Annotated in this window: 51 protein-coding genes (2 of these 51 cut by a window edge); 15 read left to right on the top strand and 36 right to left on the bottom strand. The window is 44.4% G+C overall.

Annotation, left to right across the window (positions count from 1 at the left end):
* From QF117_RS19900 to QF117_RS19890, 3 genes are all read right to left on the bottom strand, one after another.
* A protein-coding gene (locus QF117_RS19900; protein ID WP_282387818.1) for a PAAR domain-containing protein crosses the window boundary here: on the bottom strand, positions 1 to 706 show its 5' portion. 464 nt of this gene lie to the left of the window's left edge; only the first 706 of its 1,170 coding nucleotides appear in the window; it begins with the start codon at positions 704 to 706; its stop codon lies beyond the left edge, outside the window.
* A 119-nt stretch (positions 707 to 825) separates the two neighbouring features.
* On the bottom strand, positions 826 to 1,245 hold the full coding sequence (locus tag QF117_RS19895; RefSeq protein ID WP_282387817.1) for a hypothetical protein: 420 nt from the start codon (positions 1,243 to 1,245) through the stop codon (positions 826 to 828).
* Positions 1,246 to 1,458: 213 nt separating this feature from the next.
* Positions 1,459 to 1,881, bottom strand: a complete 423-nt coding sequence (locus tag QF117_RS19890) for an AlpA family phage regulatory protein (protein ID WP_282387816.1) — start codon at positions 1,879 to 1,881, stop codon at positions 1,459 to 1,461.
* Between the two features lie 435 nt (positions 1,882 to 2,316).
* Between QF117_RS19890 and QF117_RS19885 the strand changes: the two genes are divergently transcribed.
* The gene (locus tag QF117_RS19885; RefSeq protein ID WP_282387815.1) at positions 2,317 to 3,360 is read left to right on the top strand and encodes a hypothetical protein; all 1,044 of its coding nucleotides are present in this window, start codon (positions 2,317 to 2,319) and stop codon (positions 3,358 to 3,360) included.
* Between the two features lie 235 nt (positions 3,361 to 3,595).
* On the opposite strand, the gene QF117_RS19880 is transcribed toward QF117_RS19885, so the two are convergent.
* Positions 3,596 to 4,522, bottom strand: a complete 927-nt coding sequence (locus tag QF117_RS19880; protein ID WP_282387814.1) for a D-2-hydroxyacid dehydrogenase — start codon at positions 4,520 to 4,522, stop codon at positions 3,596 to 3,598.
* 73 nt (positions 4,523 to 4,595) lie between these two features.
* Here QF117_RS19880 and QF117_RS19875 point away from each other — a divergent pair, with 73 nt between their 5' ends.
* Positions 4,596 to 5,183 carry a DUF416 family protein gene (locus tag QF117_RS19875; RefSeq protein WP_282387813.1) on the top strand — a complete coding sequence of 196 codons (588 nt, stop codon included), beginning with the start codon at positions 4,596 to 4,598 and terminating at the stop codon, positions 5,181 to 5,183.
* Between the two features lie 31 nt (positions 5,184 to 5,214).
* Here QF117_RS19875 and QF117_RS19870 read toward each other — a convergent pair whose 3' ends face one another.
* Positions 5,215 to 6,276, bottom strand: a complete 1,062-nt coding sequence (locus QF117_RS19870; RefSeq protein WP_282387811.1) for a hemolysin family protein — start codon at positions 6,274 to 6,276, stop codon at positions 5,215 to 5,217.
* Between the two features lie 337 nt (positions 6,277 to 6,613).
* Between QF117_RS19870 and hupA the strand changes: the two genes are divergently transcribed.
* Both hupA and QF117_RS19860 read left to right on the top strand, forming a co-directional pair.
* Entirely contained in the window at positions 6,614 to 6,886 is a 273-nt protein-coding gene (hupA, locus tag QF117_RS19865) for a nucleoid-associated protein HU-alpha (RefSeq protein WP_017035691.1), read from the top strand.
* A gap of 45 nt (positions 6,887 to 6,931) precedes the next feature.
* On the top strand, positions 6,932 to 7,627 hold the full coding sequence (locus tag QF117_RS19860; RefSeq protein WP_282387808.1) for a DUF1481 domain-containing protein: 696 nt from the start codon (positions 6,932 to 6,934) through the stop codon (positions 7,625 to 7,627).
* A 64-nt stretch (positions 7,628 to 7,691) separates the two neighbouring features.
* On the opposite strand, the gene purD is transcribed toward QF117_RS19860, so the two are convergent.
* Positions 7,692 to 8,984, bottom strand: coding sequence for a phosphoribosylamine--glycine ligase (purD, locus tag QF117_RS19855; protein WP_282387807.1), 1,293 nt, complete (start codon positions 8,982 to 8,984; stop codon positions 7,692 to 7,694).
* Between the two features lie 282 nt (positions 8,985 to 9,266).
* Complete coding sequence (purH, locus tag QF117_RS19850) at positions 9,267 to 10,859, bottom strand: bifunctional phosphoribosylaminoimidazolecarboxamide formyltransferase/IMP cyclohydrolase (protein WP_282387806.1); 1,593 nt, start codon at positions 10,857 to 10,859, stop codon at positions 9,267 to 9,269.
* A 301-nt stretch (positions 10,860 to 11,160) separates the two neighbouring features.
* Between purH and zntR the strand changes: the two genes are divergently transcribed.
* A complete protein-coding gene (gene zntR, locus QF117_RS19845) occupies positions 11,161 to 11,604 on the top strand; it encodes a Zn(2+)-responsive transcriptional regulator (RefSeq protein ID WP_282387805.1) in 444 nt (147 codons plus the stop codon).
* A gap of 7 nt (positions 11,605 to 11,611) precedes the next feature.
* Here zntR and QF117_RS19840 read toward each other — a convergent pair whose 3' ends face one another.
* From QF117_RS19840 to QF117_RS19795, 10 genes are all read right to left on the bottom strand, one after another.
* Positions 11,612 to 12,562, bottom strand: a complete 951-nt coding sequence (locus QF117_RS19840; RefSeq protein WP_282387804.1) for a GGDEF domain-containing protein — start codon at positions 12,560 to 12,562, stop codon at positions 11,612 to 11,614.
* A 305-nt stretch (positions 12,563 to 12,867) separates the two neighbouring features.
* Complete coding sequence (gene fis / locus QF117_RS19835; RefSeq protein WP_017035697.1) at positions 12,868 to 13,164, bottom strand: DNA-binding transcriptional regulator Fis; 297 nt, start codon at positions 13,162 to 13,164, stop codon at positions 12,868 to 12,870.
* Positions 13,165 to 13,188: 24 nt separating this feature from the next.
* Positions 13,189 to 14,157: a tRNA dihydrouridine synthase DusB gene (dusB, locus tag QF117_RS19830; RefSeq protein WP_282387802.1), complete on the bottom strand. Its 969-nt coding sequence runs from the start codon at positions 14,155 to 14,157 to the stop codon at positions 13,189 to 13,191.
* A gap of 140 nt (positions 14,158 to 14,297) precedes the next feature.
* Positions 14,298 to 15,185 carry a 50S ribosomal protein L11 methyltransferase gene (prmA, locus tag QF117_RS19825; protein ID WP_282387800.1) on the bottom strand — a complete coding sequence of 296 codons (888 nt, stop codon included), beginning with the start codon at positions 15,183 to 15,185 and terminating at the stop codon, positions 14,298 to 14,300.
* 145 nt (positions 15,186 to 15,330) lie between these two features.
* Positions 15,331 to 16,674, bottom strand: coding sequence for an acetyl-CoA carboxylase biotin carboxylase subunit (accC, locus tag QF117_RS19820; protein WP_282387799.1), 1,344 nt, complete (start codon positions 16,672 to 16,674; stop codon positions 15,331 to 15,333).
* 15 nt (positions 16,675 to 16,689) lie between these two features.
* On the bottom strand, positions 16,690 to 17,148 hold the full coding sequence (accB, locus tag QF117_RS19815; RefSeq protein ID WP_282387798.1) for an acetyl-CoA carboxylase biotin carboxyl carrier protein: 459 nt from the start codon (positions 17,146 to 17,148) through the stop codon (positions 16,690 to 16,692).
* Between the two features lie 100 nt (positions 17,149 to 17,248).
* Positions 17,249 to 17,698, bottom strand: a complete 450-nt coding sequence (gene aroQ, locus QF117_RS19810) for a type II 3-dehydroquinate dehydratase (RefSeq protein ID WP_282387796.1) — start codon at positions 17,696 to 17,698, stop codon at positions 17,249 to 17,251.
* Between the two features lie 356 nt (positions 17,699 to 18,054).
* Positions 18,055 to 20,007, bottom strand: a complete 1,953-nt coding sequence (acs, locus tag QF117_RS19805; protein ID WP_282387793.1) for an acetate--CoA ligase — start codon at positions 20,005 to 20,007, stop codon at positions 18,055 to 18,057.
* Between the two features lie 238 nt (positions 20,008 to 20,245).
* On the bottom strand, positions 20,246 to 20,875 hold the full coding sequence (locus QF117_RS19800; protein WP_282387791.1) for a 3'-5' exonuclease: 630 nt from the start codon (positions 20,873 to 20,875) through the stop codon (positions 20,246 to 20,248).
* A gap of 26 nt (positions 20,876 to 20,901) precedes the next feature.
* Positions 20,902 to 22,728: a DUF294 nucleotidyltransferase-like domain-containing protein gene (locus QF117_RS19795; RefSeq protein ID WP_282387790.1), complete on the bottom strand. Its 1,827-nt coding sequence runs from the start codon at positions 22,726 to 22,728 to the stop codon at positions 20,902 to 20,904.
* A 205-nt stretch (positions 22,729 to 22,933) separates the two neighbouring features.
* Here QF117_RS19795 and QF117_RS19790 point away from each other — a divergent pair, with 205 nt between their 5' ends.
* Together QF117_RS19790 and QF117_RS19785 are read left to right on the top strand one after the other, a co-directional pair.
* A complete protein-coding gene (locus tag QF117_RS19790) occupies positions 22,934 to 24,118 on the top strand; it encodes a 3-phenylpropionate MFS transporter (RefSeq protein WP_282387789.1) in 1,185 nt (394 codons plus the stop codon).
* A gap of 114 nt (positions 24,119 to 24,232) precedes the next feature.
* A complete protein-coding gene (locus QF117_RS19785; protein WP_282387788.1) occupies positions 24,233 to 27,664 on the top strand; it encodes a PAS domain-containing hybrid sensor histidine kinase/response regulator in 3,432 nt (1,143 codons plus the stop codon).
* A gap of 26 nt (positions 27,665 to 27,690) precedes the next feature.
* On the opposite strand, the gene QF117_RS19780 is transcribed toward QF117_RS19785, so the two are convergent.
* From QF117_RS19780 to QF117_RS19770, 3 genes are all read right to left on the bottom strand, one after another.
* On the bottom strand, positions 27,691 to 28,179 hold the full coding sequence (locus QF117_RS19780) for a hypothetical protein (protein WP_282387787.1): 489 nt from the start codon (positions 28,177 to 28,179) through the stop codon (positions 27,691 to 27,693).
* Between the two features lie 120 nt (positions 28,180 to 28,299).
* Positions 28,300 to 30,027: a sodium:solute symporter family protein gene (locus QF117_RS19775; RefSeq protein WP_282387785.1), complete on the bottom strand. Its 1,728-nt coding sequence runs from the start codon at positions 30,025 to 30,027 to the stop codon at positions 28,300 to 28,302.
* A gap of 12 nt (positions 30,028 to 30,039) precedes the next feature.
* Positions 30,040 to 30,303, bottom strand: coding sequence for a DUF4212 domain-containing protein (locus QF117_RS19770; protein ID WP_017035710.1), 264 nt, complete (start codon positions 30,301 to 30,303; stop codon positions 30,040 to 30,042).
* Positions 30,304 to 30,668: 365 nt separating this feature from the next.
* Between QF117_RS19770 and QF117_RS19765 the strand changes: the two genes are divergently transcribed.
* Positions 30,669 to 32,402, top strand: a complete 1,734-nt coding sequence (locus QF117_RS19765; protein ID WP_282387782.1) for a potassium/proton antiporter — start codon at positions 30,669 to 30,671, stop codon at positions 32,400 to 32,402.
* Positions 32,403 to 32,453: 51 nt separating this feature from the next.
* On the opposite strand, the gene QF117_RS19760 is transcribed toward QF117_RS19765, so the two are convergent.
* From QF117_RS19760 to aspA, 10 genes are all read right to left on the bottom strand, one after another.
* Positions 32,454 to 33,083 carry a response regulator transcription factor gene (locus QF117_RS19760; protein WP_282387781.1) on the bottom strand — a complete coding sequence of 210 codons (630 nt, stop codon included), beginning with the start codon at positions 33,081 to 33,083 and terminating at the stop codon, positions 32,454 to 32,456.
* A 190-nt stretch (positions 33,084 to 33,273) separates the two neighbouring features.
* Positions 33,274 to 33,624, bottom strand: a complete 351-nt coding sequence (locus tag QF117_RS19755; protein ID WP_282387780.1) for an antibiotic biosynthesis monooxygenase — start codon at positions 33,622 to 33,624, stop codon at positions 33,274 to 33,276.
* A gap of 128 nt (positions 33,625 to 33,752) precedes the next feature.
* Entirely contained in the window at positions 33,753 to 35,615 is a 1,863-nt protein-coding gene (locus QF117_RS19750) for a protein-disulfide reductase DsbD (RefSeq protein WP_282387779.1), read from the bottom strand.
* Positions 35,616 to 35,808: 193 nt separating this feature from the next.
* Positions 35,809 to 36,297: an arginine repressor gene (locus tag QF117_RS19745; protein WP_282387777.1), complete on the bottom strand. Its 489-nt coding sequence runs from the start codon at positions 36,295 to 36,297 to the stop codon at positions 35,809 to 35,811.
* 369 nt (positions 36,298 to 36,666) lie between these two features.
* A complete protein-coding gene (locus QF117_RS19740; protein WP_282387775.1) occupies positions 36,667 to 37,677 on the bottom strand; it encodes an ornithine carbamoyltransferase in 1,011 nt (336 codons plus the stop codon).
* 110 nt (positions 37,678 to 37,787) lie between these two features.
* Positions 37,788 to 38,699 (bottom strand): carbamate kinase, encoded by a 912-nt coding sequence (gene arcC, locus QF117_RS19735; protein ID WP_282387774.1) that lies wholly within the window; start codon positions 38,697 to 38,699, stop codon positions 37,788 to 37,790.
* A gap of 57 nt (positions 38,700 to 38,756) precedes the next feature.
* The gene (arcA, locus tag QF117_RS19730; protein ID WP_282387773.1) at positions 38,757 to 39,977 is read right to left on the bottom strand and encodes an arginine deiminase; all 1,221 of its coding nucleotides are present in this window, start codon (positions 39,975 to 39,977) and stop codon (positions 38,757 to 38,759) included.
* Between the two features lie 707 nt (positions 39,978 to 40,684).
* Positions 40,685 to 42,133: a YfcC family protein gene (locus QF117_RS19725; protein WP_282387771.1), complete on the bottom strand. Its 1,449-nt coding sequence runs from the start codon at positions 42,131 to 42,133 to the stop codon at positions 40,685 to 40,687.
* A gap of 516 nt (positions 42,134 to 42,649) precedes the next feature.
* Complete coding sequence (locus QF117_RS19720; RefSeq protein ID WP_017035720.1) at positions 42,650 to 43,957, bottom strand: anaerobic C4-dicarboxylate transporter; 1,308 nt, start codon at positions 43,955 to 43,957, stop codon at positions 42,650 to 42,652.
* Positions 43,958 to 44,119: 162 nt separating this feature from the next.
* On the bottom strand, positions 44,120 to 45,571 hold the full coding sequence (gene aspA, locus QF117_RS19715; RefSeq protein WP_017035721.1) for an aspartate ammonia-lyase: 1,452 nt from the start codon (positions 45,569 to 45,571) through the stop codon (positions 44,120 to 44,122).
* Between the two features lie 339 nt (positions 45,572 to 45,910).
* Between aspA and QF117_RS19710 the strand changes: the two genes are divergently transcribed.
* Positions 45,911 to 46,426, top strand: a complete 516-nt coding sequence (locus tag QF117_RS19710) for an FxsA family protein (protein WP_282387768.1) — start codon at positions 45,911 to 45,913, stop codon at positions 46,424 to 46,426.
* A 141-nt stretch (positions 46,427 to 46,567) separates the two neighbouring features.
* On the opposite strand, the gene QF117_RS19705 is transcribed toward QF117_RS19710, so the two are convergent.
* The 3 genes from QF117_RS19705 to QF117_RS19695 all read right to left on the bottom strand — a co-directional run bounded on the left by QF117_RS19705 (position 46,568) and on the right by QF117_RS19695 (position 49,246).
* On the bottom strand, positions 46,568 to 47,047 hold the full coding sequence (locus tag QF117_RS19705; RefSeq protein WP_282387767.1) for a tRNA (cytidine(34)-2'-O)-methyltransferase: 480 nt from the start codon (positions 47,045 to 47,047) through the stop codon (positions 46,568 to 46,570).
* 127 nt (positions 47,048 to 47,174) lie between these two features.
* Entirely contained in the window at positions 47,175 to 48,554 is a 1,380-nt protein-coding gene (cpxA, locus tag QF117_RS19700; RefSeq protein WP_282387766.1) for an envelope stress sensor histidine kinase CpxA, read from the bottom strand.
* Positions 48,554 to 49,246 carry a response regulator gene (locus QF117_RS19695; protein ID WP_282387765.1) on the bottom strand — a complete coding sequence of 231 codons (693 nt, stop codon included), beginning with the start codon at positions 49,244 to 49,246 and terminating at the stop codon, positions 48,554 to 48,556. The genes cpxA and QF117_RS19695 overlap by 1 nt, the downstream gene beginning before the upstream one ends.
* A 219-nt stretch (positions 49,247 to 49,465) precedes the next feature.
* Between QF117_RS19695 and QF117_RS19690 the strand changes: the two genes are divergently transcribed.
* From QF117_RS19690 to pfkA, 3 genes are all read left to right on the top strand, one after another.
* The gene (locus QF117_RS19690) at positions 49,466 to 49,969 is read left to right on the top strand and encodes a CpxP family protein (RefSeq protein ID WP_282387764.1); all 504 of its coding nucleotides are present in this window, start codon (positions 49,466 to 49,468) and stop codon (positions 49,967 to 49,969) included.
* A gap of 111 nt (positions 49,970 to 50,080) precedes the next feature.
* On the top strand, positions 50,081 to 50,989 hold the full coding sequence (gene fieF / locus QF117_RS19685; protein WP_282387763.1) for a CDF family cation-efflux transporter FieF: 909 nt from the start codon (positions 50,081 to 50,083) through the stop codon (positions 50,987 to 50,989).
* Positions 50,990 to 51,282: 293 nt separating this feature from the next.
* Positions 51,283 to 52,245, top strand: a complete 963-nt coding sequence (gene pfkA, locus QF117_RS19680; protein WP_017035728.1) for a 6-phosphofructokinase — start codon at positions 51,283 to 51,285, stop codon at positions 52,243 to 52,245.
* Positions 52,246 to 52,386: 141 nt separating this feature from the next.
* On the opposite strand, the gene QF117_RS19675 is transcribed toward pfkA, so the two are convergent.
* Entirely contained in the window at positions 52,387 to 52,884 is a 498-nt protein-coding gene (locus QF117_RS19675; protein ID WP_282387762.1) for an MgtC/SapB family protein, read from the bottom strand.
* 77 nt (positions 52,885 to 52,961) lie between these two features.
* The gene (epmB, locus tag QF117_RS19670) at positions 52,962 to 53,984 is read right to left on the bottom strand and encodes an EF-P beta-lysylation protein EpmB (RefSeq protein ID WP_282387761.1); all 1,023 of its coding nucleotides are present in this window, start codon (positions 53,982 to 53,984) and stop codon (positions 52,962 to 52,964) included.
* Between the two features lie 33 nt (positions 53,985 to 54,017).
* Between epmB and efp the strand changes: the two genes are divergently transcribed.
* The 3 genes from efp to rraA all read left to right on the top strand — a co-directional run bounded on the left by efp (position 54,018) and on the right by rraA (position 56,233).
* The gene (gene efp, locus QF117_RS19665; protein WP_017038540.1) at positions 54,018 to 54,584 is read left to right on the top strand and encodes an elongation factor P; all 567 of its coding nucleotides are present in this window, start codon (positions 54,018 to 54,020) and stop codon (positions 54,582 to 54,584) included.
* 138 nt (positions 54,585 to 54,722) lie between these two features.
* The gene (locus tag QF117_RS19660; protein ID WP_282387757.1) at positions 54,723 to 55,640 is read left to right on the top strand and encodes a 1,4-dihydroxy-2-naphthoate polyprenyltransferase; all 918 of its coding nucleotides are present in this window, start codon (positions 54,723 to 54,725) and stop codon (positions 55,638 to 55,640) included.
* A 74-nt stretch (positions 55,641 to 55,714) separates the two neighbouring features.
* Positions 55,715 to 56,233 (top strand): ribonuclease E activity regulator RraA, encoded by a 519-nt coding sequence (gene rraA, locus QF117_RS19655; protein WP_282387755.1) that lies wholly within the window; start codon positions 55,715 to 55,717, stop codon positions 56,231 to 56,233.
* A 150-nt stretch (positions 56,234 to 56,383) separates the two neighbouring features.
* Here rraA and QF117_RS19650 read toward each other — a convergent pair whose 3' ends face one another.
* Positions 56,384 to 57,671 carry the 3' portion of an MATE family efflux transporter gene (locus QF117_RS19650; RefSeq protein WP_282387753.1) on the bottom strand. It continues 44 nt past the right edge of the window, so only the last 1,288 of its 1,332 coding nucleotides appear in the window; the start codon falls outside the window, past its right edge; the stop codon is at positions 56,384 to 56,386.

Genomic DNA, 57,671 nt, shown 5'->3' with positions numbered 1-57,671 from the left:
CGTTAATGTTAACCGCTTTAGCGGTTGCTCCCCATCCTCCAAGCTCTTTAGTGACCTCATAAGCGCCTTTAAGTCCCATGCCTACGCCCGTGTAGTCTTTGCCTGTAGAAAGCTGTCCGTGGGTGTCTTTGATGAGTAAATCTAAATACTCATTGGCTTCTTCAATGGTTAGAACTGCAATGCTAACGTTCTCTTGTTGAGACGTGTCCCACTGGTATTCTTTCGCTTGCTTCTGTAAATCGTCGTTCCATTCCTTTTCTGTGAAACTGTAGGCTTGTTGCGCTGCGTTAGTTGGTGGCGTTCCTGCATAACGACCACCAACGGAATCAACCATTGCTTGATAGGAAGCTTCCATCTCTTGAGCGTTAGCATGTGGCTTAAAACCGTGAATGTTACCGTCGCTGCCTTTTGTGAAAGACATGGCTCCAGGTGAAGCGATTAGCGTGTTAGAGCCGTAGGGGCAACCACAAGCGACAATATCCCCATGTAAGGCTGCTTGAACCCCGTCAACGATAACGGGGATAGGTTTTAATGGTGTGATCTCTCCTTGCCCTTTTTTGCAGCTTGGGCATGTGGCGGTCATGCCTGTTTGTGTGACTCCCTCACCTATAAACATGACATTCCCTACACCAGATGTAACGACACCTCCTGTCGTCGTTTTATCTCCTTTGTGTATTAAGCCTCTACCTTCTGCTTGTGCTGACATTATTCACCTATAGGGTTCGTTTTTTGGCGTTTTATTTCCCTCTAATATATCTAGAGGGGCATAGACTGAGTCAATGCAAAGAAGGCTATTTTGTGCTTTTTTACGCAAACTTATTTATGTTAAGGCAATAATCGTAACTGAGCGTCGATAACCTGAGTTTGAAGGAAAGTTGATTGCCATAGCTCGAAGCTGGCTTTTAATGTTGGCTCATGTTGCATGAGATTCATTGAGCCCCTTGTAGTGCCCAAGCTCTGAAAGAGGCGTTTCTTAAAGTCGAACATATGCTGTATCGCAAGTTGGTTTGTATTGAGTTTGTGCCAATGGTCAATGCGTTCAATTCTCCAATTATCATTTCCTTGCTGACATAAAGTGATATCAACGGCTTGCGTTTCAGGAAGGATAAGCCTTAGACAGATACGTTTGCTGCGGCGTCGGAAAGGGGCGGTAGTGAGTTTGTCTAGTGTCCTGCAAAACAGGTGTACTAATTGATCGTCAAATGACAGGGGGCTGTTTGGCGAAATAATAGAAAGAGCGGTCATGGGGATATTCTCAATGTAAGGCCGCTCACTCCACGTTTTTCTCTGTGTATTAAAAACGATGACCCACAGAAAAATCTCCGCGTTTGGCAGGCAGAGTCAGGATAAATAATTTCAGTGAATTTAATCAGAGGAAAAAAGAATGGTGTCAGCGAAGGTGATTGGTTTAATGATGTTGCTGGTGGTTTTTTTTAGCTTGGCGGGAATGCCCATTATTTAATCTTGCCGTTCATCCCTTTCTTGGATTTTACCTGCTAGCCATCCCATGATGTCGTTGTATTCCCATCGTCGCTCTCGATGGCTGAGTTTCTTCCCTTCGGGAAATTCATTCCTTTTTATTAATCGATACAGCGTATCTCGCTTAATACCTAATAGGTCGAGTACATCTTTCATTCTCAATAAACGAGGCTCATCTAATAAGGGTGGGCTGAATGAGTCGCCTAATTGCCAGCTTTGATTTATCCAGGATTTAATTTCAGGAAGAAGCCAGCCACTGGCGCTAGGGCCTATTTTTAGTCGTTGAGGAAATCGGCCTTCAGACACCATGTGATTAATCGAGCTGCGGTGATAGCCAATCATGTTGGCGAGGTCGTTAATGCGGATGAGTTTAATATCTGAATAAGTAAGTGACGCGGTCATGATGTATTACTCCGTAATGTGTTAGTACAAAGAAATACATCACGAATGTAAATGGTCACTATTTAATGGAGCGTAAAATCTTATGAGAATATTATAATGGTGTATAGTTGTTCAAATGGTGTTTACCGTATTGTTGAGAGTTATATTGTAAGATTACCAGTATTTAAAGGGTTTAAGTGATAAGTTTTGATTACTATTTGATGTTTTTTATATCCTTAATCTACTCTGGATTGATCTATGTCGAACTTCCCTTTGAGCGAATGAAGTCGATATTGTGCTTGTTAAATGATTTGTTACTTACTTTTATGGTATGCTAATGTGATTGTTTTTTGATGTTACATCGACTTTAATATGTCTGGTTTTTGACACCAAGTATGGGTTTAATGTTGATGTTGTATCTAGCATTTTATGACTATGTCATTTTTCGGGGGTATTTTGAATTTAGAGCAAAGAACGATAATTTCTAATTTTGAACCAAGGGTGCTCTTATGGTTTTTTACAAAATTAAACATTGCGCCGCCTAATTTTATTGGAGCGATATATAATTACTTCCCATTTAAAGAACACGTGTTAACTCAAGTGGATGAAATGCAGAAGGGAATGTTTTTACCGCATAACTTTAGGAGCAAAGAAGAATTTGCCTTGGCACTTAACTCGGCTTTGGTAAATATACCAGTATACTTGAGCTCTGATTACAATTTGCATGATTTATCAAAAGATAAAAGAGAATTGCTGTTTGTTTGTCAATGCCTATCAGTTAAGTTTAGACGAGAGTGTCTAAAGTTTTCAAATCAAAATTCAAACTACCAAGTTAATAATGGTTCAATGGCATTACTGGCAGAGTATGACAAAAGTCGTGTTTTTGGGGTTGGAGTGTTTAATCAATCATCGCTGATTCAAAGTACCACTAATCAATTGGTGTTTTTGTCGGGAAACAATATTGATGGTGACTTTTTGTACCAGGAGCTGCTGTGTTTCTTAGATCATGCTAATGCACAAAATATTTTATACCAAGTCAATTTATTTATTAATTCAGTTAGAGTCTTATTTTCTGAAATAAAAAACAAATATGACTTCCTTTGGTTTAAAAATGATGATTATGAGCAAACTCGGTGGCTATGGAGTTACATGGTGGATCATGAGGATTTTTACTACAACCCTATGTTAAGAAGTGCAGAAACTTACCTGCATGATTGTTATCATCAATCCATTGCTTGGTTCGATTTTCAGTTAGTTTCTAAGCCTGTGACTAAGTACTTGTACCGAAATATGAAAGATGCATGGGCTCAAGTGAAAAAACGTAGGCGGGATGTAGATAGAAACAGGAAAACGTATAATTTTGTTATGAGCACGAATGCAGAGCAGTGTTTGAACGAGCTAAAAGAAATATCAGGTATGGATAAAAATAAGTTGGTGGAGCAGGCGATAGAAGACTTGTATGAACAGATGCTTGGTAAATCAGTGAGTTTAAAGTTATGATTTCTAGCGTTTGACTTTAGGTACACGTATGGGTACACTGCTCACAATTCGAAAGGGGGCTAACCCTTTACGAAGTCAAGCAAGACAAGGTATTCAAGGTGATGGGTTCGGATGACGTCCACTCCGCCATTATATTGAGAAAGCCCAAGTCGAAAGACTTGGGCTTTTTTACATTTGGAAAGAAACCAGGCTTAATCCTCTCCTTTTCAAAAATGATGTATGTTGATGAAAAAGATTAGTAACCCTTATTCAAATCGACGACATTTTCTAGGTTAAACCCAGAAATCCAATTCATATAGTTATGTCTAAATTGTTCAATAACTTGCTCAGGAAAGCTCACCGCTGCAATATGAGGTGTTATTGTTATTTGTGGGTGATTCCAGTACGGATGTTTAACATCCAGTGGTTCTTGAATAAATACATCAAGATAAGCATGGCTTAAGAAGCCTTTAGACAGCGCGATTAAAAGCCCCTTCTCATCAATAGAGGTTCCTCTTCCCACGTTAAACAATAACGCATTTTTACAGTGACTCAAGGTTTTCTCATTTAACAGATACTGAGTGTCCGGTGTGTTCGGTAGGGTAGAGACTATTATATCTGCTTTGGATAATGAAACCGTAAGCTCTTGTATATGATAGGTTTCATCGAAATTAGAATCTTTAGGTGGGATACCACTTCGATTTACACCAATAACGTTTAAACCTAACGCTTTCGCTGTTTTTGCTACATGGTTACCTATAGAGCCTGTACCTAAAACTAACATGCATTTGTTATCTAACGTTGTATAGGGGATAGGTGACCACTCATTTGAGTTCTGCTGCTCTTTATATTGTAAAAAATGCCGATAATATTCCAGAGAGTAACCGATCACATACTCCGATATCTGTTGCCCAAATATTCCTTTAACATTCGTGACCGTAAAATCGATCTCAGTGGAGTGCTTTGACAATGTATCAACACCTGCATAAATGGATTGCGCCCACTCCAGCTTAGCAAACTGACTTATCTTAGCGCATAACAAAGGTGGAGAGACCAACGCAATGCTCGCCAATAAGGGGTCATCTACTATTAATAAGTCGGGTAACTTTAGCTGAATGATAAGCTCGAGATATTTCGCATTATTGTCGGTATCGATATAGAGTGTGTTATTAAAATTCTTCATAGGCTTTACTGTTTTCCCAGAGAGTAATCAAGTACACTTCTGATGTATTTTTCTTCTGCAATAATGAGTGACTATGCTACAGAATCCTATCCAGGTCCGTCTTGAAAAGTTTGAACCTTGGCAACAAATTACATTTATGGCTTGTCTTTGCGAGCGTATGTACCCTAACTATGCCATATTTTGTCAGAATACAAAATTTGCTGAGAGTCGAGTTTATCGTGACATTCTTGATAGTGTATGGGAGTTGTTGACGGTTAAAAGTGCAAAAATAAACTTTGAGCGCCAGTTAGAGAAACTGGAAGAGATAATCCCAAGTTCAGAAGATTTTGATTTCTATGGCGTATACCCAGCTATTGACGCATGCGTAGGCTTGTCGACTTTATTACACGGCCTCCTAGACCGTGATGATCTATATGACAATATGCAAAAGCTCAGTCAGATTTCTGTGGTGACTGTTGCTCAATTAGAAGAAGCTCAAACTCAGGTTGAAATAACAAACGATAATCAAAAAGACAACGAAGCGGTTTGTGCCGAGTGGGATGTTCAATGGGCTATCTTTAGACCACTAAGAGAATCCCAAGAGCGAGACATAGAGCTGATCAAGGATTTGCGCCAAGAATTAAAAGACGAAGCTTTAAGTAATATTGGAATATCTCTCTAGTCAGTAGGCGATAGTAAAAAGTTCAATTTTACTATCGCTCGCCATCCGCTTTACTTTCAATTAATCCGTGCTGTTTTTTCCAAGTTTCCCACCGTTCAAAAGCCAGTTGCTGCATATCTACTGAGTGATCAGCCTCATCAATGATCTCTTCACCAATTAAGTGCTCAAAAATGTCTTCTAGTGTGACAATACCTAGAACCGTACCATATTCATCGACAACCATTGCGATCTGCAGACGTAGTGCCATGATTTGTTCGAAGGCGGCAGGTACCGACTTAGTGTTCAATACCACGTGGATTGGCCTCATAACGGACCCAAGTTGTCGATTTTCTTCACCGATTTGCTTGTGTTTGAATAGGTCTAACCGATGGACAAATCCGAGGATATTGTCCTTAGAACCACTGTATATCAAAGGACGAGAGAAAGGGGTTTCTGCGTGTTCTTCGAGAAACTCTTCGATTGTCAGCTCTGCACGGGCTCGAAATACCACTGGACGTGGTGTCATGACCTGGGTGATTGGTACATTACTTAGGTTAAGTAGGTTATGTAATATCTTAGACTCTCCTTCAGCAAACTCTCCGCTTTCTTTTGCGAGTGTCGCCATCGCTGACAATTCATCTCTTACTTTTGGCTCTTGATGCCCATTAGCTAGACGTTTAGTGATTTGTTCTGAACACCAAACGAACGGTGTAAGAGCCCAAACCATCCAATATAGAATAACCGCAGAGATGGGCGATAACTGACGCCAATACGTTGCTCCGATTGTTTTAGGGACTATTTCAGACAATACGAGTATCCCCAATGTCAGTATGGCTGAAAAAACGCCTAGCCATTGACTACCAAAAACGGCGGCTGCCTGAGCGCCCGCACTCGCTGCCCCTATAGTGTGGGCAATAGTATTCAACGTTAAAATGGACGCGAGTGGGCGATCAATATTCTGTTTTAATGCAGCAAGCCTTGATGCCGATGGGTGATTACTCTGTTTTAGTTGAGCGATATAGCTTGGGGTAATACTGAGTAATACAGCTTCCAATACTGAACAAATGAAAGAGACGCCGATAGCAACAAAGACATAAATGAAAAGTAACAGCATAGAGTTCCTGTCTGGGTTTTTAATAAAAGAGACCGCCTAAGGCATGCATTATCATCTAAAAATTCAAAACCTCAAATCAAATAATACGCTGGTTTCTACAGTATTTTCCGCAGGGAGGTCGCTTGATTTTGAAGCGATTGGTTAGATAGTCCGTGGACTTACAGAGATATGGAAGATACGAATGCCCGAGTAATGGCGCTTAAATTGTGAGTTAATGCTCATAATACGGTTAAAAGTACGTCATTAAAGCGAAAGAACACAGACAAACCTTTGCCAGACGGGGGCTTTATGCATTAGAGTGAGTTGAATTCGATAACCTATAAAGAAGGGAAACCCAATGAACAAGACCCAATTAATCGACTTTATTGCTGAAAAAGCAGATCTATCAAAAGCTCAAGCGAAAGCTGCTCTAGAAGCTACTCTTGGTAGCGTGACTGAAGCACTTAAAGACGGTGACCAGGTTCAACTAATTGGTTTTGGTACATTTAAAGTAAATCACCGTGCAGCGCGTACAGGCCGTAATCCAAAGACGGGTGCTGAAATCCAAATTGCTGCAGCTAACGTTCCGGCTTTTGTGGCAGGTAAAGCACTGAAAGATTCAGTAAAGTAATTGATAATACGCCAAGGTAATCTATCTTGGCGTTATTTCCTATCTATGAAAAAAATCCTTTTATCTTCATTAATCAGCTTTTCTCTATTAGGTTGCTCTTCATCCGTATCCACTTCGAATCTTGATCAGTTTTCTGATTACATGGGTGGTAAAACAATGGGTGATGCCACCACATTTTATTGGTATACCGAACGTTTAAGCCAGCCCTACACTGCTGGAAACTATGTATTTTCCGGTGATTACGGATGGTACAAATCGGATTATCGATGGAGTGAAGGAACGGTACGAGAGCTTATTCGTGAAGGTGAACAAGTCCAAGGCTCAACCCTGGTCCCATACCGAGTTCATGTGCGTTTTAATGTTAATGGTGAAGCGGTTTACCAGCAGTATCGCATCGATGATAAGGTGCTGCCGTTAAATGCAGAGCAATTGCAACGTTATCAGCTTGAAGCCAACTCTATTGCAGAGGTAACGAAGGGGCTCGATAGAGAGGGGAATACGCTAATTCAAGGCTACTGGGATGGTTCAAACTTTGAAACCTGCTCCGGTCAATCGTATGATCAAATAGAGTTTAACCATACGTTGCCTACGTTCGTAGTTAACCGTTTATCTGCGTTTGATAGTTATATTGCAGTCTTGGGCAAGACCAGCACTAATAAAATTGTAATAGAAGAGTTATTGATGCTCGACGACAATAGCCATGATTGTATTGAGCGTCCAAGCCTTATCGAGAAAGGGTAGTCAGGTCCAGATGTGAAAAGAGGCGCTTGGTAGCGCCTCTTTTTGTTTCCCGGCTATCGGTCATTTATTTTGCTTCATTTTCACGAGCAATCGCACGGTAACCAATGTCATTGCGGTGGAACATACCATTCCAGCTAACTTGCTTAGTTAACGCGTATGCGCGTTCCTGAGCCTCAGAAACCGTGTTACCCAGTGCTGTTGCACAAAGTACACGACCACCGTTTGTCACAACGTCGCCTGATTCGTTATTTGTCGTACCTGCGTGGAAAACCTTTTGGCCTTCAACTTCGCTTGTTGGTAGTGAAATAACGTCACCTTTTGCGTAGTCAGCAGGGTAACCGCCAGCCGCAAGAACAACACCGATAGAAGCACGTGGATCCCACTTAGATTCCGCTTCATCTAGTTTCTCGTCAATGGCCATTAAGCAAAGTTCAACAAGGTCTGACTCCATACGCATCATGATAGGTTGCGTTTCTGGATCGCCGAATCGGCAGTTGTATTCGATAACTTTCGGAGTGCCGTCAGCATCGATCATTAGGCCAGCGTAAAGGAAACCAGTGTAAGGTGCACCTTCTGCGTCCATACCACGTACTGTTGGGTAAATAACTTCCTCAAGGATACGGTTGTGGATTTCTGGTGTCACAACAGGAGCTGGAGAGTAAGCACCCATGCCACCTGTGTTAGGGCCTGTATCTTTGTCGCCAACACGTTTGTGGTCTTGACTGGTGGCCATAGGAAGGACGCTAGAACCGTCAACCATTACGATGAAGCTTGCTTCTTCGCCTTCAAGAAACTCTTCGATAACCACGCGGCTGCCAGCTTCGCCAAATGCGTTGCCTGCTAGCATGTCTTTGATTGCGTCTTCTGCTTCTTCAAGGGTCATCGCAACGATAACGCCTTTACCCGCTGCAAGGCCGTCCGCTTTTACTACGATTGGAGCGCCTTGCTCACGTACGTAAGCGAGAGCTGGCACAATCTCAGTGAAGTTTGCGTAAGAACCGGTTGGGATATCATGACGAGCTAGGAAGTCTTTGGTGAATGCTTTCGAACCTTCAAGCTGCGCCGCCGCTTGAGTAGGGCCAAAGATTGGTAGACCCACTTCACGGAATGCGTCAACCACACCAATAACTAAAGGGGCTTCAGGGCCAACGATGGTCAGTTCTATTTTTTTCTCTTGAGCAAACGCGACTAAACCAGCGATGTCTTCAACGTCGATGTTTACGTTTTCAAGTTTAGGCTCAAGTGCCGTACCTGCGTTACCTGGAGCGATGAATACAGTTTCAACGTTTGGGTTTTGTGCCGCTTTCCAGCCTAAAGCGTGCTCACGACCGCCAGCACCAATAATTAGTACATTCATGTTTTAAAATCCTTATAGCTGCTTCAGATCCTTTATTTCTGTGTCAAACATGCTCACTTATGGTCATAAGCTCCGCGTGTTTTCCTTGAACTAAAGTCGCTGACTTGCTCTACGTATTTCAAATATTGGAATATTTAAAAAACAAAATTATAAGTCTTGCTCAAAGTAGTTGGTGATGTGGCTAGGCAGCAATTGAGCCCATCCCCGGGAGCATAGTCCGCTATGTGACCGGGGTGGGCGAAAGCAGCTAACGATGCCACAGTGCCAAATACGAAGAGGAAATTAGTGGCGGAAGTGACGCATACCCGTAAAGATCATCGCCATGCCGTGTTCGTCTGCTGCAGCGATCACTTCGTCATCACGCATAGAGCCGCCCGGCTGGATAACACACTTGATGCCTGCTTCTGCGGCCGCGTCGATACCGTCACGGAATGGGAAGAATGCATCTGATGCCATTACACAACCTTCAACCTGAAGACCTTCGTCTGCTGCTTTGATACCTGCGATTTTCGCAGAGTAAACGCGGCTCATTTGACCTGCGCCTACACCAATAGTCATGTCGCCTTTCGAGTAAACGATCGCGTTTGATTTAACGTACTTCGCTACTTTCCAGCAGAATAACGCGTCTTTTAGCTCTTCAGCTGTAGGTTGGCGCTTAGAAACCACTTTAAGGTCATCTTCAGACACCATGCCTTGGTCGCGGTCTTGAACGAGCAAGCCGCCGTTAACGCGTTTCATGTCAAAGCCCGTTGTCTTGGTTGTCCACTCGCCACACTCAAGTAGGCGAAGGTTTTTCTTAGCCGCTACGATTTCTACTGCTTCAGCAGAAACAGAAGGTGCAATGATAACTTCAACGAATTGACGCTCAGTGATAGCTGTTGCTGTTGCTGCGTCTAGTTCACGGTTGAATGCGATGATGCCGCCAAATGCAGACGTTGGGTCTGTTTTGAATGCTCGGTCGTAAGCTTCTAGGATATCTTCACCCAGAGCCACACCACATGGGTTAGCGTGCTTAACGATGACACAGGCTGGCTGGTCGAACTCTTTCACACACTCAAGTGCTGCGTCAGTATCAGCGATGTTGTTGTAAGAAAGCGCTTTACCTTGAATTTGGCGAGCAGTCGAAACTGATGCTTCTTCAGGGTTCGCTTCAACGTAGAATGCTGCTGCTTGGTGGCTGTTCTCACCGTAGCGCATGTCTTGTTTTTTCTCGAACTGCTGGTTGAATGTGCGAGGGAATTTGCTCTCTTCATCACCATCTTTGTTCTCGCCGTAGCTAGGAACCATAGTGCCGAAGTAGTTAGCGATCATGCCGTCGTAAGAAGCCGTGTGCTCGAATGCTGCGATAGCTAAGTCGAAACGAGTCTCTAGGGTTAGAGACTTCTCGTTCGCGTCCATTTCAGCCACAACGCGCTCGTAGTCGTGTGCGTTAACAACGATAGTCACGTCTTTGTGGTTTTTCGCAGCAGAGCGAACCATTGTTGGACCACCGATGTCGATGTTCTCAACAGCGTCAGCTAGGGTACAACCTTCTTTAGCAACGGTTTCTGCGAATGGGTATAGATTAACAACAACCATATCGATAGGGTTGATACCGTGAGTTTCCATCACGTCATCATCTTGGCCACGACGGCCTAGAACACCACCATGAACTTTTGGGTGCAGAGTCTTAACACGGCCATCCATCATTTCTGGGAAACCAGTGTAGTCAGATACTTCTGTAACAGAGATGCCTTTTTCAGCAAGCAGGCGAGCAGTGCCACCGGTAGATAAGATATCTACACCACGGTTAGCAAGAGCTTGTGCAAATTCAACGATACCAGTTTTGTCTGATACGCTGATGAGAGCGCGGCGAATTGGACGAGCGTTATTCATGCTTCCATCTTCCTCAAATTCATGGGGTTAAAATAAAGATATTTGCCAAAAAAGAACTTGTTTCTATCTTCTCAGCGTGGATTATCTAAGATACCAGTAAGAGATAGAATATTGGCCAGTTTTGGTAAAGACCTTTTGGGTCAGTCTTATGATTAAGCGATAAGATAACCAACTCCAAATTTGATGGCGCAGATTCTAACTAATTTATTACAAAAAAGCTCGCGCAATCGTTTGGCATCTCAAAATTAATTATGAAAAGTGCCATTTCAGTCTAAAAAGTAACGATAAGGTTAATTGTGGAATGGAAGAAGGAATAGGAAAAAACATGTTTCAGATCGGTGAGTTGGCTAAAAAATGTCAAGTAAGCACAGATACCTTGCGTTTTTATGAGAAAAATAGACTCATAACACCCGCGGGGAGAAGCGAGTCTGGTTATCGTCTATATAACGACAATAACCAACAGCAGGTGAACTTTATTCTCAAGGCAAAGGCGTTAGGACTTAGTTTGGATGAAATTAAAGAGCTCCTAGACATTAAATTAGAGCCAACCGTGCACAGTTGTGCTGAAGTAAAATCGATTACCTCGGCAAAGTTAGCGCTAATCGATGATAAAATTAACGAACTTACCCATATCCGATCTGCGCTTAAAAAAATGAATGACGCGTGTTGTGGGCATATTGATGATAATGCGAGCCACTGTTCAATATTGGCCGCATTAGCCAGTGAAAATATGAAGTGCCGTTAGTGGATAACTAGGAGGCTCTGAGAATCTTAACGTTTAGACTATTCGTCGTTGTTATTTCCGGCAAACTTGAGTGATAAATGGTGACTTGATCACGTCCGGTTTGCTTGGAGTAGTACATGGCTTTATCGGCTTCAATTAACAACTCTCTTACTGTTGATTGAACGTGCTGTTTTTCTGTAATACCGATACTTACCGTCATATAAATAATATGCTCATCGACATGGCAAGGGGTTTGCGAGATAGCTTCACGAATCTTTTCGGCTATATCATACGCTTCAATGGCACTTTTTCCTTTTATTAATATACAAAACTCTTCACCTCCAAGTCGGCCGATTTTACTGTTGGGTGGAAGGTTATCTTGGCATGTTTTTGCTACTTGAACGATCGCGTTATCGCCAGAGAGATGCCCTACCTTATCGTTTATCTCTTTGAAGTGATCGATGTCGACCATAAGGCATGACAGTGAACTCTCGGAAGATTCTAGTGCTTGCTCTAACTCAATGAAGAACGCTCGTCGATTTAATGTGCTGGTTAGCTCATCTGTTTCAGAAAGGCGTTTAAGCTCAGTTTGGTATAGATACTCTTGGGTGATATCGCTTTGTTTCCAGATCACAACCCATTCACCACTTGGTACTTCTATTGGTGTTAGGTGTGCTTTGATCCAACGTTCTCCACTTTCATCGAGTGCATCAAGCTCTTCTATTGATAACTGCAACTGCTGACATGGGGTTATGGCGTACTGCAGGCTTTGTGCTGTTCTGGTTGAGATTGCGAGCGCTATCGCTTGAAGAAGTTGATCGGCGATCTGAGGTGGAACGAGATCGGATAGCCCCTTGGCGTGTGCGTGTTTGAAATGAAAATCTTCAATGACCTCACCGGCTTGGGTGACGATACTGTGACGATCAGGCAGCTCTCTGAGGATCAGATAAAGCCATTCTTCTCGTTGCATATCAATCATATAGACAGCCTGAATGTGAAGTTAATTGATCATTATATCGCCTAATTGCTTCATGGCAATCGTAACCGCTCACACATTGGTTAATCTTTGTAAGCTATTGTACTTATTTGATTTTGCTGGATTGGTATAAGGGATGCTGTACGCGAGCCATCAAATATGGTGTCGAACTGTATCATTGCGGTATCGCTGGTGGGGGGAGTTAAAGGATCGGAGGCTGGTTGTCAGTCCCTATTACTAGCCGATAAGTCAAAAAAAAGGGCTAGCAATCGTTGCTAACCCATATAGTTATAAAAAATAATCAGCGTTTAGTTCATGCCGTATTTTTTTAGTTTTTTGCGAAGAGTTCCGCGGTTGATACCCATCATAGTTGCTGCACGAGTTTGGTTACCACGCGTGTATTGCATTATGGTATCGAGTAATGGCTGTTCAACTTCAGCTAGCACTAACTCATATAGTTCAGTGACTTCTTGGCCATTTAATTGAGCAAGATAGTTTTTAAGAGATGCTTTAACTGAGTCACGCAGTGGTTTTTGCGCGATCTGGTCTTGTGAAGTAACGGTAGTAACTGTTAAAGCTTCTGAAGTTATATTTTGTTCGAACATATTCGGTCTAGCTCTTCTCATTAATTATGATGCAACGTTATCAAAATAACCTTCTAATGCTTCAAGTTGCAGCGGAGCTGCATCGATAGCATTGAAGGTACGGCGAAACTCACTTGCCTGTTCATGCGATTTTAAATACCACCCAACATGCTTACGAGCAATGCGGGGGCCTAAGAACTCACCATAAAAATCATGGAGAGCATTCACATGCCCAAGCAATATGCTTTTCACTTCCTCAAAAGGAAGATCCGGCATTGTGGTACCGTTTTCCAAAAAGTGTTGGATTTCCTGAAAAATCCAAGGGCGACCCTGTGCAGGGCGTCCAATCATTAAAGCGTCAGCGCCAGTGTACTCTAGAACAAACTTAGCTTTCACTGGACTATCGATATCGCCATTAGCGATAACCGGTATTGAGATAGCTTGTTTCGCCGCTTTAATGTGTTCATATTCGGCCTCACCTTTGTACATACAAGCTCGAGTTCTCCCATGGAGCGCCAGTGCTTGTATCCCGCAGTCTTCGGCTAATTTAGCTATGTAGACACAGTTACGATTCTCTGTATCCCAGCCAGTCCGGGTTTTTAGTGTCACAGGAACATCTACAGCATTAACAACGGCGGTTAGAATCTCTTTAATGAGTTCTGGACGCTGTAGTAATGCCGAACCGGCTAGCTTCTTGTTCACTTTTTTTGCTGGACAACCCATATTGATATCGATGATTTGTGCACCGTTTTCAACATTAAATTGCGCAGCTTCTGCCATAAGCTGTGGATCTGCACCTGCAATTTGCACTGAGCGAATACCAGATTCACCTTCGTGCACCATGCGTTGCATAGATTTAGACGTTTTCCACAGTTTTGGGTTTGACGACATCATTTCACTGACGGCCATCCCCGCACCATAACGTAGGCATAACTCTCGAAAAGGTCTATCGGTTACTCCAGCCATAGGCGCAACAATTAGATTATTCTTGAGTTGATGATTTCCTAGTTTCAAAACGTCTTCACAGTTATACGGCAGCAAGGGCGCGCATTTTACGCATTTTTTTGCTGCGTGAAAAGACTAATATTTGAGCATTTACAAATTGTTTGTGTAAACTGTATGAATTTCAATCAATTAAGCGTAAAAAGTCTTTGTTAGGCGCGTTTTGAACCAGAAATACGGCACCATTCACTGATTTCCTTGATTGGATCGATGTGAAATTCGTCTTGGTAGTAAGTCGCTACATCTTCAGCTTGCGTGTCCAGCACGCCTGACATAGCTAAAGCACCATTGGGCTTAACTAGGCCCTTAATGATCGGTGACAGTTCACGAAGAGGCGCTGCAAGGATATTGGCGACAACAACATCTGCGACAAAGCCTTCAGGTTGATCTTGAGGCAAGTAGACCTCAAGTTGATCTTCAACACCATTGCGTTGGGCATTGTCTTTAGAAGCAACCAGCGCTTGTGGATCGATGTCGATACCGACTACTTTCTTCGCGCCTAGTTTGATGGCAGCAATGGCCAAAATTCCTGATCCACAACCAAAATCAATCACTGTCTTTCCGGTTAAATCTAGGCCTTCAAGCCATTCTAGGCATAAGGCTGTCGTTGGATGTGTTCCTGTCCCAAAGGCAAGGCCCGGATCAAGCATAACGTTGACAGCGCTAGGATCGGGTACTTCTTTCCAGCTTGGGCAAATCCATAATCGCTCACCAAACTTCATTGGGTGGAAGTTATCCATCCACTCTCGCTCCCAGTCTTTATCTTCAAGTTGCTCAATTTTGTAAGCAAATCCTTCGTCTAGCAGCTGACTCAATTTGATTTGCTTTAGAATGAACGTCGTATCGTCTTCTGCATCAAACAGTGCGAGAACATCGATATCACCCCAAAGGCGGGTTTCCCCTGGCAATGGCTCAAAAATTGGGGTGTCGCGAGCATCTAAAAAAGTCACTGATAAGGCACCAGCTTCCTCCATTAGCATATCGCTAATGGCTTCGGCATTGTCTTTGGTTGCGTTAAGTTTGATTTGAATCCATGGCATGTGTATGTGCTCTTAGAAAGATGGAGATAGTGGAATGGCGCAGAGTTTAGCAGAAATTTGCCGATTTTATAGCCATAAACAAAAATGCCCACCGAAGTGAGCATTTTGGCTACGCTTAGAGGATTAACCCTAGCGAAAAAGAATCTTACTGAAGACCAAGCTTCTTCTCAAGATAGTGGATATTTGCACCACCGTGTTGGAAGTTTTCGTCGTTCATGATGGATTCTTGCAGTGTTACGTTCACTTTGATGCCTTCGATGATCATTTCGCTCAACGCATTTTTCATACGAGCAATAGCAACATCGCGGTTCTCACCAAAGGTGATCAGTTTACCGATCATTGAATCGTAATGAGGTGGCACGGTGTAACCTGTGTAAATATGCGATTCCCAACGAACGCCCATACCACCAGGAGCATGGAAGCGTGTGATCTTACCTGGAGAAGGTAAGAAACGTTCAGGATCTTCAGCATTGATACGACATTCGATGGCGTGACCGCTTAATTTGATATCATCTTGCGTAAAGGATAAAGGCTGGCCTGCTGCCACACGAAGCTGTTCTTTAATAAGATCAACGCCGGTAACCATCTCTGTTACTGGGTGCTCAACTTGAATACGCGTGTTCATTTCGATGAAGTAGAACTCCCCGTTTTCGTATAGGAATTCGAACGTACCAGCGCCGCGGTAACCGATTTCAAGACATGCTCGTGTACAACGTTCACCAATGTACTTACGCATTTCTTCTGTAATACCTGGAGCAGGGGCTTCTTCAACGACTTTCTGGTGACGACGTTGCATTGAACAGTCACGCTCACCAAGGTGAATAGCGCCACCTTGACCATCAGCAATAATCTGAACTTCAACGTGACGAGGGTTTTCTAGGAATTTCTCCATATAAACCACATCGTTATTGAAACACGCTTTCGCTTCTGCACGAGTCATTGCAATCGCTTCTACAAGATCAGCGTCACTGCGTACCACTCGCATACCACGACCACCGCCGCCGCCAGAGGCTTTGATGATGACTGGGAAACCAATGCGTTTTGCGTGTGCTTTGTTCTTTGCGTCATCATCATCCAATGGACCATCCGATCCTGGAACACAAGGAACGCCTGCTTTTTTCATCGCGGTGATAGCAGAAACTTTGTCACCCATGATGCGAATCGTTTCCGCTTTAGGACCAACAAAGATGAATCCGCTTCGCTCAACTTGCTCAGCAAAATCAGCGTTCTCAGATAAGAAACCGTAGCCAGGGTGAATCGCTACTGCTCCTGTTACTTCTGCTGCTGAAATAATACGAGGAATGTTTAGGTAGCTATCAATACCACGAGCAGGACCTATACACACCGTTTCATCAGCAAGAAGAACGTGCTTTAGGTCGCGATCAGCGGTTGAGTGAACCGCTACGGTTTTGATGCCTAATTCTTTACATGCGCGAAGGATTCGAAGTGCAATTTCACCTCGGTTCGCGATGACTAATTTATCTAACATGAGAGACTGCCTCTATTATTCGATAACAACAAGTGCTTGGTCGAACTCAACCGGTTGGCCATCTTCAACTAGGATCGCAGTAACTACACCAGATGTGTCAGCTTCGATTTGGTTCATCATTTTCATTGCTTCAACGATACAGATCGTATCGCCAGCGTTAACTTGTTGGCCAACTTTAACAAATGGTTTTGCATCTGGGCTTGGAGCGCCATAGAAAGTGCCAACCATTGGGGAAAGAACCTGGTGTCCAGAAGGCGCAGTTGGAGCCGCTTCTACTGCTGGAGCCGCGCTAGCGATTGGTGCAGCTGCTGGTGCTGCAACAGGTGCAGGAGCCGCGTATTGCATCGGTGCCATTTGTGGAGCCGCACCGTGACGACTGATTCTTACTGACTCTTCACCTTCAGAGATCTCTAGCTCAGCAATGCCAGATTCTTCGACTAATTCAATAAGCTTTTTAATTTTGCGGATATCCATTTTTCTTTTCTCTTCATCTTGTGAATAAGACAGCTCCTAAGTGAGCTGTAGAGTGTTGGTTTACTTTAAAAGTAATCTTGTTACTTTGGCGGCTAAGTATTTACTTTGATTGCAAGTGCTTAATGGCTGCCGACAAAGCGAATTCATACCCTTGTGCGCCTAAACCACAAATAACACCTTCAGCTTTATCTGAAAGGTAAGAGTGATGGCGGAAAGGCTCTCGTGCATGTACGTTTGATAAATGCACTTCAATAAATGGGATAGCAACACCGAGTAATGCATCGCGTAGAGCAACACTAGTGTGCGTAAAAGCTGCGGGATTGATAATAATAAAATCCACTTTACCAAAGGCATCATGAATGGTTTCGATCAGCTCATATTCACGATTCGATTGGAGATGTTGCAACTCAACCTGAGCATCTGATGCCTGCTCGGTTAAGGTGTCAATGATCTGAGCCAGCGTTTGAGAACCGTAATGAGCGGGCTCTCTTAACCCTAAAAGGTTAATATTTGGACCATTTAGGACTAGAATGCGAGATTTTGCAGTCATTGTGTTGCCATCTTCCTATATCGTGTGATGAATCATAATATTCCCACATATTCAAAGAATCGGCATGAAATTTTTGTCAAAAGATCGCGATTTTTTGAAAATAGAACACGATTATAGCTAATTCAGCGCAAATCGCAGCAATTTACTGGTCTAATCACCTGTTTGTAACGGCTGGTTCTGTTACCGAGTTAACAAAAAACACATTAACCCTCATATCTGTATGGTTAAAATTTGAGGTTGTTCCCATAAAAAAACCGCCACAGGAGTGACGGTTTCATCTACAGAGTGTTTTAAACGTATCGTTTATCTCACTTGGTGAGTTTCGCTTAGGCAATCACCTTTTTATTGGTGAATGATTAAACAAGTTCTGCTTTTTCTGCGATAAGCTTTTCTACCACACTCGGATCCGCGAGTGTTGATGTATCACCTAAGTTGCTGGTGTCACCGGTAGCAATTTTGCGCAAAATACGTCGCATGATTTTACCTGAGCGAGTTTTTGGCAGTGAGTCGGTCCAGTGGAGGACATCTGGTGTCGCAATAGGGCCAATTTCTTTACGTACCCAATCTTTCACTTCTTTATGAAGTTCAGCAGATGGGAACTCACCGTCATTTAACGTAATGTACGCGTAGATTGCTTGGCCTTTGATATCGTGTGGAATACCCACAATCGCAGCCTCTGCTATTTTACTGTGAGCCACCAGTGCTGACTCGACTTCCGCGGTACCCATACGGTGACCGGATACGTTCAGTACGTCATCGACACGGCCAGTAATCCAGTAATAACCATCTTCATCACGCCTTGCTCCATCACTGGTGAAGTACATGCCTTTGAAGGTTGAGAAGTAGGTTTGCTCAAAACGTTCATGATCGCCATAAACCGTTCGCATTTGCCCAGGCCAAGAGTCGAGAATAACCAGGTTACCTTCCGCTGCTGTTTCTTCGATAATGTTGCCCATATTATCAACTAGGGCTGGCTGTACACCAAAGAATGGACGAGTGGCGGAGCCCGGTTTTAGATCGGTCGCGCCTGGCAGTGGTGCAATCAAAATGCCGCCAGTTTCCGTTTGCCACCAGGTGTCGACGATGGGTGATTTTTCGTTACCGATGGTTTTGTAATACCACTCCCAAGCTTCTGGGTTAATAGGTTCACCCACCGATCCCATAACGCGTAGACTTGAGCGTGATGTTCCATCAATGGCTTCTGTTCCTTTCGCCATTAGTGCGCGAATCGCGGTTGGCGCAGTGTATAGAATATTAACTTGGTGTTTATCGACCACTTCACTCATGCGGCTTGTGTTTGGATAGTTTGGCACGCCTTCAAATAGAATGGTTTTAGCACCATTCGCCAGTGGCCCATAGATAAGGTATGTGTGACCAGTGATCCAACCTACATCCGCTGTACACCAGAATGTTTCACCTTCTTGATAATCAAAGACATATTTGAACGTCATGGTGGCGTAAACTAGATAGCCGCCAGTGGTATGCAGCACACCTTTTGGTTTACCCGTTGAGCCTGAGGTATAAAGAATAAACAGTGGGTCTTCAGCCTTCATCTCTTCTGGTGGACAGTCAGCAGATACTGATGCTGTTGCTTCATGCCACCAAACATCACGATGCTCATGCCAATCAATATCGCCACCAGTACGTTTGAAAACAAAGACTTTTTCAATGTTCTTCACTTCTGGGTTAGTCAGTGCTTCATCAACGTTTTTCTTCAATGGTACAGCGCGGCCACCACGAACACCTTCATCAGCAGTCACAACCACTTTTGCATCTGAATCAATGATACGGCCAGAGAGTGCTTCTGGAGAGAAACCACCGAATACAACAGTATGAACCGCGCCAATACGTGTACAGGCAAGCATAGCAACCGCGGCTTCTGGAACCATTGGCATGTAAAGGCAGACAACATCACCTTTACGGACGCCCTGTTCTTTTAGAGCGTTTGAAAATAGACACACTTCTTTATGCAGTTCGTTAAATGTTAGTGTCTTGTCGTCGGCAGGATCATCGCCTTCCCAAATGATGGCCACTTCATCACCGCGCTTGGCAAGGTGACGGTCGATACAGTTGGCTGAAACGTTTAGGGTACCGTCTTCAAACCAGCGAATGTCTACATGACCAGTATCGAACGAAGTGCTTTTAACTTGAGTAAATGGCTTGATCCAATCAACGATTTTTCCGTGCTCAGCCCAAAATCCTTCAGGGTTAGAGACAGACTGCTGGTACATGGCTAGGTAAGTGTCATTATCCGCATGGGCATTTGCTTTAATATGTTCTTTTACCGGATAAACGTGGGCTTCACTCATTGCTTCTCTCCTTGGGCCTTGATGTGGCGAGCTAGATAAATTTCCATTTTATTGTTGCTATGAATTCGTTTTATTAAACGTTATTGGAAAGTTTGTATAACTCACACTCTCTGTTAACTGACGGTTTTCCACAATTAGACTTTAGGATGAGAGGGGATTGTTCACTTATTTAATCGGGGCTTAGTTTGAAAAAGTGCGAAGCGAGTCAAATGTTTAATTGAGGGTATGATGTACTTAATTACCGATACGGGACGGTAAAGGAAGGCAGATCGCCTTTTGTGAGCCGAACAAAAACCAGAGCAGCCGATATCGCGTCTTGCAGTGCATCATGTTTGCCTTGTATTGGGATATCGAGGTGTTTACAAATGGCATCCAGGCTGAGATCAAAATAGGCATTGGGCAGATGACGTTCAAGCTTGTCGTGATAAATTTGGCTCACTTCAATAAGAGAGTTTGGCAAGGGAAACCCAAGATGTTTTTTACAGGCAATATCAAGGATCGTCTTGTCGTAGCGTATGTGGTAACCCACCAGAGGGCGACGCCCAATAAAGTCGAGGAGTTGTATGATGGCGTCTTTTTCCCCAATGCCATCCACTAGGTCTTGATGTCGTATTTTGTGAATTTTAACTGAACCGGAATCGAGAGACTGGGGCGCTCTTAAGCGGACTTCAAACGGTTTACTTGTGATGATTCGGTTATCGATGATTTTTGTTGCTGCAATCGTGACTAATTCAGCGCGGTGAGGATCCAAGCTGGTGGTTTCACAATCAAGGGAGACAAACTCTCCTTTTTGAGGAGTACCAAAAAGCGACTGATAGGGGGATCCCTTCAGCTTAAAGTACCAAAACTTGCGTAATAACCAGTTCATCGAGTGTTTACCATTATGATCACGGTTTAATCCCTTATTTGGTAATGATAGCTAAGGAACTGTTTGAATTTTTTCACCACGTGTAAGCTGTGCCGCAATATGTCTCGTTCCGTTCTATCGAGTTGTTTTAATTCAATGTTGTTTGAGCTGTGATCGAGAGAGAGCTGCTGAGATAAGCGTAACTTGAAAAATAGTTTTAACGCTTCACTGAGGTTATCGGCGGTTTCTGGTTCCAAAATGCGTTTGACCCGCAGAGTTTCAATGCGCTCGAAGGTGTTCTTTTCACTGAGCCCATACTCTAAAGCCAGTGCTCGTATGCCATGGACGATAGGAAAAATGCCCCCCCGCTTTATATCCAGCCCTTCTTTTACTTTTTTGACGTTACCAAACAATGTTAAGGGGATAGAAAATTGAAGCGCTGGTCGAGTGAATTCTTGCAGCACCAACATTTTATTTTTCATCAAGTTCTGCAAATGGTCACTGACACTCGTCAGCAGTTGTCGATTCCCAGCGACGGCATGAGCATCTGCCATGATGGCGATATCCATAACATGTTCTGGTCTTGCACCTTGTACCCAACGATCAATCGTCTCTTTCCAATGTTGTTGCGATTTGACCCATTTGGGGTTGTTAACCATGACGTCGCCAGGGCAAAGAGGGTAGCCGAGTTGTTGCAGCGTATGAGTTAACTCGTTCATGATGGGCTGGCATTGATGCCACTCTAAACCTTCTTTGATGATCAGCGCGTTATCTTGGTCGGTTTTTAGTATTTGCTCCCCGCGTCCTTCTGATCCAAGAACAATCAAGCAGCAATGGTCATGCAAGGCGGGGGGCACCACCAATTCGAATGCCTTTTCGATGATTTGTTCGTTGACCGCCGAAATGAGTTCCATGATAAAGCGGGTGCGAATGCCATTGCTCAGTAAGCTCTCAACCAGTTGTCGTTGACGGTTTGAAGCGAGTGCTAACTCCTCGATACTGGTTGAACGGGCGATACTTAACGTGAGTACATGAGAGTGTGTTGAAAATGCACTCAGAATTTGTGTCATGTCTAGCATGCCCACCGCTTCTTTTCCATCACACACCATGACTCGCTTCATTTTATTACGCGTCATCGAGATCATAGCGTTGAAGAGGAAATCACCATCGTCAATATGAACCACAGGAAAAGTCGCAATTTTACTGACAGCGGTATCTAACGGGTGATTGTCGAGCATGACGGCGTGCAACATATTCGTGCGAGTGACAATGGCGTAAGGGTGAGCGCTGGCATTGTCGATTAAGCGAAGATCGTGGTCAGGAAGCCGAACCAGTGCCGAATCTACCCCTGCTTCTTTTAGCTGTAGGGTGACCTCATTAAGTGGTTGTTCGGGCTCTAAAATCATTGGAGGGTGGTAAATGGAGCTGTCCACTTTGGTTAAAATAAATTCTGCGAGATTTTGCTGTTGCTGAGCTTCTTTGATAAGTACTTGGCGCTTTTTTAAGTTGTTATCAAAGTAAGCCGCAAATTGACCGTTCGCTTCATACAGTTCAGTGAAAATATCTTTTGGCAGCAAGTACGAGAGAGTGTCTTCTAAGGCGATGTATTGGTGGCGAGCGTTACCCTCAAATAGAGCCCTGACATCAAACATGTCATCATTGGCGTAATGGGCGTAAACTTCAGAGGTGTTCGTTGAGCGCTCTTCGACTGCGCCTTTGATTAGGATGTTTAAATAGTCACAGGGCTGGTCTGGTTGTAAAATAATGTCTTTATTGCGGTAATAAGCGACATCAAGAGAAGAGCGTAATGTGTGCTGCTGCTCTTCTGTAAGTCGGTCAAAAGGTGGGGATTGCATATTAAATTTGTCTGGCATCACCGTTCCTCTCAATTGATTACCCGCATTGTCAGTGTGACAAATTTCGCCAGTACCTCCAGACGACTTTGGTCTAATGTCTTCGTAATGATTTTTCTAGGCGATACTTAAACCGGAAATCAATCAAGGCGCTTTCTTCCCTTTTTTATCTCTTAAGCAAGGTCCATAATGGCCTCGCTTGCTCAATTCCCTTTTGGAGTCTTTGATGTTAACCCCATCTCCTTTTGCCTGGATCTCCCAGTATTTTGTTGGTTTCTTTTTTGCTTACGGTGTTTATCTCCCGTTTTGGGCGCTTTGGTTTGAAGAACAAGGTGTCTCCGCGACCGATATTGGTCTGCTTGTTGGTGTAGGGTTTGCGACTCGTTGTGTTTCGAACTTGGTGATTACCCCTCGAATTCATAAAGCGGAACATCTTCTTCCTGCACTTAGGTGGTTGAGCTTAGCGGCATTTTTGTTTGTCGGTTTCCATTTCTTCACGGGAGGCAATTTTTGGCTAATGGTACTGGCAACGGTGCTGTTTAATCTATGCTGTGGCCCCATCGTGCCACTGTCGGATGCCCTTGCTAATTATTACGCTCGGTTAAAAAGGTTGGATTACGGACGAACCCGTTTATGGGGATCGATTGCTTTCATTGCAGGTTCTACCGTCGTGGGTTATCTGGTGTCCTTGTATGGCACGGATATGATTCTTTATACCGCGTTGGCAGGGGTACTTTTCTCATTGATCATTTCAATGAGGAACATTTCGGTCATGCCGGAAACCCAAAATAAGCAAATCACCGAGCGACCAAAAGTATCTCAACTTTTACGTGAGTGGCCAGTGATTAAGTTCTTAACATTAATTGCGCTTATCCAGGGGAGCCACGCGGCTTATTACAGCTTTAGTGCCATTTACTGGCGTGATGCGGGTTACTCGGCGGATATCATTGGTTATTTGTGGAGCTTGGGCGTTGTTGCTGAGGTGATGGTGTTCGCTTTCAGTAAGCGCTTCTTCTCTGGTTGGACACTGCGAGCCCTATTTGTGATGGCGGCCATTGGTGTCATGGTGCGTTGGGGGATCACAGCGTCAACGACCGAAATCTATGCGTTGGTTCTTGTGCAGCTTCTGCATGGTGTCACCTTTGCTGTGGCACACATTGCAGCTATTCAATACATTCAGCAAGAAGAAGAGCATAAAATGGTGGCACTGCAAGCCTTGTATAATGCGATTCCTCTGGGGGCGGTCATCGCTCTTCTTACAACGCTCAGTGGCTGGGGTTATGAGAATTGGGGAGCGAATGTTTTTTGGGCGATGGCTTTAATGGGAGGACTGGCGCTGCTTGTGAAAGTCGAACCTAGAGCGTCAATCATAACCGATGTGCAGAAAGCGGAGCCCAAAGCACAGAATTAGACTCAATAGATTGAGATTACGGCAGTTCCTTAGTTAAATGAAATCTCTCCTCCTTATTATTGATTGGGCGAGAGGTTTTTTATTTTGTAACGGCTGCTTAGAAAAGGATGTCTAATGCAAGGATGGATCGTCATACCCGTGTCACTCGCGTACCTTGGCATTTTGTTTTTGGTCGCTTGGTATGGTGACCGCCAATCTCATTGGCTTGCTAAATGGCGGCCTTGGATCTACAGCCTATCCATTGCGGTGTACTGTACCTCCTGGACATTCTACGGAACGGTTGGACAGGCAAGCAGTAACCCCTGGTCCTTTTTGCCCATATACATCGCGCCCATTATTGTCTTTACCTTAGGGTGGCGGGTATTAGCGCGCTTAGTCTTGACCGCGAAACGAGAGCATATCACCTCAATTGCCGATTTCATCGCGGCCCGATACGGAAAGTCACAAGGCCTTGCGGTCGTGGTTACGCTGATAGCGGTGGCTGGTATCTTGCCATATATCGCACTGCAATTACGCGGTATCACCATGGGGTTGGAGATTGTCGCACCAAACTTGGCAAGTGATCTTGGTTATCAAGACCGCTATGTGTCCTGGTTTGTAGTGGGGGCGTTAGCGATGTTTACCATGTTGTTTGGTACGCGCCATATCGATAATACCGAGCATCACCGCGGCATGATGATGGCCATTGCGTTTGAATCGGTGATTAAGTTGGTGGCATTTTTGACCGTTGGGTTCTTTATTATTTACTTGGCGTGGAATCAAGAAAACATTGATTTAGTCTCGGTAGCAAAGCAAACCTATCAATCTCCCAATCTCCCGACCTTATTCATTCACACATTACTGACGATGGTGGCGATTGTCTGTTTACCAAGACAATTTCACACCATGGTTGTAGAGAATGAACGAGCTCAAGATCTTCACACTGCGCGCTGGTTGTTTCCTCTCTATCTGATCTTAATGGGTATCTTTGTTCTTCCTATCGCATGGGTAGGGCAAAGCTTGCTGGCGGGAAGCCCTGCCGACGCTTATGTCATCAGTGTTCCAATGTCTGTGGGGGCCGACAATATTGCCCTGTTGGCGTTTTTAGGAGGCACCTCTGCGGCTAGTGGTATGGTGATCGTCTCCACCATTGCACTCGCTATCATGGTGTCCAATGATTTGGTGATGCCACTGCTACTTCGACGTATGCGAATTACCGGAAAAAATCATCGACACTTTTCTGGGTTATTGTTGATCATTCGACGCGCCTTGATTCTATTGCTACTGATTGGCGCATGGGGTTTTTATCAAGCTCTAGACACGATTCACTCTTTATCTGCTATTGGGTTCCTTTCATTTGCTGCGATTACTCAATTTGCTCCAGCTTTGATTGGAGGGATGTATTGGCGTACTGGTAATCGAAAAGGGGTGTATGTCGGTCTTGCTTTTGGGTTTGGCATCTGGCTCATTACCTTGATGAGTCAAACCGGTATTTTAGCGGGAGATGCAAGTAATAATGCCCTCCTTTGGGTGATCACCCCACCAGAACTATTAACCGACTGGGGAATTAAAAGTTCTGATTGGGGAATGCTACTCAGCGTTTTGATCAATACGTTTTGCTATGTTTTTATCTCTATGGTGACGCGAGCTAGCCTAAGTGAGCGCTTACAATCAGCTTCATTTGTGGGTACGCCATTACCTGAGAGTGAAAACCAAAGTCTGTATCAAAGTCGAGTTACGGTTGCTGAGCTGGAGATGCTGGCTTCTCGTTTTGTAGGGCGAACACGCGTCCGCAATGCGTTTAAGCAGTTTTGGAATCAGCAACATGAAACACTGTTACCGAATCAACAAGCACCATCAACTCTGATTCGTCATACAGAGCGTGTGCTGGCTGGTGTGTTTGGCGCTTCTTCCGCTAAGTTGGTACTGACTTCTGCACTGCAAGGTAAAAATATGCAGTTAGAGGAAGTGGCAACAATAGTTGATGAAGCATCGGAGTTGTATGACTTTAGTCGAGGGCTTCTTCAAGGCGCGATTGAACATATTGGGCAAGGCATCGCCGTGGTTGATAGACAACTGAGGCTGGTGGCCTGGAATCAGCGTTATCTAGAACTGTTTGAATTTCCCGCAGGGCTTATTCAAGTGGGAAGACCGATTGCTGATGTGATTCGACATAATGCTCAGAACGGGCTTTGCGGTCCGGGTGATCCTGAAGGCCATGTCCGACGACGAGTGCAACACTTAGAGCAAGGAACAAGGCACACATCTTCTCGAATTCGCCCAGATGGCCGAGTGATTGAGGTACAAGGTAATCCAATGCCAAGCGGTGGTTTTGTGATGAGCTTTACCGACATCACCGTCTTTAGAGATGCAGAGCAAGCGTTAAAAGAAGCCAATGAAACGTTAGAATCTCGGGTTCTAAAGCGTACACAAGAGCTAGAACGTCTTAACAAACAGCTGGTCAGTGCGACGCAACGTTCAGAGCACGAGTCTCAGTCAAAATCCCGTTTTTTGGCGGCAGTCAGCCACGATTTGATGCAACCACTCAATGCAGCTCGCTTATTTGCATCATCCCTAACGGAGGTGGCGAAAGAACAAGAAGTGAAAGGTTTATCTCGCCATATTGAAAGCGCCTTGGAAGCCGCCGAGGATCTTATTGGCGATTTGCTCGACATTTCACGGCTTGAATCGGGCAAGTTAGATGTCAATATTCACAGCTTTGCCATAAAAGATGTTCTGGCGAATTTGGATGCGGAATTTAGCGCTCTGGCTAAGCAGCAACAGCTGTCATTTAAGATGATCCCTTCGTCATTAGTGGTGAAGTCTGATCCCAAGTTATTAAGGCGAGTGGTCCAAAACTTTCTCACCAATGCTTTCCGTTATTGTCCGAAAGGTAAAGTGCGTCTCGGTGTGAGACGAGTCGGCGATGATGTTCGCATAGAGGTTTGGGATAATGGTATTGGCATTGATGAAAACAAACAGCAAGAGATCTTTGAAGAATTTACTCGAGGCAGTCAAATTCGTTCAGATCAAGGTTTGGGTCTTGGCCTGGCAATTTCAAAAGGCATAGCCCATGTATTAGGTCATCAAATATCGTTACGATCTTGGCCAAAAGAAGGCAGCGTATTTTCGATCACCTTAAATCGAGCGAGCAGCGAACAGATCGTTGAGATTAAACCAACGTCGTTGCCTGTATCCGACCTGTCGCATTTAAAAATTCTCTGTGTGGATAACGAACGTGAAATCCTAGTTGGGATGGAAAGCTTATTGGCGCGATGGGGTTGCGAAATCAAAACAGCGGAGGATTTAATGCAAAGTTTGAAGGCTCTGGAAGATAATTGGGTTCCCGATGTGATTTTCTCAGATTATCGATTGGATAATGGCCGGACTGGATTAGAAGTTTTGCAGCAGTGTCGCCTGCGCTTAGGGGATAACTTCAAAGGTGTCATTATCAGCGCTGATAGAACACAAGATATGTTGGATGGAATAAAGTCTAACGGGTTTGCTTTTATTCCTAAGCCAGTCAAACCGCTGAAACTGAGAGCTATTTTAAATCAGATAAAATAGCTCGTTTCTCATTGTTTGAATTGATTTTATTCGGACTTATTAAGCAACGTCTCGTAGGTCACGAAGATGGTTTGGGTATCGCCGTAGTATAAAGTGTCGTTCACTTGAGCAGCGACTCTTAACCAGTTTTCCTCTGATGAAGGGGCGGGTAGTGTTACTTTCCAGTTAAGGTTGGTTTCGTCGATACGTACCATGCTCACCGGTGTACCTGTATCTTCTAAATTTTCTGCTAGCGATACCTTAATGCCTTCTAAAGGAAGCTTTGAGCTGAGACTGAGAAACAGTTGATCGTCAGTCAGGTTTTCTGAACGAAACTTAATTTTAAATTCGCCATTTTCCATATCACATAAGCCACTCGTATAACGACAGTTCGATTTACTTAAGAGCTTGTATGCTTCTCCTTTTTTTGCCGCGTGGGGTTTCTCACTGAGGGCCATATCTGTACCCACGTAAGCGAGAATCGAGAGAACAGGAGTAACGAGCATAGCAACGATGAGGTGCTTACTTTTAAACATATTGGCTTCCTTGCTGCAATAGGCGCTATAAAAAGTTAACTAATTGTAATAATAGATAAAGTACAGTATTGGACAGATAAAAAAAGCCCCCGAAGAGGCTTTTGTGGGATAGGTTATATTTTAGTGATCAACAGCATCACCAGCACCGGCAGGAATTCGCACGTGCTCAACCAAGTCTTTTACTTCTTGTGGTGTTTCTGCGGTTACGCGAGAGACACAGAAGGCAACAACAAAGTTAAATACTGCACCGATTGCACCGAAGGCATTTGGTTCAATACCTAAGAACCAGTTGCTTCCCCAGCTTTCAAGGTAAGTCCAGTCAGCAACAAACAGAATACCTTTGTGTTGGAATACGTAGAACAGTGTAATAGTGATACCTGTAATCATACCCGCAATCGCACCTTCTTTATTGATGGTCTTGCTGAAGATACCCATCATCAATGCAGGGAAGATGGAGGAGGCTGCTAGACCAAATGCGAGGGCGACCGTACCCGCCGCAAATCCTGGTGGATTGAGGCCCAAATACCCCGCAACAGCTATTGCGACCGCCATGGATATTCGACTGGCGAGCAATTCTTTCTTCTCTGATATGTTGGGGTTTATGACCCCTTTGATTAAGTCATGAGAGATGGAAGATGAGATAGCAAGCAATAGACCGGCAGCCGTTGATAGTGCTGCTGCTAGGCCACCCGCTGCAACCAAAGCGATAACCCAGTTAGGCAGTTTTGCAATCTCAGGGTTAGCCAATACCATGATGTCACGGTCTACTTTCAGCTCATTGGTCTCTGCGCTAGAAGTGTAATTGATGTTGCCATCATTATTTATGTCATCAAAACCAAGTAGCCCTGTTTTTTCCCAGTTCTTAAACCAATCAGGACGTTCATCATAAGCAAGGTACTGACCAGGAGCCGGATTTACCGTATCCATTAGGTTCAGGCGTGCCATTGCTGATACCGCAGGTGCTGTCGTATAAAGAATAGCAATAAAGAACAGTGCCCAACCTGCTGATGTACGTGCATCACGAACTTTTGGTACGGTGAAGAAACGAATGATTACGTGAGGCAGACCCGCTGTACCAATCATCAGTGACATCGTGTAGACGAACATATTTAATGTATCGCCCCGGACCTGGGTGGTGTATTCACTGAATCCGAGCTCGGTGACGACTTGGTCTAGCCGGTCGAGCAAGTAGACATCGGTTCCTATCATGGTACTCCCTAAACCGATTTGGGGTAGAGCGTGACCAGTAAGTTGCAGAGAGATAAAGACTGCTGGAATAGTGTAAGCTAAAATGAGTACGCAATACTGAGCAATCTGCGTGTAAGTGATCCCTTTCATTCCGCCCATTACAGCGTAAATGAAGACGATACACATACCAATGATAAGACCGGTTGAGTAGTCAACTTCTAGGAAGCGTCCAAATGCAACGCCAACCCCTTTCATTTGACCAATAACATAAGTAACCGAAGCGATAATCAAACAAGCAACGGCAACAACACGAGCGGTTTTGGAGTAAAAACGCTCACCTACAAACTCAGGCACCGTAAACTTACCAAACTTACGTAGGTAAGGTGCTAGAAGTAGGGCAAGTAGTACATAACCACCTGTCCAGCCCATTAGGAAGACTGAACCACCATAACCCATAAAGGCGATTAAACCGGCCATCGAAATAAACGATGCGGCAGACATCCAGTCGGCTGCAGTTGCCATACCATTCGCTATTGGGTTGACACCACCGCCAGCGACGTAAAATTCTTTGGTTGAACCAGCACGCGCCCAAATGGCGATACCGATATATAGGAGAAATGTGGCACCTACTACGAGATAGGTGATAGTTTTCAAGTCCATCTGACGTATTCCTTATTCGTCTACATTAAATTCGCGGTCGATTTGTCTCATTCTCCACGCATAATAAAAGATGATTGCTAAAAATGCGTAAATAGACCCTTGCTGTGCAAACCAGAAACCCAGTTTGTATCCACCTAGTTGGAACTGATTGAGCACATCTACAAATAAGATGCCGCAACCAAAAGAAACTAAGAACCAAACAACCATTAGACCGATCATGAGTCTTACATTTTTGTCCCAGTAGGCCTTGGCACGCTCTTGATTTTCAATCGCCATTGCCGTCTCCTTGCTATGTTGTGTTGTTAATGAAATGTTTCATTTTCTACAATAGCAAGGAGTGAGTAATGGATCTTTTCAACTTTAGTCGTGGGTGAAAAACGAAATATCCTTTAAAAATAAGGATCTCATTGGTGTTTGGAGGGAAAGTGTGATGTTAAGGTGATGTTAATTTAGCCAAAGGTCTAAGGTTTGTTCATTTTTTATCAAGATATTAGACAAATAGAGTCATTAATTTGCCATTATGGAACAAGATAATGTGTAAAATACCACATTGATAGTCATGCGATTGCGTATTTTGGTAAGCTATAAATCTGTATTTTAGCCATTCCATAGTCGATGTTTTTAGTAGTAAGGGGAGTTGATTGGACGTCCAAACAATAAATAGTTTGTTTCTTACGGGTGCAGCGTTGATAGCACTGAGTGTTGTGCTTACCCGAGCCTCTTCCAAGCTTGGTATTCCTATTCTGGTCATTTTTCTTTTCGTTGGCATGCTTGCTGGAGAAGATGGGCCTGGTGGGATCAATTTTGACGATTACTCGCTCACTTACCTTGTGAGTAATTTAGCTCTGGCTGTGATTTTGCTTGATGGGGGAATGAGAACCAAAGTCTCTAGTTTCAAAGTCGCGTTTTGGCCTTCACTCTCTTTAGCGACCATCGGCGTAGCAATGACGGCGACGTTAACGGGATTAATGGCGGCTTGGTTGTTTGACCTCACTTTAATTCAAGGGATTCTTGTTGGCGCAATTGTTGGTTCTACCGATGCGGCGGCGGTATTTTCTTTGTTGAAAGGGCAAAGCTTGAATGACCGTGTTGGTGCAACTTTAGAGATAGAGTCAGGAACCAATGACCCGATGGCCGTTTTCCTCACGGTCACTCTTATTGCAGTGTTAGCCAACCCAGGTACTGATCTGGGCGTCAGTTTCCTTTTATCCAGTTTTGCTTTGCAGTTTGGTGTTGGTGCGCTTGTTGGTGGCGTAGGTGGTTGGTTACTTTGGTCACTCGTAAATCGAATACAGTTACCGGAAGGCTTATACTCTATTTTGGTTTTAAGTGGTGGTGTCGCCCTGTTTGCATTATCAAACAGTCTTGGCGGCAGCGGCATTTTATCTATCTATTTGGTGGGTTTGCTTATCGGCAATAAACCCACATGCTCGCGTCATTCTATTTTAAGTGTATTAGATGGCATGACATGGCTTAGCCAAATAGTGATGTTCTTAGTTCTAGGCTTACTCGTCACGCCTTCCACTTTACTTGATATTATGCTCCCAGCTCTAGCCCTGGCGTTTAGTATGATTGTTTTCGCTCGTCCAATCTCGGTTTGGGTCGGGTTGTTACCATTTAAAAGCTTTAACACGCGAGAGCGTTGGTTTGTCTCTTGGGTCGGTTTGCGTGGCGCCGTTCCTATCATCCTTGCGGTATTCCCCATGATGGCAGGTTTACCCAATGCTCAACTCTATTTTAATATTGCTTTCTTCGTCGTTATGGTGTCGTTAACAGTGCAAGGAGGCAGCTTAATGAAAGCCGCAGTATTGGCTCAAGTCACCTTACCACCGAAGCCAACACCGATATCCAGAACCGGTATTGAAATATTCCCAACGAGCGAATGGGAGATGTTCATTTATAAACTCAAACCAGAAAAATGGTGTGTGGGTGAACCTCTGAAACGCTTGGCTATGCCTGAAGGTACTCGAGTTACCGCTGTATTTCGTGATAATCAGCTTCTTCACCCTAGCGGAAGCACTCAGTTAAAAGCGGAAGATACCTTATGCGTGTTAGGTCAAGATAAGAATTTAGATGCGTTAAGCGAACTGTTTAGTGTGGCACCCGTTGAGGATGAGGCGAAACGTTTCTTTGGTGACTTCTTCTTAGCAGCCGATACATTGTTATCTCATGTGGCGGAACATTATGGTATTGAAGCTTCTGAGTATGCAGATACCAGCACTCTTAAGCAGGTAGTACAGCAAGAGCTCGGCCAATACCCAGTATTAGGCGATAGCTTTGACTGGGCTGGGCTGCATTGGGTTATTGCTGAAATTCAGGATCATGAAGTGGTGAAACTGGGTTTATGCCTGCCAGAGACCGAAGAGGAAGAATAGCAACTTCGCCTAATGATATGCATGCGTAAAATGAGCATACAACTGCGAACATTAGGCGTGAGATTCTTGCAGTAGAATGACCGCCTGAGTGCGGTTTTTCACATTGAGCTTACGAAAGATAGCCGTCATATGCGCTTTAATGGTCGCTTCGGAAACATTAAGCTCATAGGCTATTTGTTTGTTTAGCAATCCGTCAGAAAGCATACCCAAAACCTTGTATTGCTGAGGTGTCAGTGTCGCCAATTTTTCTGCTAAATCTAAGCAAGCTGCATTATTGGTGATTAAGCCTTCAGGGAAGAAAGGGTCACCATTGAGAACTTGATTGACCGCGCTGATCAGTTCACGCATGTCACTTGACTTGGGTATGAAACCAAACGCCCCATGGCTTTTTACCTGGCTCACTACCGAAGCTTCTTCACTTGCTGAAACCACCACAATCGGAAGATCGGGGTATTCAGCTCTAAGATGAATCAGCCCTGACATACCATTAGCGCCTGGCATTTTGAGGTCAAGTAGCAGTAAGTCTGGTTCCTCTTCTTTCTTTAATAAGTTCAGCAACGCATCCAGCGAATCGGCTTCAAGTAAATTTGCGCCACTGACTGCCATGTGAACAGACTGAAACAATGCATTGCGAAATAACGGATGATCATCTGCAATGATAATGGAATAGGTTGGTTCCATACGGGTTGCACTTATTAGGAAAAGTTAATTTAGTATCACTACTTGAGAGGGGTGTGACAACTGATAACAAGTGATTGCCTAATTTTTCTTCTTAAAATGTGAAAGAGTTAGGTTATCTCTGCCTAACTCTTTCATTTATTGAGTGCAATGAATCTTTTGCTAGCGACTCATCGCTATTCAAAGCCCATCGCTATTCAAAAATAGGCGCGTCGTAGTCTTCAGCTTCATCGCTGTACGCGGTTACAACAGCATCCGCAACTAACCCAGTTTCAGCTTGAACCTGAGTTTCAAAGAAATGCTGAATCTGTTTACGGCGTCCGTGAGCAGACCAACTTTCTTTATCTGCCCAGATTTCGTTAAACACAATAGGGAAATCCGTGCGTGTTGCGCTTGGGTGATCAATCTGACGCGTTAGCGTGTATTGAATACAGCCTTCTTCACGATATGCATCGGGTTCTAGTGCTTTTAATACTTCAAACAGTTCGGCTTCTTTGCCTGGTTTTGGCTTGAATTGAGCCAATACATACACTTTTTTAGACATGATCATTCCTTAAATTATTAGCCAGTTGTTGTTGAACGTGTTTTTATCCGATACTTATGATTTTTAAATGCCCGTTTTTATCAAATGCTCAATATTATCAATGCTCTAAAGGTGCTGGATAATAGGAGCTATTGATCATCCAGCAAGGTCGAAATATGCGATAAAAATGGTCCTGCTTCCATAAATCCAGTCAATCTTGCACTTGGAATCCGCGCTCCGGATGCGTCCCAAAACTCAATGGTTGGCAATCCCAGTACATTCAGGTGCTGGAGTAGCCTAATGTCTTCTGGTTGATTTCTGGTGACATCAGCTTGAAGCAAAACAAAGCGTTGTAGTTGAGCTTCTACATCGGGTTGATGGAAGGTGTACTTTTCAAACTCTTTACAAGCCACGCACCAGTCTGCGTAGAAATCGAGCATGACAGGTTGATGATTTTTTTTGGCAATGGCGAGTTGGGCTTCAAGCTCACTCACGCTCTTGACGGGAATGAACTCGATTGTCGATTGGCTCACGTTCGCCTGAGGGTTAAACCAATAATTGAGCGCGGGCTGAGCGGAGGCAAACAGCCCCAGTACCGCGACAATACCAACGGCACTTTGCTTCCAACCACCAAAGGGCAGTTTATTCTTGATGTGATATAGCCAGCCAAAGGCAACTAATCCTAGCAATGACCAGAGTGACGTTGCCCAAATTGGCGGCAAGATACGTTCAAGCAAGAAAATGGGCGCGGCGAGCAAAATAAACCCAAAGAGAGTTTTAACCACATCCATCCATCCACCTGCTTTAGGCAGTAATTTATTGCCAAATACAGCGGCCAGCATCAGCGGGATGCCCATTCCCATCGCAAGGGCATAAAGAGCAACGCCCCCCGTTAATAGATCGCCACTTTGCGCAACATACAGTAATGCGCCAGAGAGTGGTGCCGTTGTGCACGGAGAGCAGACAAGACCAGATATTGCACCCATTGCAAAAACGCCCAGGCTACTGCCCCCTTTTTGCTTGTTATTTAAATTGCTTAGCCACGTTTGCATGCTACTTGGAAGTTGCAAGCTATACAGCCCAAACATAGATGCAGCGAGGGCAACAAACAATGCACTTAATCCGATCAAAACATAAGGATGTTGCATCGCTGCTTGGAACTGCAGGCCAGCAGACGCAACCACTAAACCGAGCAACGTGTAAGTAAGGGCCATACCTTGAACATAAAGGAACGACAAACCAAGGGCGCGAGAGTGGCTGAGTTTACCACTGCCCAGCACGATACTCGTGAGTATTGGGTACATCGGCAGTACGCAAGGTGTAAAAGCTAGGCCCACACCAAGCGCGAGAAACAAAAGAGGGGTCCACCAGTTCTCGGCAAGATGATTGGCTAGGGTATTATCATTGGAAACTGGGCTATCAGTGGGTTTTGTCTCTGTATTCGTGCCCGTCGATAAGGTTTGTTTGTCTAAGGTTTCGGCTGAATCCGATGGTGATGCATTATTTGATGGTGATGTGTGGCTTGTCGAACCTGAATTGTCTGCCGTAGGTGCAGGCGCAGCAAAGGCATCAAGGTTAATTATGCGTGTTTCTGGAGGATAGCAGAACCCGGCTTTTGCGCACCCTTGATATTGAACAATGATACGAGCATTGTCTTGGTAATCGAACAAAGGAATCGTGACTAGAAGAGGCTCGGTATAAATGTTGACCTTACCGAAAAACTCATCTTCATAGGGTTCACCCTGACGCATATTGATGTCGCCAAGAGTGACATTTTCACCACTAATCGAAATGCGATTTTGGTACAGGTAGTAATCGGATTTTACCTGCCAATCAAGAAAGAGGTTTGCATCTTGTTGGTAGTGATTAAATGGAAAGGCTTCATCTACCGGAACAAACGTATTGTTATTCGATGGTGTGAATAACGAATCTGAGTTATCTGAAAATAACGCGTGGGCGGGAAGCGCTGACAGCGATAAAAAGAGAGCAGAAACCAAAGCAAATAAACGCATACAAACCGTCTTCTAAATTAAGGATGAGTAATCTTACCTTAATCAGACAGGTTTGAGGGGCATTAAGTTTCATCGACAATGAAACAAGCCTTTCACTAGCCGAGATAAACAGACTAATGAAAGGCTTGTAACATCGATTTTGTGAAGTCGATAGCGCGCCGTGGGTAGAGAACCAGCGAGACAAATTTGGTGGCTACTTCACCCCCAAACGGGCTCTGACGATGGCTTCACAAGCATCAATATTGTCCACATTTTTAGGAATGATGAGTACCGTATCGTTGCCTCCGACTGTCCCCAAGATTTCAGTATGTGGATCAATGTCCACCAGTCTAGCGACCAATTGCGCGCTGCCTGGATGGGTTTTGACCACAACCATGGACTGGTTATGGGTGATGACTTCAATTTGGGAGGCAATGGATGATTCCACGCGGACAGGGGCGCTTTCTACCGTGATGCAGTAAACCTTTTTTCCACAGGCATTTTGTACTTTTACTACCCCTAAATTGGAGAGCAAGCGTGAGACGGTGGATTGGCTGATACCCTCAAAACCAATGTCGATGAGTTTTAAGCGCAAATCATTTTGCGTGGCGAAACTTTGCTGTTGCAGTAAGCGTTTACAAGCGGCAGTTAACGTTTTGTCTTCTGCGGAACACAAGGATTCATGCTCTAAGGTGTCGTTCACAATCAACTCCTTTTTATGGAGGTTCAAAATATCGCCAGTCCTTAGCGCTTTGTGTACTCCTAAATCCTTAGAGTACTCGTTATATTGATGGCCTAAATGGCATTGTGTTATTTATTGTTATTATCGATACGAGTGTATCATTGAATTAAAACTCGCTATTTGAAGGGGATCACCAAAGTAAATAACTAGTAATGGCTTTGTGTTTGGTTTTTTAATCCAAAACTCATTGAACATCCATCTCAGTGAATAAATATCCAGAGAGGTGGCGGGATGCCTTTGTTTTATCGTGATTCAGTGATGCTGACAGTGTTAATACATGCAGGATTATCCAGTAAAGCGAGTATCTGGATAATCCTGAATTTTTTACAATTAACGGCCTAATGTCGCCACCATAACGGCTTTTATCGTGTGCATTCTATTTTCTGCTTCATCGAAGACAATGGAATGGTCTGATTCAATCACTTCATTGGTCACTTCCACCCCGTCTTTTAGAATCGGGTAGTCGGCAGCAAGCTGTTTTCCAACCGTCGTATCTTCACCATGAAACGCAGGAAGGCAATGCATGAATTTCACATGAGGATTGCCTGTAGCTTTGAGCATATTCATGTTGACCTGGTAAGGGAGCATAAGGTTGATACGCTCAGCCCAAGCTTCTTTTGCTTCGCCCATAGAAACCCAAACATCGGTGTAAAGGTAATCGCAACCTTGTATGCCTTCTTGAACGTCCTCGGTTAAGGTGATCTTTGCATTCGTTTCTTTGGCGATATCTTGGCATGTTGCCAGGAGCTGTTCTTCTGGCCAGAACTGTTTAGGAGCAACGAGACGGATGTCCATGCCCATTTTTGCCGCGCCAACCAACAGTGAATTTCCCATGTTATTGCGAGCATCTCCGAGGTAGGCAAACTTAATTTCGTGCAATTGTTTGCCCCGCCCGTGTTCTATCATGGTTAAGAAATCCGCCAAGATCTGTGTTGGGTGAAACTCGTCTGTTAAACCATTCCAAACAGGCACACCCGCATGAGCCCCCAGTTCTTCGACGATCTCTTGGCCAAAGCCGCGGTATTCTATTCCATCGTACATACGCCCAAGAACGCGCGCGGTATCTTTCATCGACTCTTTATGGCCTATTTGCGAACCTGAAGGCCCCAAGTAAGAGACTTGAGCACCTTGGTCAAAGGCGGCCACTTCAAAGGCGCACCGAGTGCGTGTCGAGCTTTTTTCAAAGATCAGAGCAATGTTTTTACCGGTGAGTCGCGGTTGTTCGTAGCCGTTGTATTTTGCTTTTTTAAGTTCAGCAGAAAGGTCAAGCAAGTGCTGGATTTCACGCGGAGTAAAATCGAGAAGTTTTAGAAAATTACGGTTACGTAGATTAAAAGCCATGATGTATTCCTTCTGTTTGATGCGTGGCTTAATGTCAGATGAAGAATTAAGCCGCGCAGCGATTATTGTGATTACTGATGCTGATTATTATGTCTTGGTTTATTTAACGGTTACTCGCGAACTATATTGGTGCCCGCAGTGCCTTGTAGGATCTGTAAGCCGTCTTCTAACGCACCGATACCGACGACTTTGCCTCCCTGCTTAATAAACTCACAAGATGCTTCAATTTTTGGCCCCATCGAACCGGCATCAAACTGGTATTTTGCAAGCTCACTCGGGGTCGTGCTGCGCAGAGCGTGTTGGGTAGGCTTCCCCCAATCCAGGTAAACCGCATCAGTGTCGGTGAGAATCAGTAAGGCATCGGCTTCTAACTGTTTGGCGAGATAAGCCGCTGACATGTCTTTATCAATGACGGCTTCCACTCCCACTAGCTTCCCATCCACTTTTTTTACCGGAATACCGCCACCACCGGTGCAGATGACTAAGTGCCCTTCATCAATTAATTTGGTGATCGCTTGGTGTTCAACGATGCCTGTCGGTTGAGGGCTAGGGACCACACGTCGAAAGTGTTGTCCATCAGGTTTGACGGTCCAATGATACTTTTCCGCCAACTCGCGAGCCTCTGCTTCCTCATAAATCGGTCCAATTGGCTTGGTTGGATCAGAAAAGGCTGGATCGTTGGGATCGACCGTCATTTGGGTCAGCATGCACGAGATATTTCGATCAGGCAGGTGATTCTTAAATTCCTGCATCAACATGTATCCGATCATGCCTTGAGTTTCACTGCCCAACACATCCAGCGGATAAGGGCTAACCGCTTTGTATTCCAAACCTTGCAGTGCCAAAAGCCCGACCTGTGGGCCATTGCCATGCACAAGCACGACTTGATAATCCTTGGCAATTTCAGAAATCGTTTTGACGGCGGTTTCAATATTGTGGCGCTGAACTTCGGCTTCCAATGGCTCACCACGGCGAAGAAGAGCATTACCACCCAGTGCGACGACAACGGTTTTTTTAGTCATAATTTTTCTCTTTATCTGCTTGGCCGACAGATCACTACCGGCCGTTATCATCGAAGGTTAGATGCCATCGCGTTCAATCGGACAACTCATGCAACGAGCGCCCCCACGGCCACGGCCAAGCTCATCCCCTGGAATGGGTAATACGGTAATTCCAGCCTTATCGTATTTCTCGTTCGTGTAAGTGTTGCGTTCGTAACCAATGACCACGCCGGGCTTCACCGTCAGTACGTTATTGGCGTCATTCCACTGCTCACGTTCGGCTTCAAAGCTGTTGCCACCAGTGGTGATGAGATTCAACTTGTCGACCTCTAGCGCTTGAGCAATGGTGTGCATGTAAGAATCTTGCTGGGTTGCTTTTACTGCTCCTGATTCATTGCCCGTTAAACTCCAGCAGTTGACGTTATCTGGAATGACATTCGGGTAGATAGAGAAAGTATCTTCGCGCATGTGGGTCATGACCGTATCAAGGTGCATACAAGAGCGATCCTGTGGAAGTTCTAATGCGATCACTTGTTTTGCTTGGCCGTGCCCAAACAGGCTTGATGCCAGCTGTTCAACGCCTTGAGCCGTAGTACGTTCAGACATGCCAATTAATACGGCGCCTTTGCCGATGACGAGAACATCGCCCCCCTCAATGGTTGAGCGGTCATAGGATTTTTCTTCATCGCCGTAATAGTTGATAAAATCTTCGCCTGCGAAGGTTGGGTGCCAGCGGTAGATTGCACGAAGATGATTGGTTTCACGCTGGCGAGCAAGTTTGGCCATAGGATTAATGGAAACGCCCCCGTAAACCCAACAAGAGGTGTCTCGCGTGAATAGGTGGTTCGGCAGTGGATCAATAATGAAATCGGTTGGCTTGTGCATGGATTGCAGCATAGAAGACGATGTCATTGGTAACTCAGAGAAGGACAAGCCACCCGTTAAGATTTTGGCCAGTTCCAGATGAGGTAAATCTCCTAAGTAGCAGCGCACATCGTTAGCGAACGTAGGGCCATAGCGATAGTTGGATATCTGCGTATTAAGAAGCCAATCTTTCGCTTCTGCGACATTCAGTGTCTCCGCGAGAAGTTGAGTCAGCAAAAGCACTTCAACGCCCTGACTTTTTAGAGTTTGAGCAAAGGCATCATGCTCTTCTCCTGCGCGTTCAACGGCAAGCACGTCATCAAACAGCAGGTCGTGACAATTTGAAGGGGTAAGGTGAGTGAGTGCCCGTCTAGGGCGATGAATGAGCACGCGACGTAATTGACCTATTTCAGAACCTACATAGAACTTACTCATGATCGTATCTCTCTATTAATTAACTATTGCTATTTATGCAATATTTATTGTCAGAAGGTAAGGGTTGGATATTTCAATTTTCTCTCTTTCTATATTATTTATATTACTCAGGTTCAGTGGGCTTTCTTAGAGGTTAATCACAAATTAATTGGTATTACTCCCCCTTGTTTTTTATTATATTTAACAATTTATATGCATTTTTTAATCTATAACTGGTCTGTGTGATATGTCACTATTTCTGGAATTTTATGCACTAAAGATATAATTTACTTATAGATTGATTATTGTTCGGGAATATTATGCTCTAATTTTTACGTGACAGATAAAAGATCAATGTGTAAATATTCGTTTTTTTTATACTTATAGTTATTATTTTTGTTTTTATACGGTGTTTGTTAACGGTTTTTATTGTAATTAATTAATATAGATCACATTCATTTAAAGGGGGTGTTTTATATAGCGATACGGTTTTATTAGTCTATCTAATGCCTACATTATTTATAGTAATTAACCATGAAGTGTTCATTGATATAAAAAACGACAGAAAGTGACTTTTTATTTTGAAGTGAAAGATTATTTTAAAGTGGAAAGTTATTTTAAAATGGAAGATTATTTGCAAGTGACCGTTTATTTCATAAACAAGAGAGACAAAAAAGCCACTGGACAGTGGCTTAAATGAGACAGACGGGAAAGTATGGTTCGATTGCTTATAGAAGCGCACCTATGCTCAGTACCACCATACAAAATACAGTCAAGATACCGATTAATGGCATCACCCATTTCACCCAGCGCACATACGGTACCCGTGCGATGGCTAGCCCTCCCATGACTACCGCAGAGGTTGGAGTAATCAAGTTAACTAACCCAGAGGCTGACTGATATGCTGTGATCACGAGATCACGACCCACCCCGGCAAAGTCGGCTAATGGGGCCATAATGGGCATGGTTAATACGGCAAGCCCTGAAGTGGAAGGTACCAAGAAAGAGAGCAGTATTTCTAAGAAAAACATGACATTAATAAAGACGACTGACGAGAGCCCTGTCACCATTTGTTCGGCTGAATACAGAATCGTGTCAGTGATCATCCCACGATCCATCACCACCACAATACCCCGAGCAATACCGATGATGAGTGCTACGCCTAATAAATCGCGTGCTCCATCGATGAAGCTAGAAGTAAATTCCTCTTCACTCATTCGGGCAACAATACCAATGATGATGGTAGAAGCGAGGAACATGGCCGAAATCTCAGCCATCCACCAGCCAGCAACAGAAACACCGTAAATCATGACCCCGAAAGATGCACCAAAGATGGTGAGGATTAGCTTACGTGTTAAGGTGAATTCCAGTTTCTCACCGTTAGTATTACCGAGGAAGTGAGCCTTATTTTCTTCATATTTGTCATAAACAAGTGATTTGGTTTGATCGGCCTGAACCATTTTTGCGTAACGCATGACATATGCGACACAGATAACCCAACCAATGACCAGCATGGCTATGCGCAACACGATGCCTTCGGTAAAGGGAATCGAAGAAGCATTGGCAGCGATAACAGTGGCAAATGGGTTGATGGTTGAACCCAGCACGCCAATACCAGCGCCAAGCAGCACTGTTGCCGCTGCGACTAAAGGATCAAAACGTGCCGCCATCATGACAGGGACGAGCAAGGTGTAAAACGGTAGGGATTCCTCAGCCATTCCATACACCGTGCCTCCTGCGGCAAACAGCGCCATCAGTATGGGGATCATCAGCTCTTCTCGGCCCTCTAAACGTGCCGTAACACGCTCAATACCGGCATCGATGGCACCGGTTTTGGTCACGAGCCCCAGAAAGCCACCAATAATGAGAATGAACAGAGAGACGTCGATAGCCGCTGCTTCATAGCTTTCATGATCGTAAAAGCCATCGATTGGTGCAAGCAGTACATCAATCACGCCTTGCGGATTCCCTTCAACGGGTTGATAGGTCCCTGTTACGGGGACTTCCCGTCCTAAATCATCGTTCATCACTCGGTCATATTGACCGGCAGGAACAATCCAAGTTAATAGGGCGACGAGTGCAATAAGAATGAATAGAATGGTGTAAGCGGAGGGAAACTTAAAATTAGCAAAGAAGCTACCCTTTTTGTTTTCTGTTGGCAAAGTCTGAGTTGTCATAGCAATCTCCTTACATCTATTGGAATAAAATAGATGTGAATCAGCGACTAATAAGTAATGGTGACCAGTACGAAGTACAATCACACAGATAAAATGAATAATTATAGATTTATCTATAGTCAACTTGTTGGGGTTGACCTTATCGTTCGTTATTATTTGGCTCGATATCTGTCATTATTCTATGCTTGGGCTTATTCATTAACTTTGTGTTTGTTCACAAAAATAAGGGGATGAAAAATAGCTAGAATTAAACTTTAAAATACTTGAGGGTATTTCTTTAGTAATTTTGGATTAATATTCGATGATTTTTCTAACAGGGTTGGCAAGGTAAGGGCGTTGTTAATTAAAATTAGCCGTGACGGAAATTTATTCAGAGTCTTAAAATAGGGATTTAATTAATTATTGAACGATAAATTGATTGTGGTCAAATTATCGTCTTTGAGAAATAGAAAAGAGAGCCGATGCTCCCTTTTCTTTTTTGTTGGTGTTAAATCACCGCTGAGTAATAAACCTCAGTTAGATAAGAAGACCGCCCAGTGTAAATCCGAGAGCCACAGCCGTTGTAATGGTCGCGACACCAGGGATAAAGAACGGATGGTTAAATACGTACTTACCAATTCGTGTCGATCCCGTGTCATCCATCTCAACCGCAGCCAGTAGGGTTGGGTAGGTTGGCAGTACAAACAAAGCGCTCACCGCAGCAAACGAGGCCACTGCGGTTAGTGGTGCAACACCAATAGCAAGTGCAGCTGGCATAAGAGCGACCGTCGTTGCTCCTTGAGAGTAAAGCAGCATTGACGCAAAGAATAAAACTAATGCGAGCATCCACGGGTAATCGGCCAGTAACGCACCTGCGACATCTTTAATACCGTCAACATGGGCATTAACAAACGTTGACCCAAGCCATGCAACGCCTAATACACACACACACGCTGTCATACCTGAACGAAACGTGGCAGCCGCAGGGATCTTAGATGCGTCAATTTTAGTGAACATCACGATGGCAGCAGCAGCAGCAAGCATCACACTCATGATCGCTTCGTTTCGGCCTAAAGCCGGATTTTCAATCAAGCCAATTGAGCTTGAAATGGCCGCCGCGTAGCAAACCACAAAGAGTATCGCTCCGAGGAAAATATAGGTGGCCCGTTTTGCTGTGGGTAAGATTTCTCGTTTCTCGTTGTTGGATAGCTTAATTAGCCCTTTTGCAAGACGCTCTTGGTAGATAGGATCATCTTTGAGTTCACAGCCCATGAAGTTCGAAACAAATGCGCCGACCATACAAGCAATGAATGTGGTTGGAATACAGACAGCAAGCAGGGTCAGATAATCGACACCAAATGGAGCCAACATAGCGGCAAAGGCAACAACGGCAGCTGAAATAGGTGATGCGGTAATCGCAATTTGTGATGCGACAACAGCAATAGACAGTGGTCGTGAAGGACGAACGCCTTGTCCTTTAGCCACTTCTGCGATGACAGGTAGGGTAGAGAACGCAGTGTGTCCTGTTCCTGCCAGTAGCGTCATAAAAAACGTCACAATCGGGGCATAAAACGTAATGCGTTCTGGGTGCTTTCTAAGAAAATTCTCAGCGATTTGAACCAACCAGTCCATACCCCCAGCGACTTGCATCGCCGCAATGGCCGTAATCACCGACATGATGATCAAAATAACATCAACCGGTATAAAACTCTGACTGGTTGGTACGCCTAATATCAATGAGAGCGCAATAACACCCGCACCCCCGGCAAAACCAATACCGATCCCGCCGATCCGGGCCCCGATAAAGATAAAGAATAAGACAACGAATAGTTCAACCGCGATCATAATGTGACCTCTTTATATTTTTATGTTCAGTGGCCGACAGTTCAGTATTGAAGCCTAGGCCACTCAAATGGATATTTTTTGTATTAAGTAAAAGAAGATGTATAAGAGCTGAAGCTCATTGTATAAAAAGACAAAAAGGCCCCGTTTGGGGCCATCATGGGGTTACTCGTACCGCTTACCTTTATATTGAGGTCGCATGAGATTTTCTGTTGAGAAGATATCATCGAGCTCTTCTTCGGTTAATAACCCGCGTTCTAGAACGACTTCGCGCACACTCTTGCCGGTTTCGGCACAAATTTTACCGACAATATCACCTTCGTGGTGACCAATGTATGGGTTTAAGTAGGTCACGATACCAATAGAGTTAAACACGTACCCTTCACACACTTCTTTGTTCACTGTGATGCCGTCGATACACTTATCACGAAGGTTCACACACGCATTGGTTAGGATATCGAGTGACTCAAACATGCTTTGGGCGATAACCGGTTCCATGACATTCAGCTGCAGTTGTCCGCCTTCTGCAGCAAACGAGATAGTGTTGTCGTTACCCAGCACTTTAAAACAGACTTGGTTGACGACTTCCGGCACCACTGGATTCACTTTTGCAGGCATGATGGAAGAGCCAGCCTGAAGTTCTGGAAGGTTTAGTTCATTCAAGCCAGTACGCGGGCCAGAGGAAAGTAAGCGAAGGTCATTACAAATCTTAGACAGTTTTACCGCAAGACGCTTCAGCGCACCGTGCGTCATTACATAAGCGCCACAGTCAGACGTGGCTTCAATCAAGTCTTCCGCTTGTACGCATTCGTGGCCTGTTACTGCGGCTAAATGTTTAACTGCAAGCTCTTGGTAGCCTTCAACAGCATTAAGACCAGTACCGATAGCAGTCGCACCAAGGTTCACTTCAAGTAAGAGTTTTGATGTGTATTCGAGTGCACGAATCTCTTCATTCAAGGTAACAGACCAGGCGTGGAATTCTTGCCCTACGGTCATTGGTACGGCGTCTTGAAGCTGAGTTCGGCCCATTTTCAAGATGCTTTCAAATTCTTTGCTTTTTAAATCAAAGGCACCTTTTAAGTATTCAATGGCATCAATCAGTTTGTGAACGCTATTAAACACGGAAATACGAAACCCCGTAGGGTAGGCGCAGTTGGTGGATTGGCTTTTATTCACGTGGTCATTTGGATTAATGAACTCGTATTGACCTTTTTCTTTGCCCATTAATTCTAATGCGACATTCGCGATGACTTCGTTGGTGTTCATGTTCACCGAAGTACCCGCACCACCTTGGAAAACATCCGATGGAAATTGATCCATGCACTTGCCTGTGTCTAGGATGACGTCACACGCTTGAATAATATGACGGGCGACATCTTTTGGTAATACGCCCAGTTCGTTGTTGGCGAGTGCAGCGGCTTTTTTCGTCATGACCATGCCGCGAATGAATTCAGGCACATCAGAGATCGTTGAATTTGAGATGTTGAAATTTTCAATTGCGCGCAGAGTGTGAATGCCATAGTACGCGTCAGCAGGGACATGACGCTGACCTAGAAGATCTTCTTCGATTCGAGTAGCTTGATTAACGGCTTTTGACGTACTTGGTAGAGTAGCCATAACGGGATCCTTAGAGAATTATTATTGAGAGTAATAAAATATTCCCCAACTCTGCGTATTAAGAATCCCTTCTTCAGAATTGTGGGTTAGGAAATCTTCCCTAACGTCTGTGGCACATCATACTGAACTAGAGACATAAAAATAGTAACTTGATCACCTTTTTATGAAAATTTAAGTGGGGGCAATCATCATTCAAATGATTGATGATCTAGGGCAAATAAATAGGCCATAGAATTGCGTGTGGTCGGAATGAAAATAGCGAATAAAACAGATTTTTACAGGATTAATTTGAGCTAATGAGGCTTTTACGCGTACACTGAATTCAACCAAGGAGTGCGTGTGTTTCCTATCTTACTATTACTATTTATTTTTGTGCCGATCATTGAGATTGCGTTATTTATCCAAGTCGGTGATCTGCTTGGTTTATGGACGACGATCGGCTTAGTGCTCGTTACTGCTTTCGTTGGTGCCTCACTGGTACGTAGCCAAGGCTTGCAAACATTAAGAACGGTACAAGGCCGCTTAAATCAAGGTGAGTTGCCTGCTCAGGCAATTTTTGAAGGCGTTATGCTGGCGGTTGCTGGCGTATTGTTACTGACGCCAGGGTTCATGACGGATGCGTTTGGTATGCTTGTGTTGCTACCAGCACCTAGAGGAATCATTGCCAAGTATCTGATGAGTAAAATGGTGGTGAAATCCGTTGGCGGCGCGGGGTTTGGTGCTCACTCATTTGGGCAGAACCCATTCGAACAAGACCCTTTTCATCGCGACCCATTCAACTCTGACTCGAATGGCAGTACGTTTGAGGGGGAGTATGAGAAAAAAGAGGATCAAGACAAGAACAGGCTTAATTAGCGGCTGTTAAGGCTTGAGACAAAACGAAAGGCAGCTCTTGGGCTGCCTTTGCGGTTTTTATGATTCTATAAGCAAAAAATCTAACGCAGCTATCGAGTAATTTAACAAGCTAGGGGGACCCGTTATTGACTGCGATTGATATTATACTGCGCCATCGAAGCCCATCTGTCGCCACGCTTCAAACGCGATAATTGCCACAGCATTTGATAGGTTTAAACTTCTCGCATCGGGCATCATTGGAATTCGAAGACGCTGCTCCATTGGCAAGCTTTCGATGACGTCGGCGGGAAGACCGCGGGTTTCAGGCCCAAAGAGTAAAACATCACCTTGAGTAAACGCAGCGTCAACATGGTGACCTGTTGTTTTCGTCGTGCACGCAAAAATACGGTATTGACCGTGACGTTCGCTCTCTAAATAAGCAAGAAAAGCGTCGTAGTCTTTGTGGCGTTTAACGCGTGCGAGATCATGATAATCCAGCCCTGCTCGGCGAACTTTTTTCTCATCGAGGTCAAATCCGAGAGGTTCAATGAGGTGTAAGTTCGCCCCACAGTTTGCACTTAAACGGATGATGTTCCCGGTATTAGGGGCAATTTCTGGCTCAAAAAGCGCTATATCAAACATGCTGAATATATCTGTATTTAGAAGTCTAGCCATCGAGTATAAGGCGGTGATTGGCCAACGCCAAGCCTGATAGTGTGACCCGTTACATTTGTTTGAGAATTTTCCGTTTTATCGGTGGTCACTGTGTTTATTGAGTGAGGGGCAATTGAACACAAACTTTCAAACCGCCTAGATCACTTTGGCTTGCGGCAATGGATCCACTATGTTGGCGTATCGCACTTTCGGTAATGGCTAAGCCAAGGCCAGCGCCACCAGAGTGTCGGTCACGCGCCGTTGAGACACGATAAAATGGACGAAAAATCTCACTCATTTCATTTTCAGGGACACCATGACCATTATCTTCCACCACAATGTTCAAAGCATCGCTGGTTGCCGTCATGGACACTTGGGCATGGTCTTTACCGTAATAAATGGCGTTACGGGTGATGTTTTCCACCGCGCTCATTAATAGTTTCGGGTTTCCGCTAATGGTGCGGTTGGGTATGGGCCCCAATGATAAGGATTTACCCATCTGTTCAGCTTCGAATTGTGCATCGTTGAGAAGCTCTTCCCACAGGCTGCTGAGAGGCTGCTCTTCTCGTTTTAAATGGCTATCCGCTTGCATGCGAGACAGCTCTAAAAGCTCGGCGATCATTTGCTCGAGTCGTTGTGCTTCAGTATCAATTCTACTCAGTTCCGAGCTCTCGCCTTGCTTTCTTGTCGCCAATGCATTGGCCATGCGCAATCGAGTGAGAGGGGAACGCAGTTCGTGCGATATGTCAGACAGTAATCGCTGCTGCCCTGAGATCATGCTATTTACGGCTTCGACCATCTGATTAAAGCTCGCTCCTGCTTGGCGAAATTCTGAGGTGCCTTTTTCAAGATCAGGGTCGACAACAAACTCCCCATTGGCGACACGTCTGGCGGCTCTTTCTAATTTTCGAGCGGGCTGACTCAGTGCCCATGCCAACCAAAGCAAAAGGGGGGTGCTGACGAGCATGACGGCAAACAGCAGTTGAAAGGGTTTATCAAATAAACGCAATAAGAACGGTGGGGGTTGATTCCATTTAATGCCGACATAAAGAAATAGGTCACGATTGGCTAGGCGGATAGGCAGAGGTCCCGCGATCATATGTTGGCCATACAGTTTTTGTTTTGGTGTCTCGACGGAATCAATACTGGTGACAAAGTTTCTTAACGCTCTGATTTTGGAGTCATGCTGATTTTTAATGGTTAACACATTACCTTCAAGATCAGAGATAAAAATACGCGGCTGCGAAAAACGAGGTGATCGTCGTTGATCATCAAGATTAAAAAGGATCTTGCTTAAGTTGGTCTCATTTTTATACCGAGTTTCGATGTTCTGCTTTATTTGATCCAGTTTTTTAAAATGATCTTGCGGTATGTCACGGGCTTTGCGCGGATCAAGATGCGGCAAAGAGAGCACAGCGAGTAACACAAGCAACATGGTGAACCAAAAAATGGCAAATATACGACCGTATAAACTGGTGATTTTGGGTAAACGCATTAATCCTCCTCGACCATTAAGTAACCCCGTCCTCTAAGGGTTTTGATGCGAGGTCTGCCAGAATGCATCTCTGGCAATTTTTTCCGTAAATTGGAAACGTGCATATCGATGGCTCTATCGAATGGCGCAAGCCGTTTTCCAAGGACATCCAGGCTCAATGTTTCTTTTGTCAGTGTGACACCAGGATGTTGGATAAAATGGCTGAGTAATGAAAATTCTGTTGTTGTGAGGTCGAGTAGCTGCTCTTGGCAGTAGGCTTCTTGTTTACCTGGGTAGACTTTAATATCGCAGTATTCGATACAGTCGCTGACTTTTGGTGCTGTTTGTGACTGTGTTTGTGTGCGACGCAAAATTGCTTTCATTCTTGCGAGCAGTTCACGATCACTAAAAGGTTTAGGGAGATAGTCATCCGCGCCAAGTTCTAATCCAATGACGCGATCAATTTCTTCTCCTTTCGCCGTTAGCATCAACACAGGCGTCGTCCTGGTTTCACGCAGCTTTTTTAATGTGTCCATGCCATTGAGCTTAGGCATCATCACATCGAGTAAAATGAGGTCAATTTCATCATTAATGGCGGCAAGCCCTGATTCACCGTCGTTGGTTTCTGTCACCGTAAACCCCTCGTAGGTCAATACTTCCTTGAGTAAGCCGGTGAGTTCAGTGTCATCGTCAATCAGTAGGATATGTGCCATGAATGCGTTGCCTCTTTAAATAATGATTTCTTCTCTTATATTCTCTTTTTATATTACTGCGAAATCGGAGCCGCGAAGAGTTTAATTTCGCTTCTTTACGAACCTTTACGCTGACTACACGTTGATTTACATCCAGTGTCGTATTCTAAACTCATGCGCTGTATTGATGGCACCCATTAATAACGACAGCGTCCATTAAAAACCACAGAGGGTACGATTATGAACACAACAAAGAAATTAGTATTGGCAGCGGCAGTCTTCCCATTGATGTTTGCTACAGCGAGTGCGTATGCGTTTGGCGGTAAATCCCACAATCAAAGTGGAGAAGGGAAATGTTCCGGTGGTTTTGACCGAGGCATCATGCGTCAGTTGGATTTAACTGATGAGCAAAAGTCTCAAATGCAAGAGCTACGCGAAACCACGAAAGGCGATAAAAAAGCGCAGCGTCAAGCGGGTTCAGAAGAGAAACGTGCATTAAGACAAGCACACCAAAAGCAAGTTCAGGCGCTGGTTCTAGCGGACACGTTTGATGAAGCTGCTGCGAATGCGTTAGCAAGTGAGATGGTTGAGAAACAAACAGAACGCCGAGTGAATAAGCTTAAAAATCAACATAAAATGTTGAGCCTATTAACCGATGAACAGAAATCTCAATTTGTCGAACTGCAGCAAGAGCGTATGCAAAAATGCAGTGACAAGATGCAAAAGAAAATGAAAAACTCGTAATCAATCCCATCCATTGATTCCCCAAAGGCAGCGACTATCGCTGCCTTTTTTTGATATTTTTCAGCATGACACGTTATACTGAACGCAGAATTTTCAAAACATTGATGTTGTATGAAACAAGAATATGCTCGTTTAGTGACCATGGCCGCATGGACAGCAACCGCTGTGGCAACACTATTGATGGTCGTCAAAATCGTTGCTTGGTGGTTAACTGGATCGGTGAGCTTGCTGGCGTCGCTGATAGATTCTTTATTAGATATCTCGGCTTCTGTCGTCAACTTGATGGTGATTCGCTACGCACTGCAACCTGCCGATAAAGAACATACCTTTGGCCATGGCAAGGCGGAATCTTTAGCGGCCTTAGCTCAGGCGATGTTCATCTCGGGATCCGCTTGTTTTCTTATTCTTAATGGCATCGATCGTTTCTTCCGCCCACACGAGTTAAATTCACCCGAGCTGGGGGTTTACGTCAGCTTCTTTGCTATGGTGGTTACTTTTGCCCTGGTTGCTTTTCAAAAGCACGTTGTTAGAAAAACGGGCAGCCAAGCCATTGCCGCTGATTCTCTGCATTATCAAACCGATCTGTATATGAATGGTGCGATCATGATTGCTCTTGGGCTCAGTTGGTTCGGGGTGACTCAAGCTGACGCGGTATTCGCTATTGGAATTGGCATTTTCATTCTGTATAGCGCCTTTAAAATGGTCACAGAGGCGATTCAAACATTATTGGATCGTAAATTACCCGATGAAGAACTTGAGCAAATACGAGCTTGTTGCCTGGACATTGAAGGTGTCCTGGGTGTGCACCAGTTAAGAACGCGAATGGCCGGTCCAACGCGCTTTATTCAACTGCACCTAGAGCTTGATGACAATATGATCCTAATTGAAGCTCATAGAATCGCAGACAAAGTGGAAGATCGATTGATTGAAGCATTCCCTGGTGCGGATGTCTTGATTCACCAAGATCCTTTATCGGCCGTCATTCATAGTGAAAAAGCGCAATTAGAGAGCGATTGGTAGCCAGGCAATAGGCTAATCACTTTCATTAAATGAGCAAGACAAGCGCAGAATTATTCGCTATCTTTTGAGCAATAAAAGAAAAGTCTGATTCTGATATGAATCAACAAAGTGATTGGCGAAAACTGTAATACTATTACATAAGTAGTAAACTTACGTAAATCGGTACAAATAAAAGTAGTATTACTTTTTGGTAAAGGTACCATACAGCGCAGTTTAAAAGGATTTCACGGGTGGCGGTATTGCGTCATCGGTATTAAATTGAAGTTTAATTCCCAAAATATTCGAGGGTGAGCATGATTAAGAAGATCGGTGTTTTAACAAGTGGCGGAGACGCACCTGGTATGAACGCAGCCGTGCGAGGCGTAGTGCGTACAGCATTGTCGGCTGGTATTGAGGTGTACGGGATTTACGATGGCTATCAAGGTCTTGTTGAAGATCGTATTGAAAAACTTGATCGCTCTAGTGTTTCAGATGTTATTAACCGTGGTGGTACTTTCCTCGGCTCTGCTCGCTTCCCTGAGTTTAAGAACGTAGAAGTTCGCCAAAAAGGCATTGAAAACCTGAAGAAACACGGCATTGAAGCATTAGTTGTGGTTGGTGGTGATGGTTCTTACATGGGAGCGAAGAAGCTCACTGAAATGGGCTACCCATGCATCGGTTTGCCAGGCACGATTGATAACGATATCGCAGGTACGGATTACACGATTGGTTACCTGACAGCATTGAATACCGTCATTGATGCGATTGACCGTCTTCGCGATACATCGTCTTCTCACCAACGTATTTCGATTGTTGAGATCATGGGTCGCCATTGTGGTGATTTGACTCTTATGTCGGCAATTGCGGGTGGTTGTGAGTACATTATCACGCCTGAAACGGGTCTTAATAAAGAGCAGTTGATTGCTAATATTAAAGACGGTATTGCGAAAGGTAAGAAGCACGCAATCATTGCATTAACTGAGCTTATGATGGATGCCAACGATCTTGCTCAGCAGATTGAAGAAGCAACTGGCCGTGAGACTCGTGCAACGGTACTGGGCCATATTCAACGTGGTGGTCGCCCTACTGCATTTGACCGTGTTCTTGCATCTCGTATGGGTAACTACGCTGTTCATCTTCTAATGGAAGGTCATGGTGGTCGTTGTGTTGGTATCCAGAAAGAAGAGCTGATACACCACGACATTATCGATGCTATCGAAAATATGAAACGACCAGTGCGCAACGATCTATTCAAAGTTGCAGAAGAGTTGTTTTAATTTTCAGTCAGTGAATTATTGACGTTACATTGGCATTGTTTTTACCATGTTTGCCCGTGTTAAAAAGCCAGAAGATCGCTCTTCTGGCTTTTTTCGTTTTTCAACCGATGAACCTATAAACGTGCTCGAACGGCTAAGGAATCATACATTAGGCAGTTTTTTCTTGGTTCGTTTCTTCAATTGGTCATGGACACCGCGCCGCAGAGCTTTGAAATGATGCTCGGCTTTATCAACCCCCAATAGAACACTCAAGGTGAGTATGGTGATAATGAGTGATTGGCTGTAGTAACCCAGCCCTATCATGACTCCGAGTGCCGCTAGCACCCAAATAATCGCAGCCGAAGTCACGCCGTGGATTTTCCCCTCTAACGTCATCATGACCCCTGCACCTAAGAAACCGACACCGGTAATGATTTGCCCTAACACCCTAGCTTGATCGAGTGAGTTTGGTGATAGTGAGATAGCCATCGAGATAAAAAGGTAGGTACCAGAAATAATTAAGATCGAGGTTCTTATCCCAACAGGTTTGCCACGAGTTTGCCTTTCAACGCCAATCATGAGGCCATTGATCGCACAACAGGACAATGCCACCCATGAAAAGGGGGCGATATCGAAGAAGGGGTGTAATTGGTTGAGCATAAGTACCTCGCAAAAATCGTATTATGCCCAGAGTCTTTTATGGTAACTAATCGATTTTTTTATCTTAACGATAAGGACTACTCAAGATGCAAATCCAACGGTGTTTTGCTTTGTCGACCACCTATTTCTCGGGTCAGGGTTGGAACTAAATACCCCGAAACCTGTTCAATCAATCCAGCCATGATTTCTCTGGCTCGTGCATCTGAGACATAGAAGTGTGCCGCACCTTGGACTTTATCCAAGACATGCAGGTAATAAGGCAGAATTCCGGCATCAAAGAGACGATTGCTCAGAGAAACTTGCGCTTCGACGGAATCATTCACCCCTTTTAGTAATACGCCTTGGTTGAGCAGCGTGACATGATGACGCTTGAGTTGAATCATCGCTTCTGCCAGTGCAGCGTCGATTTCATTGGCGTGATTAATGTGAGTCACTAAGATGACCTGCAATCGCGAATTCCCTAGCAATTTAAGCAGTTCTTGAGTGATACGAGCCGGGATCACGACAGGTAGGCGTGTATGAATGCGCAGGCGTGTAATGTGAGGAATGGCTTCAATGTGTTTCATCAGCCATTCAAGCTCATGATCTTTTGCCATCAGGGGATCGCCACCAGATAAAATGACTTCATTGATCTCTGAATGGGCGTGTAAGTAATCGAGCCCTTGTTGCCAAACCGATTTGCTTCCCTTGTTATCCTCATAGGGAAAATGGCGTCTAAAACAGTAACGACAGTTAATCGCACATCCGCCTTTCAAGATGAATAACGCACGATTTTTATACTTGTGCAGTAATCCTGGAACCGCGTTGTTCTGTTCCTCCAACGGATCCGCCGAATACCTTTCATGGATAGCAAACTCTTCAGTAAGTGGTAATACTTGACGAAGTAACGGGTCATGAGGGTTGCCTTTCTCCATTCTATTGACAAAACTCAGTGGAACTCGCTGCGCAAATAACGCTTTCGCCTCAAAGCCTGCCTCCCACTCTGAAGCATCAATCTCTAGTTGTGCGAGCAGTTTTGCAGGGTCTGAGATCGCATTCGCTAGTTGTTTGAGCCAGTTTTGCTCAACAGTTGGGGCAATTCGGGTTATGATATGCGACATTAATTTGAACTCGAAATATGGTAAGAGGAAAAAATGGCTACTGTTAGCACCAATGAATTTAAAGGCGGTCTCAAACTTATGCTTGATAAAGAGCCGTGTGTCATTCTCGAAAATGAGTTAGTGAAACCGGGCAAAGGTCAAGCATTCAACCGTGTCAAAATCCGTAAATTGCTTTCAGGTAAAGTGTTAGAAAAAACCTTTAAGTCAGGTGAGTCGGTTGAAACGGCTGACGTTATGGATATCGATCTTGATTACCTGTACAACGATGGTGAATTCTACCACTTTATGAACAGTGAGTCTTTCGAGCAAATTGCAGCTGAAGTGAAAGCGGTTGGCGACAATGCGAAATGGCTAGTAGAAAACGACACTTGTATGATCACCTTGTGGAACGGTAATCCGATCGTCGTTACGCCACCTAACTTCGTTGAGATTGAAGTTACTGAAACTGACCCGGGTCTAAAGGGTGACACTCAAGGAACGGGCGGCAAGCCTGCGACTTTAGCAACAGGCGCTGTTGTGCGTGTACCGTTGTTCATTTCGATTGGCGAAGTGATCAAGGTGGATACTCGTAACGGCGAGTATGTTGGCCGAGTGAAATAATCACATCAATCTCTAGCGGTATTGATGATACAAAAAGGTCGCTTCGGTGGCCTTTTTAGTTTTTTGCGTGAATGAATCGGTTATGACACAATCAGCGCATATTGTGCGTAGACAAATAGAATGTAGACAAAGAGAACGATGAAACAATCAATTCAAATCTGGTTAGACGCCGCACGACCAAAAACACTACCACTTGCCCTTGTCTCCATACTCACGGGCAGTGTGTTGGCGTATTCTATTGGACAATTCTCTTTCACGATTGCGTTACTTGCCTTTATTACTGCCACTTTACTGCAAATCTTATCCAATCTTGCTAATGACTATGGCGACGCAGTCAAGGGAACGGACAACGATGCACGTCTTGGGCCGATACGCGCAATTCAATCTGGTGCAGTCTCATTGAAAACCATGAGGCAAGCGATGGTGATTAACATTGTTCTTACGATGTTGTCTGGGCTGTTTCTTGTTTTTTACGCACTGAATAGCTTACAAAGTATCATGACGTTTATCGGTTTAGGTGTGTTGGCGATGGTAGCAGCCATTGCTTATACCGTCGGTAATAAGCCCTATGGCTATGTTGGCTTGGGTGATATTTCTGTGTTCATTTTTTTTGGGTTATTGGGCGTTGCGGGAACCTTCTTCCTTCATACGGGTTTTGTCGAAGCAACCCTCATTTTGCCAGCAATAGGCTGTGGGCTATTCGCGGTGGCTGTGTTGAATGTCAATAATATGCGCGATATTGAAAATGATAAGGCATGTGGTAAAAAAACCGTTGCCGTTCGGCTTGGCCAGGCTAAGTCCAAACAGTACCATCTTATTTTGCTGGTGAGTGCATTAACGACATTTGTCTGTTACTTATTGCTTCAACCTGCACCACTTTGGCTCAGCTTGCCTTTCGTTCTTAGCCTTGTGGTGGTGTATAAGCATGGCAGGGCGGTTTGGTTGGCGACTCAACCGGCTCAAATCGCTCCTATGATGCCGATTGTTGTAAAGTGTGCCTTATTCTCAAATGTCCTTTTTACCGGCATCGTGATAGCTCAAACTCTCGTCAGTTAATTGCGTCTTATCATTGCATTGACTTAGTGACTCGATATACTCGATAGAGATGACTATCAGTATGGATAAATACTATGGAATACAATACTTCAGCTCTGTGCGATATTTACTTAGATCAAGTCGATGTCGTTGAACCTCTTTTTAGCAATTTTGGTGGGCGTACATCATTTGCAGGTCAAGTCACGACAATCAAATGCTTTGAAGATAATAGCCTTATTCGCGATGTATTAGAGCAAGATGGGGTAGGCCGAGTATTACTGATTGATGGCGGTGGCTCTTTGCGTCGTGCCCTTATTGATGCGGAATTGGCAGCGTTAGCGGAAGATAACGAATGGGAAGGCATTGTTGTTTATGGCTGCGTTCGTGAAGTCGATGAACTCGAAGAGATGAGTGTTGGTATCCAAGCGTTGGCTTCTATCCCTGTGGGTGCCGTTGGTAACGGTGTTGGTGAGACCGATGTCGCGGTCAACTTTGGTAGCGTTACCTTTGTGCCGGAAGATTATTTGTACGCAGATAATACTGGAATCATTATCTCTCAAGAGCCATTGGATATTGAACTTGAGATCGATGAAGACGAGGAAATGGTTGATTAACCAACAAGCCTAGACTTAAGTACAGAGAAATGAGCCGATACGATAGAGTGTCGGCTTTTTTGTGTGCTCGATTTTTGCTGGGTTGAGCGGTGTATAGTGGTTGCTGTGGTTATGCCTAAAGGTGAGTGATAGGAATAAAGAGATTAACTATTATTGATATGATTGACGTAATTTGAGCGCGTATAGATAACTGGAAACACCAGACAAAACATTGCCGACTGCGATACCGATAAATAGCCCTTCAACACCGTATATTTGATTACCAATCCAAGCGGCTGGTAACGTAAAAACAAAGAGTCGAATAATGCTCCATTGGAAAGCAGGGACCGGCTTATGCAGAGCATTGAGTCCAGCGACGAGCATCATGGTGACGCCTTGAAAGCCATAACTGAACGGAACAACCAATAAATAATGCCAAAGTAGATCTCGAACCGACGGCTCTTGAGAGAAAAGACGCGCTAAAGGAATGCTTAATGGCACCATCATAATGAAAATAATTAACTGAAATACAATCGCAAAACGCATACTCAGAAAAAGTGCAGAAAAGCTTCGCCGGGTATTGTTGGCCCCTAAATTTTGAGCCATAAATGGGGTCAAAGCGGAGGTCAATGCCATAAGAACTAAAATCAGCAGTGACTCAATTCTTTGAGCCGCCCCAAAAGCAGCCACCGCCACCGTTCCATGCGAGGCCAGCAGTATCATCAATATGGCGCCCGATAATGGCACCATCGCATTGGAAAGCGCCGCAGGAGTACCAATCTTAAGGATTTGCCGCCAGTCGTTAACGATTTGCGATAAATCAGGCGATGCGAGCATTTTTTCCCGACGAATTAAAACGTAAAGTGACCCTATCAATGCACCTAACCAGCTCAACGCGCTTGAAATGGCCGCGCCTTGAATACCAAGCTCTGGAAATGGGCCAATACCAAAAATCAGCAGTGGGTCCAGCACTCCGTTAATCAGCCCTGCTAGCATCATGATCTTAGCAGGGGTTTTCGTGTCCCCTGTCGCTCTTATCGCACTGTTTCCTGCCATAGGAATAACCAAAAGCGGAATCGTTAAATACCAAATGGACATGTATTCACTGATCAGATCGATAAGGTGTGGTTGTGCGCCTAATAATGCAAAGGTAGGCCGGATGCTCAGTAATCCCATGAACGAGGTGACAGAAACAAGAAGCAGCGCTAAAACCAAACCGTGGGTAGAAAAGCGACCGGCTTGTTTCGAGCGGCCTTTACCGAGTAGGCGAGCTATATTCGTGGATAATCCGATTCCGATACCCATAGTGATGCAGTTTATGGCAAAGGTGATGGGGAACGTAAAGCTGATCGCCGCTAACGCATCGGTACCCAGAAGGGAAATAAAAAATGTATCGACGACATTGAACATCAAGATAGCAATCATTCCAAAGGTCATTGGAATGGTCATTTGACGCAGC

The organism is Vibrio sp. YMD68, assembly GCF_029958905.1.
GTDB lineage: Bacteria > Pseudomonadota > Gammaproteobacteria > Enterobacterales > Vibrionaceae > Vibrio.
Note: the sequence above shows the minus strand (reverse complement) of the source record. Positions and strands in the feature narration are given on the sequence as shown.

Excerpts from the sequence above, each read along its gene's own strand:
- arcA (WP_282387773.1), bottom strand. The coding sequence starts at position 39,977 with ATGAGTAAGTTCTATGTAGGTTCTGAAATAGGTCAATTACGTCGCGTG.
- accB (WP_282387798.1), bottom strand. The coding sequence starts at position 17,148 with ATGGATATCCGCAAAATTAAAAAGCTTATTGAATTAGTCGAAGAATCT.
- QF117_RS19795 (WP_282387790.1), bottom strand. The coding sequence starts at position 22,728 with ATGCCAGACAAATTTAATATGCAATCCCCACCTTTTGACCGACTTACA.
- QF117_RS19720 (WP_017035720.1), bottom strand. The coding sequence starts at position 43,957 with ATGATCGCGGTTGAACTATTCGTTGTCTTATTCTTTATCTTTATCGGG.
- QF117_RS19760 (WP_282387781.1), bottom strand. The coding sequence starts at position 33,083 with ATGGAACCAACCTATTCCATTATCATTGCAGATGATCATCCGTTATTT.
- QF117_RS19740 (WP_282387775.1), bottom strand. The coding sequence starts at position 37,677 with ATGGCTTTTAATCTACGTAACCGTAATTTTCTAAAACTTCTCGATTTT.
- QF117_RS19755 (WP_282387780.1), bottom strand. The coding sequence starts at position 33,624 with ATGTCTAAAAAAGTGTATGTATTGGCTCAATTCAAGCCAAAACCAGGC.
- QF117_RS19880 (WP_282387814.1), bottom strand. The coding sequence starts at position 4,522 with ATGAAGAATTTTAATAACACACTCTATATCGATACCGACAATAATGCG.
- rraA (WP_282387755.1), top strand. The coding sequence starts at position 55,715 with ATGGAATACAATACTTCAGCTCTGTGCGATATTTACTTAGATCAAGTC.
- QF117_RS19725 (WP_282387771.1), bottom strand. The coding sequence starts at position 42,133 with ATGACAACTCAGACTTTGCCAACAGAAAACAAAAAGGGTAGCTTCTTT.
- QF117_RS19750 (WP_282387779.1), bottom strand. The coding sequence starts at position 35,615 with ATGCGTTTATTTGCTTTGGTTTCTGCTCTCTTTTTATCGCTGTCAGCG.
- QF117_RS19690 (WP_282387764.1), top strand. The coding sequence starts at position 49,466 with ATGAACACAACAAAGAAATTAGTATTGGCAGCGGCAGTCTTCCCATTG.
- arcC (WP_282387774.1), bottom strand. The coding sequence starts at position 38,699 with ATGACTAAAAAAACCGTTGTCGTCGCACTGGGTGGTAATGCTCTTCTT.
- cpxA (WP_282387766.1), bottom strand. The coding sequence starts at position 48,554 with ATGCGTTTACCCAAAATCACCAGTTTATACGGTCGTATATTTGCCATT.
- fieF (WP_282387763.1), top strand. The coding sequence starts at position 50,081 with ATGAAACAAGAATATGCTCGTTTAGTGACCATGGCCGCATGGACAGCA.
- QF117_RS19860 (WP_282387808.1), top strand. The coding sequence starts at position 6,932 with ATGAAAAAAATCCTTTTATCTTCATTAATCAGCTTTTCTCTATTAGGT.
- QF117_RS19785 (WP_282387788.1), top strand. The coding sequence starts at position 24,233 with ATGCAAGGATGGATCGTCATACCCGTGTCACTCGCGTACCTTGGCATT.
- QF117_RS19775 (WP_282387785.1), bottom strand. The coding sequence starts at position 30,027 with ATGGACTTGAAAACTATCACCTATCTCGTAGTAGGTGCCACATTTCTC.
- QF117_RS19800 (WP_282387791.1), bottom strand. The coding sequence starts at position 20,875 with ATGAACTGGTTATTACGCAAGTTTTGGTACTTTAAGCTGAAGGGATCC.
- QF117_RS19780 (WP_282387787.1), bottom strand. The coding sequence starts at position 28,179 with ATGTTTAAAAGTAAGCACCTCATCGTTGCTATGCTCGTTACTCCTGTT.
- QF117_RS19870 (WP_282387811.1), bottom strand. The coding sequence starts at position 6,276 with ATGCTGTTACTTTTCATTTATGTCTTTGTTGCTATCGGCGTCTCTTTC.
- hupA (WP_017035691.1), top strand. The coding sequence starts at position 6,614 with ATGAACAAGACCCAATTAATCGACTTTATTGCTGAAAAAGCAGATCTA.
- QF117_RS19705 (WP_282387767.1), bottom strand. The coding sequence starts at position 47,047 with ATGTTTGATATAGCGCTTTTTGAGCCAGAAATTGCCCCTAATACCGGG.
- zntR (WP_282387805.1), top strand. The coding sequence starts at position 11,161 with ATGGAAGAAGGAATAGGAAAAAACATGTTTCAGATCGGTGAGTTGGCT.
- pfkA (WP_017035728.1), top strand. The coding sequence starts at position 51,283 with ATGATTAAGAAGATCGGTGTTTTAACAAGTGGCGGAGACGCACCTGGT.
- efp (WP_017038540.1), top strand. The coding sequence starts at position 54,018 with ATGGCTACTGTTAGCACCAATGAATTTAAAGGCGGTCTCAAACTTATG.
- purH (WP_282387806.1), bottom strand. The coding sequence starts at position 10,859 with ATGAATAACGCTCGTCCAATTCGCCGCGCTCTCATCAGCGTATCAGAC.
- fis (WP_017035697.1), bottom strand. The coding sequence starts at position 13,164 with ATGTTCGAACAAAATATAACTTCAGAAGCTTTAACAGTTACTACCGTT.
- epmB (WP_282387761.1), bottom strand. The coding sequence starts at position 53,984 with ATGTCGCATATCATAACCCGAATTGCCCCAACTGTTGAGCAAAACTGG.
- prmA (WP_282387800.1), bottom strand. The coding sequence starts at position 15,185 with ATGCCATGGATTCAAATCAAACTTAACGCAACCAAAGACAATGCCGAA.
- QF117_RS19895 (WP_282387817.1), bottom strand. The coding sequence starts at position 1,245 with ATGACCGCTCTTTCTATTATTTCGCCAAACAGCCCCCTGTCATTTGAC.
- purD (WP_282387807.1), bottom strand. The coding sequence starts at position 8,984 with ATGAATGTACTAATTATTGGTGCTGGCGGTCGTGAGCACGCTTTAGGC.
- aroQ (WP_282387796.1), bottom strand. The coding sequence starts at position 17,698 with ATGACTGCAAAATCTCGCATTCTAGTCCTAAATGGTCCAAATATTAAC.
- QF117_RS19660 (WP_282387757.1), top strand. The coding sequence starts at position 54,723 with ATGAAACAATCAATTCAAATCTGGTTAGACGCCGCACGACCAAAAACA.
- QF117_RS19695 (WP_282387765.1), bottom strand. The coding sequence starts at position 49,246 with ATGGCACATATCCTACTGATTGACGATGACACTGAACTCACCGGCTTA.
- aspA (WP_017035721.1), bottom strand. The coding sequence starts at position 45,571 with ATGGCTACTCTACCAAGTACGTCAAAAGCCGTTAATCAAGCTACTCGA.
- acs (WP_282387793.1), bottom strand. The coding sequence starts at position 20,007 with ATGAGTGAAGCCCACGTTTATCCGGTAAAAGAACATATTAAAGCAAAT.
- QF117_RS19875 (WP_282387813.1), top strand. The coding sequence starts at position 4,596 with ATGCTACAGAATCCTATCCAGGTCCGTCTTGAAAAGTTTGAACCTTGG.
- QF117_RS19790 (WP_282387789.1), top strand. The coding sequence starts at position 22,934 with ATGTTAACCCCATCTCCTTTTGCCTGGATCTCCCAGTATTTTGTTGGT.
- QF117_RS19770 (WP_017035710.1), bottom strand. The coding sequence starts at position 30,303 with ATGGCGATTGAAAATCAAGAGCGTGCCAAGGCCTACTGGGACAAAAAT.
- QF117_RS19840 (WP_282387804.1), bottom strand. The coding sequence starts at position 12,562 with ATGATTGATATGCAACGAGAAGAATGGCTTTATCTGATCCTCAGAGAG.
- QF117_RS19890 (WP_282387816.1), bottom strand. The coding sequence starts at position 1,881 with ATGACCGCGTCACTTACTTATTCAGATATTAAACTCATCCGCATTAAC.
- QF117_RS19675 (WP_282387762.1), bottom strand. The coding sequence starts at position 52,884 with ATGCTCAACCAATTACACCCCTTCTTCGATATCGCCCCCTTTTCATGG.
- accC (WP_282387799.1), bottom strand. The coding sequence starts at position 16,674 with ATGTTAGATAAATTAGTCATCGCGAACCGAGGTGAAATTGCACTTCGA.